We start from the raw sequence: 57,305 nt of genomic DNA on the forward strand, positions 1-57,305 counted from the left end.
GGCAGGGAGCAGCCAAGGACGTGCGCGGGGTCGGAGTTTCGGCCGCGACAGGTTGATCTGCTCCATGCTTCACTGATGAAGTGGACATCGACGTAGGGTGGCGGGTAGCAGACGGTGAGCCACTTACGCCGCGCCTGATTCTTCGGCTGGAGCGGTCATGACAAATGCGGTGGTGGGTCAGTTTGACCCACTGCCCGGAGGCGCCCATGCGGGTTTCTCGGTTGGTCGCGGGCACACGTTCGGGGGGCAGGGCATCAACCGCCCTCCCCGTCCGGATGAAGTCAGCCACAATATAAGACGCCCTCCCGGCACCACCCGTTTCGAATCCTACGGTCGGTTCCGCTTTCCTCTGAAGTTCTGCCACAAGACTCGCCGTGGTCCGGTCGAGGGGTCAGTGTCGACGGACGAATCGAGCGATTGCGCCAGCCATCAACGGGCAAGCTTGAATCTTCCGGAGAAGATCGCCATGAGCTCAGCCTCAAGGCTGGCGAGCCAGAAGGACTGCAGTCCGCTAATCTTGTCGCTCACGGGGCCCTCACGTTCGATCTTTCCGTCCTCAAAATACACAACCGGCTGGACGGGGTCGTTGCCGGTCTTCCTGGCCAGGGCAATCAGTTCGCGGGTGCGCTTCTCGGCGAAGTCGAGCATGCGAATCAAGGCCCGTTCGCGGGCGACTCCTACGAGAGCCCCGCTGCGGTCAAGTTGAGCGCCGAGAGAGTAGTACTTGGCGACGACCCCGGCGGAGGCCTGGTAGGAAGCCAGGGCGGCGCCGAGGGTGGCATAGGACGCGGACTCGCCGCCGCCCACGCGATCCTTCAGAAATGGCAACACGCTCAGCGTGGCCAGGGCAAAGGTGTAGTCAAAGTCCTGGGTTCGAAACGCCTGCTTGACGGCATCTGGGTGCACGCCACGCCCCCTGGCGATCTCGTCGATGACGACGGCGTCGAAGTAAGTAAGGTTGGCCTCGGCAGCCCTCCGGAGCGTCTCGGCGAACCGCTCCAGACGCTGCAGACCCGGGGCTGGGCTGGTACCAGCGCGTAGTCCCGCGTCGAGCGAATCGTTGGCTGCCTGGGCCACGTGGTTGGCCAGCGCGTGATAGAGCGCGGCGATGAAGACAGACTGCCGCTGCTCCTCCTCGTTGGTAGGCTTGCGGCTGAGGACTTCATCCGCCATCCTCACCAGACCAAGGGCGACGGCCAGGGCGGCATAGGCATCGGCGAGGACGACCGCCGCTGGGGCCGTCGATCTGGCCGGCGACGTCTACGGTGAACTTGTAGTTGTTGATGTCTGCACCCAGCAGCAGGCTGGTCATGACCACAGCCATCCATCCGGCGGCGCGCCACATGGGGCCGGACCCGCCCAACTCCGACTCGAAGAATCCAACCCCAGCTCGTTGTCGCTGTTCGGTTCGACGCGCATGCGCACGCGGCTCGTGCCTCCGAATGGGCCCTCGGGGCCGGTAGCATACCAGAGCGCATGGACCTAGGCCTGGCGGGGTTCCCTGACCGAGATGGACACGGTCCCGACCGAACCACCACGAGCGCATCCCGTGCTGATCAAGACCAGGATGAGGAGAATGGCGGTCACGCTCTTCCCCAGCAACTCCAGACGGGTCACCATGGGTCTCCTCCTCGCCTGCCGGGCTCGACCGGACTGATACGCGCTGCCCGCCAATCCCTTCAGGGACAGTACTTCAGGTGTTCCTGGTGCGGGACGAAGAAGAGGTGCACGTCGTAGTGGTCGAACTCAAATCCCGCATGCCCCTTCGGGTAGAACTGGATATCCACGTGCTGGACCTTGAAGCCTTCCGGCACGCGCAGGTCCATCCAGCCGTCACCGACCCCCGGAGCATCCCAGCCCTGCTGGACCGGGGTCATGAGTGGGCTATCATAACTGATCTTGTACTCCACGAAGACAATCCGGCCCTGATGCGTCCCCAGCAGAGGGCCGAGGGGGCGATTCCCCTGCTTCGGATCTGCCCAGTGAACGCCCTCGCCGCGGATGCAGGAGGTGACCGGCTGCCAGCCCGGCGGCATGCCTTTTGGCGGAGCGGCACCCCCGGTGCGAGGGCCCGCGGCGCCAAGGATGATCAACAAGAGGGCCTGGACGACCGCCACCGCGGGAGTCCTCCGCATCACCTCCACCTCCCTACGCCACTTCCCCCGCCGTGATTCAGGATAGTTCGAGCAGCGTCCCCTGCTGCGGTGCAGGATCGTTCGTCCCAATGAGCGTCGTGCCATCCTGCCACCAGTACTTGTAGGTGAAGGGCACCAGGAAGCGCTCGCCGGTGGTAGGGTTCCTGGCCTCGGTCAGCCCGCCTAAGGTATCGATCCAGCGTTTGGCATCGCGCAGGTCGCCAATCTCCCTGACGTTGCGCGAGGTGAGGGCGATGCCGACCAGGCCGTTGAGCTTCTCGTAGCACTCCGCGGGAGGAAGGTCGACCTGGAGCTGCAGCTCGTTAAACGCCACGATAGTCGGCACCCCCCAGCATCGGATCGTAGAAGGAACTGGTCTCGGTACTGAGGATCCCCTCCACGGCCCTCCCCCGGTACCGCGCCTGGTAGAAGAGGGTAACCGTCGCTGCCTGGTAGCCGGGGATTGCCGCGCGGGGCACGTCCATCCGCCCGCGGACCCGGAACCCCTGGAACCGCTGAATGTACCAGGAGATGGCGCTCTCCGCTGAGACGACCCCGTTCTGCATGCGGGGGATGAGCCTGTAGCCGTGGGTGATCCCCTGGCGGTCCGGCGTGACGATCAGCTCCGCAGACCCGAACCGGGGATCCCACCCGGTCCAGTTCGGAGGGCTGGTGGTGACACGCCAGGTGGCAGGATAGTTGAATCCCCATGACCAAGCCCCGCCATCGGCCCTCCTCCCCGCGATGAAGAAGTGCTCCGTGAGCGGCACGAACCTGAACCGGAACACCCGTTGTTGTCCGGTGGGGCAGATCAGGGCCGCGCCGGGCGCGGCTTCGGCCCCGCCCGGCCGCATGACCGTGCTGACCTGCAGGAGCACGATGACGATCACGACCAGCGACACCCTCATCCGTTACACCCCTTCCCTCCGCCCGGTGCGCCCTCAGGACTCAAGGCGATCCCTCCTGTTTCAGGGGGGCACAGCGAGGGTAAAAGTGGTAGAGGGTCTCCAGAGAATCGAACGTCTCCTGCAGGACCTCAAACCTGGGAGGGGGGTAGATCCCTTCCAGCTCGGCGATCCGCCTGATAACGCTGGGGACCAGGGTCCCCGGCGGAATCTCCCCGGAGGCCAGGTACTCGTGGTGGACGATCTCGCCCGTCGCGAGATCACGGACGATGAAGGCCACGACCTCCTCGATGGCGGGCGCCTCCTCCGAAGCCGGGATCAATGCGGGCAGTACTTCAGGTGCGTGCCGTGCGGTACAAAGTAGACATGCAGGTCGTAGTGAGGGATTTCGTACCCCTCATGCCCTTTGGGCAGGAACTCCAGGTCCAGATGGTCCACCTTCACGCCCGGCGGTACCTTCAAACCGGTCCAGGACTTCCCCGCTCGGAAGGCCTCCTGAGCGATCATGTACTCGACGAATACCAGCCGCCCACGAAAGACGCCGTAAATGGGGCCGAAGGGAAACGCCTTGGGGCTGATCCAGTGCTGGCCCATGCCGGGCACGCACCCCCCTGCCGGCACAAAGCCCTTGGGCACACCCTTAGGCACGGGCACCTCCCGTGCCGCATCCGCGGCCGCCGTCAGCAGCAATATTCCCCCTACCGCCACAGCCAACAGCCCCCGCAGTGTCACCGACCCTCCCTCCCTTGCGCGCGCCTCGCGCTCAGGTGATCTGCCCGCGGGGACCGGCGCCGCTCTCCCCGAAGGTAAGATCAGCATAGCGGGGACCTCTCAAATGGTTCTCAAACAACCTCAGCATGGTCGGCCGGCGCCATGGAGGGAGTGGCGCCCACCGGGGCGAACACAGGGCCCTATCGGAGGCTGTAGATAGCCATGGCCACGCTGCCCCCGTTGGTCAGGACGAAACTCGCGCCTCCGCTGGTGGGCAGAGCCGTCCTGCACCGGAGCCGGCTCCTCGACGAGCTGCGCCTCCACCTGGAGAAGCGACTCATCCTGGTCTGCGCCGGTGCAGGCTACGGAAAAACGCTGCTGCTGGCCACGCTGCTCCGCGAGGCGTCCGTGCCTTTCCTCTGGTACCGGCTGGAGGAGGGAGACCGCGATCCGGCAGTGTTCCTGGCCTACCTCCTGGAGGGGCTATCGGCGCAAGTCCCGGGCTTCGCCGCGGAGGTGCGCGGGAAGGTTGAGGAGATCAGACGGTTTGCCCTGGGCCCAGAGGCGCTGCTGGCCGTCCTCGTGAACGGCCTCATCCAGACGGTCCAGGGTCCGCTGCTTATCGCCCTAGATGATTTCCACCACGTGGACGCGGGCGAAGTGCCTGCTGCCGTTGACTACCTGCTCGACCATCTGCCGCCGGCGATTCACCTGATCATCGCGTCGCGGACGAAGCCGCGCCTGGCTCTGGCCCGCCTCCGGGCTCGGGGAGAACTGGCTGAGATCGGGACCACCGAGCTCCGGTTCACGGTTGAGGAGATCGAGGAGCTGTTTCAGCGGGTCTTCCGGCGGCCGCTCGACGCCGCCAGCCTGCACACCCTGGCAGCCCAAACGGAAGGCTGGGCCGTCGGGCTGGTACTGGTCTATCATGCCATGCGGAAGAAGCCGCCGGCGCAGGCCAGGGAGGTTATCGCCCACCTGAAAGGCTCGCGGATCCACCTCGATGAGTATCTGGAGGACGAAGTCCTTCGGCACCAACCGGCGGAAGTCCAGCGCTTCCTGCTGCAAACCGCGGTCTTTTCCCGACTCAGCCCGGCGGCCTGCGACCGGATGCTCGACCGGGACGATTCCGCCCAGTTTCTCCGGTATCTCGAACGCAACCACCTGCTGATCGAGCCCCTGGACGACGAGCGGAGCGCGTACCGCTACCACCCGCTCTTTCAGGAGTACCTGCTCCGGCGGACTGAGCGCGATGAAGGCATTGCTGGGATGCAGATGCTCCGGGCCCGCGCGGCGGCGGCCCTCGAGGAGATAGGCGATTGGGAGGGCGCAATCGACCTCGCCCTCGTCGCGGGTGCGCACGACATGGCGGCCAGAGTGATCGATGAAGTGGCCGAGGCCTGCCTCGCCGCCGGGCTGTTCAGTACCCTGCGGCGCCGGATTGAGAGTCTCCCGCCCCACGTCCAGGAGAACCACCCCTGGCTGCTGGTCCACCTGACGCGGGCCCTGGAGGTGCAGGGAGAGTGGGAAGCCGCCGCCGTGGCTGTGGAACGCGCCCGGGCGCGCTTTCAGCAGCGCGCAGATGCCAGGGGACTCTGGGCGAGTCTGCGGGAGAGCGCCTGGATTTGCTTCCGCCGGGGACGGTACCAGGAAGGGATCCGCCTGGGGCACGAGGCCCTGGCCCACCTCGACGCCGGGCAGCGGGCCGAACGGGCGCAGACCTACTACCTGCTCGCCGCCTGCCTGGCCGAGTGTGGCGATCTGGCTGCCGCTCGAACGTATTGGGAGGAGGCGCTGGCGCTCCTGGAACAATACGACGATCGGATTTGGCGAGCCCGTGTGCTGCACGCCATGGCCCGGAACTACTACTACGTCCGGGGCGACTTGGCAACTTCGCAGCGTATGGAAGAGGAGGCCCTGCGGCTGTGCCGGGAGGTCAACAGTCAGCACGGCATATGCCACGCGCTGGTAGGGCTGGGCGGCGTCTACTTCGCCAGGGGGGAGGATCCCCAGGCCCTGGCGCTATTCGAGGAAGCGCTGGAAACCGCCCGAGCCTTGGGGTACCGCATGATGGAGGGCTATGCCCTGGTCTACCTTGGCGATACCTTCCGGGAGATGCGGGACCTGGCCAGATCCCATCGATACTATGAGGAGGCTGGGGCCATCGCCCGCCGCTTGCAGGAACCAAGTGTGCTGCACGGCTACCTTAGGGGCCTGGGCCGGCTCGCCTGGATACAGGGTCAGCTGGCGGAGGCGCTGGAAATGGTCAGCACGGCCCTGGACACCATCAAGCAGATCGGGTACCAGGTCCTCATCGCCGAATCATTGGTGGATCGTGGCCTTCTCTTGAGTGAGCTGGACCGAACTGAGGAGGGGCTGCGCGCCGTGCGCGAAGGTCTGCAGATGCTCAGGCGATGGGAGGCCAGGTACGAGATGACTCGAGCTCATCTATACCTGGCCCACCTTCTCCGCAAGAGCGGAGGCGAGGGGGAGACCACCTTCCAGGAGCACCTACGCGCCGCATTGACCCTGGCGGGGGAATATGGGTACCACAGCCTGCTGGTTCAGCGGGAGCGGCGCATCACCCTGCCCCTGCTGGTCACCGCACTGAGACTCTCCCTCGAACTGCCATATGTCAAAAGCCTCCTGAAGCGCATGGGAGCGTCGGCGGCCGCGGCTGTGCTCCCGCTGCTGGATGACCCGCATCCGGCGGTGCGGCAGGCCGCCTGTGAGGTTCTGGAAGAGAGTGGTGAGCGACGAGTCATTGGATCGCTGAAGCGCCATCTCCAGGATCCCGATACCGTGGTGCGGCTGCGGATCAAGGAAACACTGGAGCGATTGCGCAGGTTGCCGCCCCCTCCTCTGCGGGTCTACTGCCTGGGGCGGTTCAAAGTAGTCCAGGGTGACCGCCTCATTCCCGGGAGCGTATGGCCGAGCCAGAAGGCGCAGGAGTTGCTCGCCTATTTAGTCACGCGCCTTCCCCGCAGGGTGCCGCGGGAGGTGATTCAGGAAGCCCTCTGGCCCGCAGCCGACGGGCGCTCCGCTTCCGGCGTTTTCCATTCCACCCTTTACCTGTTGCGGCGCGCTCTGGAGCCCGAGATGGAGGAGGGGATCGGGTCAGCTTACATTGTCCAGTACCAGAGTCTCTACGGTCTCAGTGAGCGGGTCGATTGCTGGGTGGACGTGGACGCCTTTGTCAGCCGCTGTCATCAAGCCCAGGGCGCGGACGCCAGCGGCGACACTGGGGAAGCTATCCGCCTGTGGGGAGAGGCAGAGAGCCTGTACGCCGGCGACTTCCTGGAGGAGTTTCCCTATGCGGAGTGGACCATCTCTGAGCGGGAGCGCCTGCGGGAGGCCTATGTCCAGGCTCTGGAGAAGCTGGCGGAGGGCTGGCTCCGGACTGGGGAGTACCCCCGGAGCATTGAATACGGGCGGAAGGCCATCGCCGCGGACCCCTGCCGGGAAGGTGCCTACCGCCTGCTCATGCAGGCACTGGCGCTGAGCGGGCAGCGCGCCGAAGCGCTCCGCTGGTTTCGGGAGTGCGCATCAACCCTGCAGCGAGAGTTCGGTACAGCGCCATCACCTGAAACGGTCGCTCTCTATCGTAGCCTCCTGACCTCTTAACTCCCCACCTGCGGGGTGGGCATTCGCTGCCGGACCTGGACGAAGCCGACCGCGGCCAGCATGTTGAGGGCAGGTGCGACCGCGTAGTAGAGGATCTGGTCAGCGAGACTCCACGTGGCGGCGCCCGACCACGTGTACACCAGTTGCCCCCATTCCACCAGTCGATAGATTCCTGACAACCCTCCCAGCATCGTCAGGAGCGGTGTCACGGTGTCGACGAGCACGCGCTGCGACAGGCTCACCGCAAAGCCGAGGGCAATGGCTACGGCCACAGCGGCGGCGGAGAGGCGGGTCTGTACTTCCGGCCACAGGTGCAGAAGCACGATAGTGAGCAGGATAGCCCACGCCAGAGACACCAGGTTGGCTACCCCAGCGGCGACGGTAGCGCGGAGGAGAAAGGCAGGGACGGCCGCCGCTGCTGCCACCAGGAAGGCGTGCACAAACCGCTGGCGGGCTTGCAGAGGGAACGCCGGCCAGGTCCGCGCCGCGGCCAGCAGTGCCAGAGGGATCCACAGAGAGACCGCCCCCTTGTACTGCTGCACAATCACAACCTTTTGGATGAACTGAAGGTTGCCGACCAGGCCGAACAGCGATGCGGCGCTGACTAGGAGAACGATCCCCAGATACAGGAGGAGCGGAGATGGCTGACCGAATGCAGCAGCCGCCAGGGGGACGCGCCGGACGCGGCTGGCCACTGCCCAGGTGATCGCGTAGACGAAGCCCGCCAGGCTAAGCGCGCCTGCCTGGCGGTCCAGCAGGTCGCCGACATGCAGTGTGGCGTACACACGTAGCACCGCAAAGACCGCAACGGAGGCCACGAACCACCCGACCAACCATGGCGTCGCCATGCCCTGCACCCGCCAGCGAAGAGCCAGGATGGCGAGAAGAGACAGCGTTAATGCCACCGCCCAGAAACGGGTAGGGAAGCCTTCCGGTCCTGGAGGGAGAAGGAGCGCCCAGACGACCACCACCGTCCAGGCGGCAGGGAGGATCCAGGCCAGGAGGCTCTCTGGTACAGCCACCTCGAGCACCCGACGGGCGAACTTCCCCATGAGCAGGGCGCCCTCAACGAACGCGGCACCCAGGATAAACCATACGAGGTCCAGCAGGCCGATGGCCACGTTGAGGGCGAGGTTGAGTCCTTCCGCCAGTAGCCCAGGCCGGGGGACAGCGGCCGCGACAGCGCCAAAATAGAGCAGCGTGATAGACGAGGCGAGTGTCACACGCCTGGACACGGATAGCCACGGCCGGCGGGCAAGCAGCCGGTGCAACCCGAACAGGGCCGCAGCGGCGAAAGGCCAGAGCAAGTACCAGCGCAACGATAGCGGCAGCGGGGTGATCCGCACGCACAGGCTGGCCAGGGCGGCGAGGAGCACTACCTTGCCCCAGGTCCGTCCCCCCATTGTCACAGCACCGATGACGATCGGCAGGAGGAGAACGCCTAAGTGCAGGTAGGAACGCCCGAAGACCAGGCCGATCCGGACAACCAGGTAAACATAAAGAAGGCCGACGAACAGCCACACAAATCCAGGTCCCAGGGCGGCCCCACTGAGGAGGTAGCCCCAGGCCAGTGAGAAGATCAGGAAGGTGATCATGAGTGCCGCGATCGGGACGGACTGCATCTCTCCCGCCGCGTCTTCGAAGGTGACGACCGCCAGGCGAGGGGCGAGGCCTGTCAGCAGCGGCGTGGCCACAACCACGAGGCCAGTAGCCGCCAGGACAGTCCAGGCAAGCCGCGACTCTTGACGGGGAAGATCGGCCAGATAGTCGTAGAGCCTGACGATCCGGTCGGTATAGCGGAAGCGCAGGTACTCGGCGACGACGCGCAGGACCCGACCGGCTGCCTCCGTCGGCTGTGGTTCAGGCGGGGCAAAGGCCATGCGGGCGCCTCCCTAGCCGATCACGCTGCAGCAGAATGTTGCCGTGCCTTCGCTTCGGGTTGGTCTGCCGTGTTCCCTGCAGGCACTTCCAAGGCGGCGATCGGGCGGGGCACGAGCAGGCAGGGGCGTCCGTGTGTCCGGGTGACGGAGATAACCTCACGGAGACGTGGCTCGGCCGCATCTTCGTGTTGCTCATCTCGTGGCCAAAATTGCCGGGCGCGCCACAGATGACGCACTTCCCCCTGTATACACGACACACGTCTTGTGCGGGGCAAGGCCGGCACTGCATATCCCTTTCCGTCAAAGGAGTGAGGCGAGTCTATTCCTTCGACCGCAGCGGCAGGTTGACTCAGTCGCGCATCCCCTTCCGGCGAAGGTAGTGATCCAGGAGGAGGGCCACCTCGTAGGGCGCTGAAGGGCACTTAACCTCCTATCCCGCCTCCCAGAACTACGACAGATCGTCCCGCCACACTCATCCTCCCAGAGCCGCGGCCAGGTCTTCCCGCCGGACGTGGCCACTCCTACGCCAGAGGACCTGGCCGTCAGCGGCGCAGAGGAGGACGGTGGGCACCGACAGGATGTCGTACTTCTCTACCAGGTCCGGACGTTGGTGAACGTCCACTTTGGCCAGGGCCAGCCGATCGCACTGTCGCGGGACGATGTCAGCCAGCGCCGCCTCCACCGGCGGGCAGGTCGAACACCAGTCTGCCCGGAAGTAGACAACCACCTGTTTGCCGCGCTTGAAGGCTTCCTCGTAGTTGTCCTGTATTTAGACCTCCCTTCCGGCAGCCAGGGTTAGCGCGGCCTGGGTAATCATCGTGCCGATCGTCTTGTTGTTCATGAATTTGCTGGCAACGTGGAGGACCTTCACGCGCGAAACCCTGTTCAGGGCTGCCCGAAAACTAGCTTCGGCGTCGCCCCGGATCGCCTTCCATACATCATCGACCGATCCATCGACCTGGTGCCGGGCGGTAACTGCTCTCTTGGTCAGGGCAGGCAGGACGATCCGCAGGACCTCGGCAAACTCCGCAGCGATAGCGGAAGAATCCTCCCCGGGGTACCCGGAGGCGAGCTGCGCAGCGATCTCTTCCAGCATTCTCGACATGCCTTTCCTCCGGCTCCCTGGATTCACGCTGTCCTTCCCAGCAGACAGGCGAAGGAGGCCCCTGGCTCCAAACCTCTGTGGGCTGGCTCGGGGACCAGCGGGGCTCCGGGAGATTGCGTGATGGCCGAGGCCACATCAGCGAGGACGAACCCGGCGTCGGTCAGCGGTCCTTCGAGCTCCTGGAGAGTGTAGAAGGTGGCATGGCGATAGAACGGGTGGCCGGCGTACTTGTTCTGCAGATACCACTGTCCCCAGGCGCTGTCCCGGAGGATTTCGGCGACGATCAGACCGCCCAGTAGAAGACCGTCTGCCCGTCCGGGCGGGCCACCGCGATGCCTTTGCCCCGCAGGACGGCCAGATGTTGCGAGATGTTTGCCTTTCGAATGCCCAGCGCCTCAGCGAGTTCGCCCACCGACCGCTCCCCGTTGCGGAGCGCATCCAGGATCTCCAGGCGCTTGTAAGGGCGCCTCCCAGGTGCTGTCAACCGAACTGCCCTGAGCCGGTCTCCATCCCTGGAAACGCTAGCGGATCAGGATCACCAGCGCCTGCATGGCCGCTCCGTTGCCCAGGCCATAGACAGCCACTCGTCCGCCCGGTCGGATCGCGCCCAGCGTGGCCGGTGAGCCGTCGCGGATGATGAGGGTGCGAGAGGTGACGTTGATCCAGGTGCCCCCGATCATGAAAGCTTCTCCCCGCGCCCAGATGGCGCCGACGAGACCGTTCAAGGTCACACCGTCTGTCGCGTCAAACTCCACCTTGACCTCATCCGCAGATAACCGGGTGCCGGACCAGTTCCCGCGAGCAACGACGATGTCGTGGCGCCCAAGGCTGCGCAGGGAGATGCGGCGGTCTCCTTCGAGGATTCGGGTGTTCGCATGGACGACGACGGTGATGGTCCCATTCTGCGTGACCACTGTGAGGAGGCCGTCACCGACAACGATGATGACCCCGCGGATGAAGATCCCCACGGGCCGGCGGAATTTGGGCCGCTCCCGCTCCACCTCGATCTTCAGGGCGAGGATCCGGCCATCGGCCGTGATGAGGCCTTTGATCTCGACCTCGTCGCCGACCTGGAGCTCATGAGTGGTAGCGTGGGCGAAGCGTTCGTCGTCATCATCGTCTTCGAACTCGATCTCCGTGACGAGATCCACCGGCACAACCCACGTGCGGCCCTTCTGATCCCGGATGACCACGAACCTCGCGCCCGGCGCCGTGGAGATCACGACGCCCTCAATTTCGACCTTTCCCCTGAACCTACCGTTGGCCCAGGCGCTGGTGGGGATCGTGACTACGAAGACGGCGATGAGCAAGACCGCAGCCCACTTCATGAGAGGATCCCTCCCGTGGCCAGCGTAGAATGCCTCGGCTGGCTACGCGGCGCTAGTTTCCGGCAAGGAGCCGGCACCTCAAAGGTTACGCAGCCTTCCCTTTTCGAGTTCCCTGTTTGCCCGCTGCCCAGACCGGGATCCTCCATCAAAGTTGGGCAAACCTTCACGGACCATCGAAAGTGCGGTGGCCAAAGAGCCTTCGGGAGGTACCATTCCTTTCCGGCGCCGGGTTCAGGGGGTTGACGATTGACGGGCATCCTGGCATGCTTGAGTCAAGTATCTGGACAATTGTTCGATTATGAAATCAATGCCTGTCAAGGGCGCGCGTCGGCGTTCCCCCTCTCACGTTCACATCATCAATCCCCGCGCGGTCAGGGCCGTTCGGGAGAGGATGAAATCGGATGCGGCGATGGTGCGCCTCGCCGAGACATTCAGCGCGCTCGCCGATCCGGCGAGGGCCAAGATCCTGTTTGCGCTGGGGCAGACGGAACTGTGCGTGTGTGACCTGGCGGAGATCGTCGGGATCACGGACTCGGCGATCTCTCATCATCTGCGAGTCCTTCGGGCGCTGGGTCTGGTGAAGTACCGCCGCGACGGGCGCGTCGTGTACTACTCGCTTGCGGACAGCCATGTGCGCACGTTCCTGGCCCAGGGGCTGGAGCACGTCGAGGAACCCCTCTAAGGCCTGCCCATGGTGGCTAAGACGCTGAAGCTGCCCGTGATCCTTCCCCAGGACGCCAGCGCCTGTGAGCGCTGCGTCAGGAACCTCAAGGCACGACTGACCGGGATTCGGGGCGTGGAGTCGGTCCAGATCGATGCAGTCAACAGCACCCTGACGCTGCAGCTCGATCCCGACCGGATCTCGCTGTCCCGCGCCGAGGATGCGGCGCGTCGCGCCGGCGTGGCCATCGCCCGGCAGTTCCGTCACGAGACGCTGGAACTGCAGGGCCTGGACTGCGCCGACTGTGTGCTGGTGATCGAGCATGCTCTCGGCCGGCTTCCCGGCATCCTGGCGGTATCCGTGAACTACGCCGCGTCGCGCCTGTGGATTGAGTACGATCGGGATCGCCTCAATCGCCAGGAAATCCTGGGGCGCGTCCAGGCGCTTGGCTACCAGGTGAGGGAAACCGCAGACCGGGAAGGGCACGGGCGCGAGGTACTCCTTGCCCTGCTCGCCGGCGGACTGACAGGCCTGGGATGGCTGGCCGACGCGGTGGACCTCCCGGTGCCGGTGCCGACGGGGCTCCTTCTCCTGGCCTACCTGGCCGGCGGCTGGTTTCCCCTGCGGGGAGCGCTGCGGGCATTCCGTCGCCGGCGTGTCGACATCGACGTTCTGATGGTGATCGCGGCGATCGGCGCGGCCGCCCTGAACCGCTGGGCGGAAGGAGCCGTGCTGCTGTTTCTCTTCTCCCTGGGCCATGCGCTGGAGCGCTACGCCATGGACCGGGCGCGCCGGGCCATCCAGGCCATCGTGCAACTGGCGCCGCGCGAAGCCGCGGTCCGGCGGGACGGACGGGAGGCAACCGTCCCCGTCGACGAGGTGCAGGCGGGAGAAATCATCATCGTCAAGCCCGGAGAGCGGATCCCCCTGGACGGTGAGGTGGTCGCCGGGCGGTCTTCCGCGAATCAGGCGCCCATTACCGGGGAGTCGATGCCCGTGCCGAAAGGGCCCGGCAGCGCGGTGTTCGCGGGGTCGGTCAACCTCGACGGCGCCCTGGAGGTCAAGGTTACCCGCGCCGCCCGCGAGACGACGCTGGCGAAGATCGCCCGGCTGGTGCAGGAGGCGCAGGCCCAGAAGTCGCCCACACAGCGCTTCACCGAACGGGTCGCCCGCTACCTGGTTCCGGGCGTCCTGGGGGCGGCGGCCCTGATGGTGACGGTCCCTCCCCTTTTGGGCACGCCGTTCCGCGAGGCATTCTACCGGGCCATGACACTCCTGGTGGCTGCGTCTCCCTGCGCCCTGGCCATCGCCACTCCGGCCGCGGTACTCTCGGCGGTCGGCCGGGCGGCGCTGAACGGGATCCTGGTCAAGGGGGGCACCTACCTGGAGGAGGCCGGCGCGGTTCAGGTAGTGGCTCTGGACAAGACCGGTACCCTGACACTCGGCGAGCCGGCAGTGACCGATGTGCTCCCACGGGCCGTTGCGGAGGAGGACCTCCTCCGTGTGGCCGCCGCCGTGGAGCGACGCTCGGACCATCCGCTGGCTCGCGCGATTGCCGGGTTCGCCGACAGGCGTGATCTTCATATCCCGGACGCCACGGAGGTCCGGGAAGTCCCCGGAAAGGGCATCATCGGCGTCGTGGAGGGGGCGGACGTGGCAATCGGGACCCCGCACCTCTTCGACGAACTGCGCCGGCCGGTTCCACGGGACGTCCGAAAGCAGGTTCGCCGCCTGCAGGCCGCGGGCAAGACCGCGGTGCTGGTGGCCCGGCAGAGTGAGGTCCTGGGGATCATTGCACTGGCCGATGTGCCCCGCGCGACAGCCCGGCTGGCCCTGGGAAGAATGAAGGAACTGGGCGTCCGGCACCTGGTCATGTTGACCGGTGACAACCCTGCGGTCGCGAAGGTCATCGGCCGCGACCTCGGGGTCGACGAGATCCGGGCCGGCCTGCTGCCGGAGGAGAAGGTGGCGGCCGTGCGGGACCTGATGGCCCGCAACGGAAAGGTGGCCATGGTCGGCGACGGGGTCAACGACGGACCGGCCCTGGCCGCCGCGACCGTGGGCGTCGCCATCGGGGTGGGCGGGAGCGACGTCGCGCTGGAGACCGCCGACATCGCCCTGATGACCGACGATCTGGGGCGGTTGCCTTACGTCGTCGGTCTCAGCCGCGCGGCGCGGCAGGTCATCCGGCAGAACCTGGCGCTGTCGCTGGGCATAATCGCCCTGCTGGTACTCACCACGGTCGCGGGCATCATGACCCTCCCGGTCGCAGTATTCCTGCACGAGGGCAGCACACTGCTGGTCGTGTTGAACGCCCTGCGCCTGCTCGCCTATGGCGGCAGGGAGGGTTTGGGATAGGTAGGGGAGGTGGCATCTCATATCCAGGGGGAGGGATCGATGAAACGATTACGCCTTGTCGCACTGGTGGCGGCATTGCTGGCGGTCAGTTTCACCCTCCGGACGCCAGTTGTGGCCCATGCCAGGCTCGTGCGGGCTGAGCCTGCACCGGGGAGTGTGGTGAGAATGGCGCCTCAGGTGGTCCGGTTGTGGTTCGCACTCGGCGGGGAGGAGCTCGACCCGCAGCGCAGTACAGTCTCTGTCTGGGACCGCCGCGGTCGGCGGGTAGACGACGGAAAGGGCGGTGTCGATCTGAATGACCTGGACCGGAGGTCGATGGTTGCGCGGCTGCCGCAGATCGGGCCGGGAACGTACACGGTGAGGTGGAAGGCAGTATCGGTCCCCGATGGTAACGCAGCCGAGGGGCGCTTTCAGTTCACAGTGAGGAAGTGACCGTGTACCAGAGGATTACATCATTGAACAAGTGAATGCCTGGCCGCGTGACGGATGGCCGGCACGTTCCTTGTCCTCATTCTGCGACTCGATCCGGCGTTTCGAGCAGGCAAACCCCTTCCGTTGATGGTGCGCTTGATTCTGCGGCTTCTCCCTCTGCTGCTTATGGCTGGCGTCTGGGCTGCCTCGGCAACACCGGCCGCCGCCCACGGCCTGCTTGAGCGCTCTGATCCGCCCGCAGGTGCTTCCCTGGCCGAGGCTCCCCGCCGGGTTGTGCTGCGGTTCACCGAGCCGGTGGATCCCAAGTTCAGCACGGCCATTGTACTCGATCGCGACGGGCGGCAGGTGTCACGGGATGCTGTCATCTCCTCAGACCGTCGCCAGCTCACCCTGACCCTGACTGCCCTCGGGCAGGGTGTGTACACGGTGAAGTGGCGGGTGCTCTGGCCGCTGGATGGCCACACCACAAGCAATTTCTTTGTCTTTGCCGTCGGCGAGGCCGCCCCTGCCGGTGCAACTGGGGCCGGCGTGGGGGCGGTCGAAACCATCCGCGTCGTCGTGCGCTGGGTGGGTTTTATCACCGCTCTGCTGCTGGCGGGTAGCGCGTTCTTTCAGATGCTCGTCCTCCAGCCCGGCCTGACGCGGCTGGCTGCTCCGGAGGCGGGTCGGACAGGCGCGGGGGCAACCGCGACGCTCAGGCGGCTGACGGTCTTCGCCGCACCGCTCCTTCTGGTCAGTGTGGCCGTGGAGTTTGCCGTGCAGACCAGGGAGCTCCTCGGCGTCTCATTGCTGCGCGTGCTGACCGACGGGATGCTCTGGCCCCTCCTCGGAGGCACGAAACCCGGCTGGAGCGCCCTCCTGCGGGGGGCGATGGCGGTCCTCATCCTCCTACCGAACTCGCCGCGGGGAAGGATCCTGCGGGCGGGGGCTTTTCTGTGGGTCATCCTCTTCGGCGCGGTGGCGATGGCAGCCGGCGGCCCGGCGGCCCTCTTGCGCGTCGGCGCGCCGGCGGTGCCGGTGATCCTCTCGGCCCACGTTTACGCGGTGGTTGTGGTTATGATCGCCCTGATCTTGCCCACAATCCCGGGTGCTCGGGTGCCGGACATGCACTGGGTGGGTGCGTTCGCAGGCCCCGTACTGCTGGCGGGGGTGACGATGAACGCGCACGCGGCCGGTGGGGGTTTGCTGGCCGTGTCCGCCGACTGGCTCCACCTCCTGGCCGCGTCACTGTGGGTCGGCGGACTGCCCGCGCTCCTTCTCGTCCTGCGCACTACAGCTTCCGGCGATCGCCCGGCCCTCGCCCGGACACTGGTGCCGAGGTTCTCCACGGTGGCGGCGGTGAGCCTGGGGGTTCTCACCATCACGGGCCTGTATGCCACCTGGCTCTACGTGCCTGCCCTGCGGGCATTCACCACCACCACGTACGGCCGGATCCTGCTGGCTAAGCTGCTTCTCGTCGTACCCCTGGTGGGGCTGGGCGCCGCCAACCGTTATCTCTTCCGTCCCCGGCTCTTCGCAGGCAGCGGCCGGTCGGCTCCGCTCCATTTCTTTCTCCGTGCGGTGACTGGTGAAATCGGGCTGGGCGCGGCGATCCTGCTGGCGGTGGCTGCTCTGACCATCACCCCGCCGTCCGGAGTCGTGCTGCGGGCGCCTGCGGTGCAGAAGCCCCTCACCCTTGCCGGCCTGGCGGAGGACGTCCGGGTCACCCTGAGCATCACCGCTGCGCGTCCAGGGTGGAACCGCTTCGAGGCGATACCGGTGGACGGCACAGGTCGCCCCATCGCGAGCGCGGCCCGGATCTTCCTGCGCCTGACGAAGCTCGACGAAGACCTCGACCCCGTTGTCATCCCCCTCACTCACCAGGGCCAGGGCCGGTACAGTGCGGAGGATGCGGCTCTCGGTCTCCCCGGGTGGTGGCAGGTGGAAGTCGTCGTCCGGCGCCGCGGCAGAATGGATGTCTCCACAAGCTTTCCGCTCCGTCTGGGCGATGGTCCGACGGCGACGGAGCCTGCGGCCGCACGCCTCCTGCAGCAGGCACAAGAGGCCATGAGCCGCGTGCGGGCCTGGCGGGAGGTCCAGCAGGTGACCGACGGATCCGGTAACCTGCTTGTGGCCACGTTCGAGTTGGTACGGCCCGACCGCATGCGCTACCGGACATCAGGAGGCGGCGAAGCCATCCTCATCGGTGGCGACCGGTATGTGCGCAGCGGAACAGGTCCCTGGGTGAGGGATACGCTCGAGCCTCCCTTCGGTGTGGAGGACTACTTCCAGTCATACACGCGGGATGCTCAGTCCGTGGTGCTGGGCCGGCGGGATCGTTGTGCCGACCGGTGGTGCCGGGTCGTGCTCTGGGAAACGCCCGATCGGAGCGCGGCCCTGGCGGCCTGGGTCGGCGAAGGGGATCGGAGGATGTACCGCCTCATGATGGTCGCGGAGGCGCACTTCATGGACTCACGCCTGACCGGCTTTGACGCGAACCTGCGTATCATGCCGCCGGAGTAGCGGTCCCTGTGCGCTGGGCGGCGCCCTGAGACGATGACTCGATAAAAGATCCTTCATTGAGGCTAGTGGCACTCCGCCCCAGGATCTCGATCTCCACGACGCCCTTCAGCTGAAGCCCGCCTAGCTTCTCGATGCCTGCAGGCCCGGCGAGATCCCGGACTGTGCAGCGGCCTCACAGGAGCGTAGCCGGCACCTCGTAGCCGGCGCCGATAAGGGCTTCCACCAGCCGCTCCCGGCGGTCCTCGAACCGACCGGAGAAGAGGGGGCGGCAGGAGGCGATCTCGGCGGTCTGTGCGACCACCTTGAGGGCGAACGCCAGGCAGGTAGCCTCACCGCACTCTCCGCAGTTGAGGCCGGGTAGGAGCCTGTAAACATCCAGCGCCTTGAGCACATCACAGCTCTTGTAGCTGGGGGTGATGGTCTCGCGCGCGCTGTAGGTCCTATTGATCAGGTCTTGCAGCCAGAGGAGCGTCCGCTGGGCGTCGGCATCGTCAGCCACCCTGGTAATCGCGGCGCGCCGCGGGAAGAGGGTAAAGAACTTCCCTTCGTGCCGGAAGCTGAGAATGCCCGCCTCCGGCCGGTAGACGCACCCCTTGAGTACGGCATTGAGGTAGGGGAAGACCGCCGACACGTCGTCGGAGAAGGCCGCCAGGCAGTTGAGCGTCTCAGCGGTGGGGTTGCACTCCGGGGCGAAGAGCTGGTACTTGAACTCGCGGAGCAGCATCCCCCTCACCTCCCCTTGCTGAGGTTCACCCGTCACCGCCTTACCCCTCCCCAGTAGCGCCCCCAGAGTGAGACGGTGCGAGAAGGCTTGAGCTTCCTGCAGGGGCGGCCACTCCGTGACGCGCTCCGGTGGGATCGGCGAGACAGGGTTCCACCTGGATGATGGCCACCCGAGTCAACCAGTCGCCCATAAGTCCTGCCCGCCGCCAGTGCACATATTCCATTTAGAGTATGTCTCCCAGGCCTTCGCCGGCCAATCAGGTCCCCGCCCGATCCCTCAACCAAAAGAGCTACAGGCCGATTAAGGGTGCAGCGGATGGCCAACCAGGTACCGACCTCGATGGCAGAGAGATCATGCGGGATGTGGTAAGGTTGCAGTCCTGGCCTGAAGGAATGCACCTGACCACGCTGCTGGAACCCCGCAGGTTGTCGCCGCAGTGATTCGCCAGGTCGACCTGCCTGCAGCAGGCGCTGCGGCGGCTGACCGCGCCGGCACCATAGGAGCAGGCGGACCTCGATCCCTGAGGCCATTCCGGTCTCCCAGCTGGTCGCCAGTGAACATGTGCCTTCCCCCATGCACCGGTCCGGCTGCGTTGCGCCTTCCCTCCCGTCATGCGCCCATGCCCAGCCGGCCCACCAGGTATACTGGAGCGGGAAAAACCTGGAGGAGGGAAGGAACATGGAGCTCAGTGGCACGCGGGTCGCCGTGCTGGTGGAGGAGAACTACGAGGACCTGGAGCTCTGGTATCCACTGCTGCGGCTACGAGAGGCCGGCGCCGAGGTGAAGACCGTCGGACCTGCAGCGGGGCAGGAGTACAAGAGCAAGCACGGGTATCCGGCAAAGGCCGACCTGGGCATGGAGAAGGCCAACGCGGCCGACTTCGACGCGCTGGTCATTCCCGGCGGGTACGCGCCCGATCGGATGCGCCGCCACGCCGCCATGCTGGGCCTGGTGCGGGCCATGCACGAGGCGGGCAAGCCCGTCGCCTTCATCTGTCATGCCGGCTGGGTGCCCATCTCGGCCGGGATCGTCCGCGGTCGCACCGTGACCAGTTTCTCCGCCATCAGGGACGACCTGATCAACGCAGGTGCCCAGTGGGTAGACCAGGAGGTGGTCGTGGACGGCAACCTGATCTCCTCCCGCTCCCCGGCCGATCTGCCCGCGTTCTGCCGGGAGCTGGTGCGCATGCTCACACGGGTCAGGGTGGGCTGAGACGGAGGATTCTCCCTGCGAGCAAACTTCTGCGGCAGGCAGCGCGTCTAATATGGTGGAGGTGACAGCGATGCGTAGATGGATTCTCCTGCTGGCTCCCCTGCTGGCCGTGGCCATCGCCGCCGGGGTCGTGACGGCTCAGCCGGCTCCGCCTCCCCCGGGAGCGGCGGGGTTGCCGCCCTTCCTCGCCCGCTTCCGCACCGAGCTGAACCTCAGCGATGACCAGGTGAACCGCCTGAGCCAGGCCTACACCACCTACCGGACCCGCACCGAGCGACTGCGCCTGGACCTGGCGCGGGCCCGCCTGGACCTGCGGGAGGCGTTCCTGGCCCCGACCCCCGACCGCGCCCGGGTAGAGGCCGTCGCCCGCCGCATCGGTGGGTTGCAGGACCAGCTCACCCAGGCGCGCATCGGACTGCTGCTGGAGATCCGCACCATCCTCACCCCGCAGCAGGCGGAGCGCCTGCGGGCCCTCTGGCGACAGCAACGGGCCCGCCGCTGGCCGGGACGGTGGAGGTGGTAGGTCGGATCCTCGTGGGGTGTCGTCAGGCAGGGCGGGAGGAGGGGGGTGCAGCCTCCTCCCTGAGTAACCCGTATTTCTCCGCTTCGCAGGTGAGGACCAGCTGCGCCCAGAACTTGGGGTCCCGCAGGGAGACCGTGGACGCCTGACGGATGCGTTCCAGACGTTGACGCACGGTGTTGCGGTGCAGGTTCAGCGCGCGGGCCGTGGCCCCGATGTTGAACTCGTTGCTGAGGAGGGCAAGCAGGGTCGTCTGCAGGGCCGACCGGTCGTTGGTATCGCCGAGCCTGCCCAGAGTGTCCTGCTGCAGCTTCCTCAGGAGGGCTCTGTCTGCGCGGTGCAGCAGCCGGGCCAGCACGTGGTCGTCGTAAAAGAAGATGCCGCCCATGGGGTAGACGACCTCCACCAGCGTGTCTGCCTCCCAGTAGCTCTGCGCCACCCCCTCTGCGCCCCGGTGGATTCCTCCCACGGTCAGAACCAGGTGCGTGTCGGGATCCTGCGCGCGCACCGATTCCCACAGCTTGTCCACGCAGAACCGGACCCGCGGCATCCCCGCGGCAGCCGGCAGGAGGAAGACGATCTGGTTGAGGAGGAAAGTGGTGAACTGAGGGAGGTTGAGGCTCTCCAGGGAAGAGCGCAGCGCCCGCCCGTAGCGCTCCCGTAGCTCGAACTCCTTTCGACCCGCCAGCGCCCAGCGACGGCCGCGTTGGGAGCTGGGAGCGATGGTCAGGACTCCTACCGCGTAGTCGCCCTGGTGATCGAAGCCCATGAGCTGGGCACGTTCGCGCAGTGCCGGCGAGCGGTGAAACTCCCCGCGGAGCAGGGCATCGACGAAGGTGTGGCGCACGCGGCTCTCCACGGAGGCCACAGCCTGCTGGCGCAGGATGTGCAGCGCGGCCACCGTGGCGATCTCTTCTGCCGCCTGCATGTCCAGCTCCGAGACGGGCTGCTGCCCTTCCAGGATCCACACGTATCCCAGCGTCTCCCGGGCGGTACGGATGGGACAGACCACGCGGGCCTCCATGCCGGCATCGGGGATGGGGGGAATGCGCAGGGGTCCGTTGGTCTCGTGCATCCTCTTGAGCATTCCCATGCGGTCCAGGGCCTGCAGGACGCGCTGCGGCGTGCGCGTCTGGCGGATGGTTTCCATGCGCGCGCTGTCCTTCAGGCCGCCGACATCGGTGTAGGCCAAGAGGCGAAACTCTGCATCCTCGATGGTGACCGGCTTGCCGATCAGCTCGCTCAAGGTATCAGCGATCTCCTGCAGGTTTTCCGCCTCCACGGCTGCGCGCGTCAGCGCCCGATGGATCTGTTCTAGCTGCGCCAGCCGGGTGTGCTGCCGGCTGAGGATCTCACGGTGCACGGCCTCCGTGATGTCGACGAACTTGACCTCGTAGGGCGCTTCCAGGATGGGCAGGCCCAGCCTGTCCGCCTCCCGCCTGACCGTGGCGGGCACCCTGTCGATGAACTTGCCCGTCTCAAAAAGGATGCCGGCGAGGGAGAGCCTGTCCAGCTCCCGGATGGTGCGGCGTTGCACGACGGGGTCCCTGGGCCAGCCGTAGCCCGTGGTCAGGAGCAGCTCGCCCCCGTGCAGCCACGGCGTGATCTCCGGGATGTCCACGATGTGTACCCAGCGGATGGACCGGTGCAGGCCCCGCCGGCCTGCCACTACCCTGGCCTGGCGGAGCGCCTCCAGCTTGAGAGCCTCGCGGACGGTAAGGCCCGCTGGCTGCTGCAGTACCGGTGCATTCTGCATGGGAAGGGGGCCCCTCAATGTGTATTTTGGCCATTGTGTGGCTGATTCCTGTTCCCTACTTTTGGCCTGGGCCAACCTGCAGCGACTCGGTCGGGTGCCCCGCGGGAGGCCAAGACATGTGGAAGCAGAGGGGATCATTACGTGAGGGTAAGCGGTGTGGGGCGCTGGGTGCGGCGCCCGATACCGTTGGTAGCACCCGGCCAACGGGGAGGTGGGACGCGTGAGGAGCCAGCTGGCAAGGATTCTCCTGCTCAGCGTGCTGCTTGTGGGCTTGACGGGGCCGGTGTGGGGGCCCGCTCCGGAGGGCGCGGTACCCACAGAGAGCGCAACGTGCCTGCCGGGGGTGGAGGTCACCGGTGGGATCGCTCTGCCCGCCGCCCTGGCCGCCGGAGCCCCACCTACGGTCAAGGTGGGCTACTCCGCTCCGTTTACGGGCGCGGCGGCGGAATTTGGCACTAACGGCTGGCGAGGCATCCAGTTGGCCCTGGAAGAGATCAACGCCAAGGGCCTGCGGGTTGCCGGGAAGACCTATCGTGTGGCCGTGGTCCGCTACGACGACCGCTGCGAGCCCACGGAGGGCGCGGCCAACGTGCGCAAGCTGGTCCTGGTGGACAAGGTCGTGGCCGTACTGGGCTCGCACTGCAGCTCGGTGTGCGTGGCCATGGCCGACCTGTTGGACGAGTTCAAGGTGCCGGGCCTGACCATCGAGTGCGCCGCGGACAAGGTAACCAGCCCGGGACACCCCTTCTACTTCAGGGCGCGTCCCAGCGTGGGGCTGATGGCTCCCCTGGCCACGCCCAAGCTGGTGAAGATCTTCAAGCCCAAGACGGCGGGCTTTCTGGCCATTAACGACGACTACGGACGGGGATTTGCCCAGGCGTTTGAGAACGAACTGAGCAAGCGCGGGGTGAAGACCACTCTCAAGACTTTCTTCGAGCGGGGGACCACGGACTTCTCCGTGCACCTGACCCAGGCGAAGACTGCCGCGCCGGACATCGTATTCTACGTGGGCGTGACCCCGGAAGGAGCGCTGATCCTGAAGCAGGCCAAGGAGTTCGGGCTCACTCCCAGGATCAAGTTCGTGGGGTCCGAGGAGATGAGCGAGATGGAGCTGCTGAAACTGGCCGGTGCCGCCGTGCTGGAAGGGACTTACTCCATCGCCCTGTGGGGCTCCGTCCCGCAGCAGTTCGCCGACCGCGTGCAGAAGAAGTTCGGAGCGCCTATGCACTACGCCATCATCTACGGATACGACGCCATGTGGACGGTGGCTCGGGCCATCGAGGGGGCCCAAGCGCTGGATCCGGTCAAGGTGCGTGACGCCATGAAGCGCGTCCAGTTCCAGGGGCTGCAGGGGTTCATCAAGTTCGAGGACTTCGACACCTTCAAGAACCAGGGTCGCTACAGCCCGTGGCTTATCCAGTGGGTGAAGGGGCAGAGGAAGGTGGTCACGGAGTAACGCGCATCCCCTCCGGCGTCGGACCTGACGCGTGCTGGAGAACATTGCCTTCCAAGTCGTCAACGGCCTGATCATGGGGGCGATTTACGCCCTCATGGCGTTAGGCCTCAACCTCATCTGGAGCATCACCGACGTTCCTGAGTTCAGCCAGGGGGGCATCTACGTCATCGCCGCCTACGGCGGCTACTTTGTCACCGTGTCGGCGGGGCTGCCTTCGTTCGTCGGCCTCTTCGCCGCCATGGCCACGGGGGCGGTTCTCGCCTTCGGCTTCGAGAAGGTCCTCTACCGGCGGATGAGGGGAATGACCTTGAACCTCCTCCTCACTGCCATCGCGCTGTTCTTCCTCCTGGCCAACGTGGCCATCTGGCTGTGGACCCCCAAGGCGAAGTTCATTGCCCCCTATATTGCTGGTGAGGTGGCTTTTCTGGGGCTGCAGATTGGGCGGCAGCGGTTGCTGGTGCTGGTGCTCTCCGCGCTGCTGTTCCTGCTGGTGAACCTGTTCGTCTGGCGGACGAAGCTGGGCAAGGCCATTCGCGCCGCCTCTCAGGACCGGGAAACCGCCCAGCTCATGGGCATCAACATCGACACCGTCAACTCGGTGGTCTTCGGCCTAGGGGGAGCGCTGTCGGGTACCGCCGCCGCCCTCATCTCGCCTCTCTACGCGGTCTATCCGGCCATGGGAGACCTTCCTCTACTCAAGGCGCTGGTGGTGGTCATCCTGGGAGGACTGGGCAGCGTGAACGGGGTCCTTGTGGCGGGGGGAATCCTGGGGGTTGTGGAGAGCCTGGGAGCTGCATTCGTCTCGTCAGCCTACCAGCACGGCTTTGCCTTTTTCATCTTGATCCTCGTCCTCCTGCTCAGACCCAGGGGGTTGTTCGGGAGGATGTAGACCGTGACCACCACCGCCCGGCTGGCACTGTCCCGTGGCCGCGGGCTCGCCCTGAGCGCCCTGCTCATCGGGCTGATCTTCATTGTCCTGCCTCTGGTGGCATCGGAATACGTGGTTTACGTCATGGTGCTGGCCTTCCTCTTTGCCGCGTTGACCGCAAGCTACGACCTGCTGTTGGGCTACACGGGGCAGCTCTCTTTCGCCCCGGGGGCGTTCTACGGCATCGGGGCCTACACCTCGGCCCTGCTCACCCTGCGCACGGGCACGCCCTTTTGGGTCGCTCTGCCGGTGACAGGGGTCTTCGTCTTCCTGCTGGCGGCAGGGGTGGGGTATCCGGCCCTTAAGCTGCGCGGTGCGTACTTCGCGGTGACCACCTTCTTCTTTGCCCACTTCGTCTACCTGGTCTTTCTCAACTCGGTCACGCTGACGGGAGGGCCGCTGGGGCTAGGAGGTATCCGGCCACCCGAGGGGATCTCTCTTCCGGGACTGGGAACGGTGAATTTTGCCAGCCTGAGGGCATACTACTACCTGGTCGGGGTCTTCTTCTTCGCCGTGATCCTCTTCCTTTATTTCCTCGTGCGTTCCAGGCTCGGCAGACTCTTCGTCTCCATCAGGGAAGATGAGGTGCTGGCCGAGTCCATCGGCGTCAACACCGCCGCCTGCAAGGTGCTCTCCTTCAGTATCAGTGCGGCGCTGGCGGGACTGGCGGGCAGCCTCTTTGCGCACTTCTTTCGGCTGCTGCACCCCTCCACGTTTGCCTGGATGACCTCGGAGATGGTGGTGATCATGACCCTGGTGGGGGGAACGGGCACGCTGTTCGGTCCGGTGCTGGGTGCCGGGATTGTCACCTTCATTCTGGAGCTGATGCGCTTTGCTCCAGAGCTGCGCTTCATCGTCTGGGCGGTGGCGCTGATCCTCGTTTTGGTCTTCGAGCCCAGAGGCCTAGCCGGGATCGCTGCGCGTCTTTTCCGCAGGTCGGCCTAGCCATGCTCCTGCAAGTCGAAGGCCTGTGCAAGACATTCGGCGGCGTCACCGCTGTGCGTGACCTGAGCTTTACTGTCTCCGCCGGGGAGCGGCTGGGGATCATTGGGCCCAACGGGGCGGGGAAGACCACCACCTTCAACATCATCAGCGGGGAGTACCGGCCCACCGCCGGGATGGTCCGGCTGGACGGGGGGCGCATCGACGGGCTGCGGCCCCACCAGATCAACAGGAGAGGCATCGCCCGGACCTTCCAGATCGTCAGGGTCTTTGGCACCCTGACCGTGCGGGAGCATGTGCTCACGGGGGTCCTTTCCAGGCAACCTGGCCTGCGTGTCGGCGCGCGCCAGGCGGAGGAGGCAGAAGAGCTCCTCCAGCTCACCGGCCTGGAGCGCTTCCGCAATACGCTGGCCCGCAACCTGACCACGGCCTCCAAGAAGCGGCTGGAGCTGGCCACCGCCCTGGCCACCAGGCCCAGGGTGCTCCTGCTGGATGAGCTCATGGCCGGGCTCAACCCGGTAGAGGTGGAGGAGTCCATGGAGCTGCTGCGCCGCATCAACCAGGAGCGGGGGATTACCCTGATTGTCGTGGAGCACGTGATGAAAGCCATCATGGGCCTGTGCCAGCGGATTCTGGTGCTGCACTACGGAGAGAAGATCGCAGAGGGGACCCCGCAGGAAGTGGCGGGCAACCGGCGGGTGATCGAGGCTTACCTGGGTGAGGAATATGCTTGAGCTCTCCCGGATCAGCGTCGGCTACAATGCCCTCCAGGTCGTCTGGGACGTCTCCCTGACGGTGCAGCGGGGAGAGCTGGTGGCCCTGGTGGGGGCCAACGGAGCCGGGAAGTCCACTGTGCTGAAGACGGTGGCCGGCCTGTTGCGGCCTATCAGCGGCCAGATCACCCTGGAGGGTACGCGGATCGACGGCCTGCCGGCACATGCCATCGTGGCCCGCGGGCTCGCCCTGGTTCCCGAGGGGCGGAGGGTATTCCCCTACATGACGGTGGCGGAAAACCTGGAGCTGGGGGCTTTTCTGGAGACGCGGCGCGCCCGTATCCAGGAGACCCTGGCTTGGGTCTTCGACCTCTTCCCCATCCTCAAGGTGCGCCACAATCAGCTGGCGGGCACCCTCAGCGGGGGGGAGCAGCAGATGCTTGTGATCGGTCGGGCGCTGATGTCCCGTCCCAGACTGCTGATGATGGACGAGCCCTCCCTGGGTCTGGCTCCGGCCGTGGTCTCCACGGTGTTTGCCTCGGTGGGCAGGCTGCTGCAGGAAGGCATCACCGTGCTGCTGGTGGAGCAGAACGTGCGCAAGGCGCTGGAGCTGGCGCACCGGGGGTACGTTCTGGAGAACGGGCGAATCGTCCTCAGCGGTCCCAGCGCCGACCTCCTGGCTGATGCCGGAGTGAAGAAGGCTTACCTGGGGGTGTGAGGAGGGAGAGGCGATGGCGGTAAGGACGCTGCACAACTACTACGGCGGGGAGTGGGTCGCCTCCGAGTCCACGGAACTGGGAGAGGTGCGCAATCCGGCCACCGACGAGCTGATCGCCCGGGTGCCCTTCTCCACGCGGGCAGAGGTGGAAGCGGCGATCCGGCTGGCGCGCGCCGCCTTCCCGGCGTGGCGGGAGACGCCCCCGCTGGTGCGCGCCCGCTACTTCTTCCGGTTGAAGGATGCACTGGAGGCCCATCTGGAGGAGCTCTCCCGGCTGGTCGTCCAGGAGGAGGGGAAGACCCTGGAGGACGCGCGGGGCGAGGTCCGCCGCATGATCGAGAACGTGGAGGTGGCCACCGGGATCCCCTCGTTGATGATGGGCTACAACCTGGAGGACATCGCCAAGGACATCGACTGCGTGGCCGAACGGCAGCCCATTGGAGTCTTCGCCATCATCGGGCCCTTCAACTTCCCGGCCATGGTGCCCTGGTGGTTCGCCCCCTACGCCGTGGCCACGGGGAACACCTGCATCATCAAGCCATCAGAGCAGGTCCCCTGTACGCAGAACCGCATCTTCGAGATCCTTCACCAGGTGGGCTTTCCTCCAGGGGTTTTCAACCTGATCAACGGGGCCAAGGATGTGGTCGATGTACTCCTGGAGAGCCCCGCGGTCAACGGCGTCTCCTTCGTCGGCTCCACACCTGTGGCCAGATATGTCTACCGCCGGGCGGCGGAGTTCGGCAAGCGGGTCCAGGCGCTGGGCGGGGCCAAGAACTTCCTGGTGGTCATGCCGGACGCGGTGCTGGAGCGCACGGTGCCGGCGCTGGGCACCTCCTGCTTTGGCGCTGCGGGGGAGCGCTGCCTCTCCGGGAGCATCATCCTGGCCGTAGGCGAGATTCACGGGCCGCTGCGGGATCGGTTTGTGGAGATGGCCACGCAGATCAAGGTGGGCAACGGCCTGGACGAGAGCGTGCAGATGGGGCCGTTGATCTCGCGGCGGCACCGGGAGCGAGTCCTGGCCTACATCCAGAAGGGCATCGACGAGGGGGCGAAGCTCATCCTGGACGGACGGGACATCCGCGTGGAGGGCTATCCCAACGGCTACTTCCTCGGCCCCACCATCTTCGACCAAGTTACCCCGGAGATGACCGTCGCCAACGAGGAGATCTTCGGCCCCGTCGCCGGCATCATCCCGGTCAAGGATCTGGACGAAGCCCTGCAGATCATCCGGCGCAACCGCTACGGCAACATGGCCTGCATCTTCACCCAGAACGGGAGATGGGCGCGCCAGTTCAAGTACCGCGCGGAGTGCAGCATGCTGGGGATCAATGTGGGCATCGCCGCCCCCATGGCCTTCTTCACCTTCGGCGGAATCAAGGAATCGATGTTTGGCGATCTCAAGGGCCACGGGCGCGACGCCATCGAGTTCTTCACCGACAAGAAGGTGGTGACCATCCGCTGGTTCTAGCGGCGTGGGTGTGGTGAGGAGGTCTGAAAATGGTTGAGGCGGCAGACTACCAGACCAGGCACGCCCGCTATGTGCTCACGCCCTGGTCGGCACAGGCCGGGCTGCGCCCGCCGGTGATCGTGCGGGCGGAAGGACGGTTTCTCTACGATGCGGAGGGGAGGCGCTATCTGGACTTCTCCTCGGGGTTGGTGGCGGTCAACCTGGGGCACGCCCACCCCAGGATGGTGCAGGCGATCCAGGCGCAGGCGGAGCGGCTGTGTTATGCGCCGCCGTCCTTCTTCAACGACGCCCGGGCCGAGCTGGCAGAGGCACTGATCCAGATTGCGCCCTGGCCCGGTGAGGAAGGGCGAGTGTTCTTCACCACGGGGGGCGCGGAGGCCAATGAGGATGCCATCAAGATGGCCCGCCTGATCACCGGTCGGCGCAAGGTGCTCGCCTCCTACCGCTCCTTCCACGGCTCCACGGCGGGCGCCGCTACCCTGACCGGGGATGACCGCCGCTTTGCCGCCGAGCCTGGCATTCCTGAGGTGATCCACTTCTTTGCGCCCTACCCCTACCGCAGCCCCTTCTTCGCCACTGATCCGCAGGAAGAGACGCAACGGGCCCTGGCCCACCTGGAGACGGTGATGCAACTTGAGGGTCCGGAACGGGTGGCCGCCATCATCCTCGAGCCGGTGGTGGGCACCAATGGTGTGATCATCTATCCCGAGGGCTACCTGGCCGGGGTGCGGCGGATCGCTGACCGGCACCAGATTATCTTGATCTTCGACGAGGTGATGACCGGCTTTGGCCGCACCGGGACTCCCTTCGCCGCCCAACGGTTCGGGGTCACCCCGGACATGATCACCTTTGCCAAGGGGGTGACCTCGGCGTACGTGCCTCTGGGTGGGGTGCTGGTGCGGGAGTCGCTGGCCCGTCACTTTGACAGCAACGTCCTCTGGTGCGGCCACACCTTCTCCGGGCATCCCCTGGCGGTGGCGGTGGCCCGCGCAGCCCAGGCCGTCTACCGGGAGGAAGGGTTGTTCACGCGGGCGCAGGAGATCGAGGGGTGGCTGCGTCCCGCCCTGGAGGGATTCGCCCGTCGGCACCGCGTCGTGGGGGAGGCGCGGGGGATCGGCGCCTTCTTCGCGCTGGAACTGGTGCGGGACCCGCAGACCCGCGAGCCCCTGCTCTCCCGCTACGGCGGAGATCCTGAGATGCTCCGCGGCTTTCACGCCTCCCTGCGGGGCCGGGGAGTTTACGTCTTTGGCCGGCACAATATCCTCATCGTGGCTCCGCCGCTGACGATCACCCGGGAGGAAGCCGACCTGGGCCTGGAGGCGCTGGACGCCAGCCTGGATGAGCTGTCGCTGAAGGCGGCAGCGTGAAACAGGGAAAGGTGGCAGCCTGAAACAGGGATTTGACGCAGCGACAGTGAAGGTGTCCGCGGGCAATTTCTGCCTGGAGGTCCGCCGGCGGTCATTGCTTCACTGACTGCTCCGTCCGTCCGTTCGCTGCTGCGGCAGTGCATCCATTGCGGGCTGTGTCTGCAGGCCTGTCCCACGTACGCCGTCCTGGGGACGGAAGCCGACTCCCCGCGGGGGCGGATCGCTCTGATGCGGGCTGTCGCCGAGGGGCGCATCCCCCCGCGGGGCGCGTTCGCCCGGCACATCGCCCTCTGCCTGGCCTGTCGAGCGTGTGAGACGGCCTGCCCCTCAGGTGTACAGTACGGAGCGCTGGTGGAAACCAGCCGCGCACTCCTGGCGCAGGCCGCGCCCCTGGGGGCGCGCGCACTGCGCCGCCTGGTGCTGGAACACCTGCTGGCGCGGGTGGACCGCCTCCGCCTGCTGGCCCGGCTGGCCGGGCTCTACCAGGCAAGCGGGCTGCAGCGCCTTGTTCGCGGTCTGGGTCTCCTGTCCGGCCGCCTGGCCGCCCTGGAGGCGTTGCTACCGCCGCAGGTAACCCCCGCCGCTCAGACCGCCACCGCGGCCTCCGGAGCTTTCCGCGGTAGCGTCGCCTTCTTTCACGGCTGCGTGCAGGAGGCCTTTCTGCCGCAGATCAATAGGGCGACGGTGCGCGTGCTGGTACGCAACGGCTTCGAGGTGTGCATTCCCCCGCGGCAGACCTGCTGCGGCGCGCCCGCCCTGCACCTGGGTGAGGAGGAGGTGGCAAGGCGGTTGGCCCGCCGGAACATCGACGCCTTCGCTGCGGACGGGGCGGTGGCCATCGTCAACAACGCCGGCGGGTGCGGGGCGGCACTGAAGGAGTACGGCCGTCTGCTGGCAGACGACCCGGCGTATGCGCAGCGGGCCCGTGAGTTCGCCTCCCGGGTGCGTGACTTCAGCGAGTTCCTGGTTGCCCACCTCCACGTCCCTCCGGCAGGAGAGGTGCGGGCGCGGGCAGTCTACGTCGACTCCTGCCATCTGCGCCACGTGCAGAAGGTCGTCCGTCCACCCCGCGACCTGTTGCGGATCGTGCCGGGGATCGAACTGGTGGAGCTGCAGACCCCCGACCACTGCTGCGGCAGCGCGGGAGTGTACAACATCCTGCAGCCTGTGGCGGCGCGGACCGTCCTGGAGGCGAAGATGGCCGACCTCGCCCGCGTCGCCCCACAGCTGGTCGTCACCACCAATACCGGCTGCCACCTGCAGCTGCTGGTTGGCGTAGGGCGCGCCGGGCTGCAGGCCCGGGTGGTGCATCTGGCGGAGCTGCTGGAGGAGTCCTACGCCGGCGGCGGGGAGGGCGGGTAGGCCGTGCTACCGGATGCTGCCCGCGACGCACTGATCCGCCTGCTGGGCCGGGAGCGAGTGATCACCGATCCGGGGGAGCTGCTCACCTACGAGGTGGACGCAGCGCTGGACCGGGGAAATCCGGATGCAGTGGTCTTTCCCACCTCCGCCGAGGAGGTGGTCCGCGTCGTCCGCTGGGCTGAAGAGCACAGTATGCCGCTGGTGGCCCGCGGGGCGGGGACGGGGCTCTCCGGCGGAGCGGTGGCCCGGGGCGGAGTGATTGTGGAATTCTCCCGGATGAACCGCATCCTGGCGCTGGACGAGGTGGGGCGCACGGTCACGGTGCAGCCTGGCGTGGTCAACCAGGACCTGGATGCCTTCGTCGCCTCCAGGGGCCTGTACTATCCACCCGACCCGGCCAGCGGCCGCGCCTGCACCCTGGGCGGGAATGTGGCGGAGAACTCCGGCGGACCGCACTGCTTCAAGTACGGGGTGACCACCAACTACGTGGCCGGCCTGGATGTGGTGCTGGCCGACGGGCGCCGCATGCGCCTGGGCGGCCTCGCCCTGGACCCCCCGGAGTATGACTTCTGCGGGCTGGTGACGGGGAGCGAGGGGACGCTGGCGCTGGTGGTCGGCATCACCGTGCGTCTGCTGCGCCGCCCCCCTGCGGTGCAGACCATGATGGCCGCCTTCGATTCTCTGGAGCAGGCGGGGGAGGCCGTCTCCGCCGTGATCGCCGCAGGGCTCACTCCCTCCACCCTGGAGATGATGGACCAGAAGATCATGGGCATCGTGGAGGACTACATCCACCCCGGCCTGCCCGTGGACGCCGCCGCAGCCCTGATCGTGGAGGTGGACGGCTACGGGGCCGGCCTCGACCCGCAGATGGCGGAGGTGGCGGCGATCCTGAGAGAGCACGGAGCCCGCGACCTGCGCCCCGCTCGTTCCGCCGAGGAGCGTGAGACCATCTGGACGGGGCGGAAGGGCGCCATTGGCGCGCTGGCCCGGCTGGCCCCCTTCTACCTCCTGGTGGACGGCACCGTCCCCCGCAGCCGCCTGGCGGAGACTCTGGCTGAGGTGGACCGCATCTGCGAAGCCCGCGGGTTGCGCGTGGGCCATGTCTTCCACGCCGGCGACGGCAACCTGCACCCGCTCATCCTGCTGGACCCGGAGGACCCTGAGCAGGTGCACCGGGTGCTTGCCGCGGGGCGGGAGATCATGGAGGCGATGGTCCGCCGCGGCGGCAGCATCACCGGCGAGCACGGAATCGGCCTGCAGAAGCGGGAGTACATGGCGCTGATGTTCGGCCCATCCGAGCTGGAGGCGATGCAGGACGTCAAGGAGGTCTTCGACCCGCGCGGGTTGCTGAACCCCGGAAAGATCTTCCCGGCTCAGATCCCTGCAGCGACCCGGCCCCTGGCGACGGTTGCGCCGGATCCCTTTGCGCCTGCAGACTCCGAGGAAGCGGCCTATGGCCTGGCCGGACTATCTGCGGCCGGCCGGCGGGTGCAGATCACCGGCGGGGGGACCAAAGTACCGCCGCGGGAGGGGGTGGTTCGGCTCTCGACGGAGCGCCTGCGCGGGATCTCGACGTACGCGCTGGCGGACCTCTACGTGGTGGCGGGGGCGGGGACGCCGCTGGAGGCGCTGCAGGAGGACCTGGCCCGGGACCGGATGTGGGTGCCGCTGGCCTCCCCCTGGGCGGCGGCGACCCTTGGGGGAATCGTCGCCGCCAACGCCAGCGGCCCGCTGCGGATGCGCTACGGCGGAGTGCGCGACCTCCTCCTGGCCGCCACTTTCGTGCTGTCCGACGGCAGGGTCGTGCGCGCCGGGCGGCCGCTGGTGAAGAACGTCGCCGGGTACGACCTGCCCAAGGTGCTGGTGGGTTCCTACGGGACGCTGGCTCTGGTCACCGAGGTGGCGCTCAAGATCACCCCCCTCCCCGCGGCCCGGCGTACCGTGCTCGTCCCGGCGGACGATCTCTCTCTCGCTGTGGGCTGGGGGCTCCACCTGCTTCCTTCGGCGCTGGTGGCCTCGGCGATCACGGTATACGGCGGGGAGAACCTGCCGGGCGCGCCTCCGAGCCCCTACCTGCTCGCGTACACCGCGGAGGGGAGGTCGGAGGACGTCGACGCCGAGCTGGCGCAGGTGGTTCGGGTGCTCAAGGGCGCCGGGGCGCCTCCGCCTGTTGAGGTCGAGTTCTCTGGCACCGAGATCTGGGCGCGCCTGCTCGCCCGGGCTGCAGATGAGACGTTGCTGGTGCGCGCCGGCGTGCCCGTCGCAGCGCTGGAGGCCTGGGTACGCGAGGCCGCCCCGCCGCTGCAGGCCGGCGCGTTCCTGGTGGATGTAGCCGGCGGGCTCGTCTACGCGGCGCACCCTGGGGCGAATCGGGACCGCGCCAGCGAATGGCTGGCTGCCATCCGTCGCGCCGCCGTGTCCCGAGGAGGGTACGCCGTCGTGCTGCGGGCGCCGGCATCCTGGGGTGACGCTCTGGACCTGTGGGGATACCGGCCGGAATCCCTGGACCTGATGCGCGGCCTCAAGGCGCGCTGGGACCCGGCCGGCATCCTCAACCCCGGGATCTTTCTGCTCTGACCGTCCAGCCCGCGGCGACGCCGCGCCGACTCCCGCCCTCCCACCGTCTGCCGGGTGCTCCTGTCCGGCCTCTCAGGCAGCCGCGCGTGGCTCCGCCTCCAGCTCGATCCTGGTCCCCAGCACCTCCAGGAACTTGGCCAGCCAGTCGGGATGAGCCGGCCAGGCGGGTGCAGTGACTAACCGGCCATCCACGTGGGCCCTGTCCACGGGAAGGTCGACATACCGGCCGCCCGCACGGGTCACGTCAGGACCCACCGCGGGGTAGGCCGAGCAGGCCTTACCCTCGAGCACTCCCGCGGCCGCCAGCACCTGCGGGCCGTGGCAGATGGCCGCGATGGGCTTGTCCGCCGCCGCGAAGTGACGGACGATCGCCAAGACCGTTTCGTTCAGGCGGATGTATTCGGGGGCGCGCCCGCCCGGGATGACCAGCGCGTCGTAGTCCTCCGCCTTGATCTCGGCAAACGTGGCATTGAGAGTGAAGTTGTGGCCGGGTTTCTCGCTGTACGTCTGGTCGCCCTCGAAGTCGTGAACGGCCGTGCGCACCTTCTCCCCGGCCGCCTTGCCCGGGCAGACGGCGTGGACGGTGTGCCCCACCATCTGCAGAGCCTGGAACGGGACCATGACCTCGTAGTCTTCCACGAAGTCGCCAACCAGCATCAGGATCCGCCTGGCTCCCATGGTCCTCCCCCCTTGCCCGTTTTGCTTGGATGACACCCACAGCCAGTCTACGGCGGCAGGTCCGGACTGCCCATCGGTGCTCCGCCTGATTTGTCTCCACCACCGAATGCCGGGTGCTTCTGCAGCGGCCACGGAGGCGCAAGGCGCCTACGATGTAGCCACTCGCAGCCGGTCAATCTTGGCAGCCATGATGAAGTCGTTCTCGGACAGGCCGCCGATGGCGTGGGTGGTCAGAGTGCAGGTGACCCGGGAATACCGTATGGTGATATCGGGGTGGTGGTTCTCTTCCTCAGCAACGCTGGCCACGGCGTTGACGAAGCTCATAGCCTCTCTGAAGGTCCGAAACCTGAACGTCCGCCGTATGGACCTGGCTTCCTCGTCCAGGGTCCACCCCGGCACCGCGGCCTGCAGCCGCTGCGCTGCCTCCCGCAGCAGGGGCGGGATCCCGCCCTCGCAGGGCACACAGCGGCGGGTCGCCAGGTCCACACGGGCCAGCGGCGCCTCCCTTTCTTGCGAGCGGTCGGCCGACTCCATCACGCACACCTGCACCTTCGTCATGATGCGTACCGGTCTGCTCCCCATCATGCCCGCAGGTCCGCCGCAGGTCCAGCCTCCGGTTGGAGGGCAAAATGTCTCCCAAGCGTCGGTCCGCTCATGCCCGCTCGCCTCTGTCGTTGACGGCAGCCACAGCGGTGATACCATAAGGATAAACATAGCCAGAATTCTGGCTATGTGTCGGGCTGGACTGCTCCTGGGCCGGCAGGAGGAGGCGGGCCGAATGAAGATGGTCAACACGGTGGAGCTGAAGAACCGCACCAACGCCCTGCTGCGGCAGGTGGCCCGGGGGGAGGCGGTAATCGTCACGCGCCGGGGCAAGCCGGTGGCAGCGCTCACCCGGCTGACCGACGCCGGCCTGGAGGAATTCGTCCTGCGGTACGCCTCCGGGACGGGGGGCGCAGGGGCCGCAGCCGGGCCGCAGCCCGAGACCCCGCCCAGGTACCGATACATGAGCCTGGCCGTACCGTTTGGCACCATCTTCGTAGCCTACGGGCCGGGTGGTCCGGTGATAGTGCGGCAGGCGAGTTCACCCGCCGCCTTCGAGCGGGAGGCGGAGCGCCTCCTGGGAAGCGCCCCCGCGGCGGATCCCGAGCCGCCAGCCGACCTGCGGGCCCAGATCCTTAAGGCGATCCGCGACCACGCCCCCTACCGTGGTCCGCTGGACCTCAGCCTGGTCCCGCCCTTTGAGCGGGCCGTGCTGCAGGCGCTGCGGCGCATCCCCCCCGGCCAGGTGCGCACCTACGGCCAGATCGCGCGGGCGCTGGGCCGGCCGTCGGCCGCCCGCGCCGTGGGCACGGCCTGCGCCCGAAACCCGCTGCCGCTGCTCATCCCCTGCCACCGGGTCGTACGCAGCGACGGGAAGCTGGGCGGCTACTCGATGCGCGGGGGCGCAGCCCTGAAGCGGCAACTCCTGGAGGCGGAGGGAGCCCTGCCGGCGCTGCTACCCATCGGGCGGTAGGTCGTCCGAAGTCGGCAGCTACCACCCCAGCGCGTAGTTGCGCTCGCCGCGGGAGCTGGCGGCGCCCTCGATGACCCCGCGCTGGGGGTCGATGGCCACCGCCGTGGTGAAATTGAGGCTCCATCCGGGGACGACGGTGAGCACATGTCCCCTCCGCTCCAGCTCCTCCCGCACCCCCGGGGGCACCCGCGCCTCGACCACGAGTTCGCCGGGGCTGGCCCGCTTGGGATAGAAGGACCGGGGGAAGTGCACAGAGTGGAAGGCAGGTGCGTCGATGGCATCCTGCAGGTCCATGCCGAAGTCCACCACGTTCAGGAAGAACTGCAGCGTCCACTGGTCCTGGTTGTCGATCCCCGGCGTACCGAAGACCATGTACGGCCGGCCGTCCTTCAGCACCAGGGAGGGGGTGAGGGTGGTCCGCGGCTGCTTGCGCGGGCGGAGGGCGTTGGGGTGGTCGGGCGGGTCCAGCCAGAAGATCTGGCAGCGCGTTCCCAGGCAGAAGCCCAGGTCTGGGATGACCGGCGAGCCGTACAGCCATCCCCCGCTGGGCGTGGCCGAGAACATGTTTCCCTCCGCGTCGATGGCCCGTGTGCCCGTGGTCCCAGCGTCTCCCGCCCGACCGTACAGAGCGCGCAGGTCGGCCCCCTGCTCCCGTCCCTCAAAGGGATAGGGATTGCCCGGGCGCAGCTCCAGCGAAGCGCGGCGCATGTCGATGAGCGCCCTGCGCTCGGCGGCGTAGGCCTTGGAGAGCAGGCCGCGCAGGGGCACGTCCACGAACTGCGGGTCGCCATAGTAGCGCTCGCGGTCGGCAAAGGCCAGCTTCGCCGCCTCCACAAGCACGTGGATGTAATCCGCGGAGCCCTGCCCCAGCAGGGCCAGGTCGAATCCCTCCAGCAGGGCGAGCTGCTGCAGGAACACCGGGCCCTGGCTCCACGGCCCGCACTTGTAGACATCGTACCCTCGGTAGTTGATCGTCACAGGAGTTTCGACCCGTGTCTCGAAGGAGGCGAGGTCCTCCTCGCTGAGCAGTCCTGCGGATTCCCCGCCGCTGGCGTCCCGCACCTTCGTCTCCCGCTGGAAGGCCACGATCTCCCGGGCAATGTCTCCCCGGTAGAAGCGCTCCCGGGCGGCGCGCAGGGCAGCGTGGCGGCCCAGGTGACGGGAGTCGTGCTCGGCGGCCACGAGCCGCTCGAAGGTGCGGGCCAGGTGGGGATTGCGCCACGTTTCGCCTACCTCCGGCACGCGCCCGCCGGGGAGGAAGATTGCGGCGGAGCTCGGCCACTCCCGGCGGAACCGCTCGGCAGTGGCGGCGATGCCATCCCGCATCCCCTCGTAGACGGGGAACCCGTGCGCGGCCAGCTCGATCGCCGGCGCCAGCACTTCTCCCAGTGTCAGCCGCCCGTAGTACTGCAGCGCCGTGATCAGCGCGTCGGGGGCGGCGGGCACGCCGGCCGGGAGGAACCCGTCCCCCGGAATTAGCCTCATCCCCCGCTCCCGAAACCACTCGATCGTGGCCGCGGCCGGCGCCCGGGTGTTGCCGTTGATGGCCACGACCCGGCCCTGGTGCGCCGCGTAGATCAGGATAGGGCACTCCCCGCCGAAGCCGTAGCTCTGTGGCTCCAGGACCGCCTGGGCGAAGGCCATGGCCACGCCGGCGTCGATGGCGTTGCCGCCCAGGTCGCGCATGCGCATACCGGCCAGTGCTGCCAGGTAGTGACCGCAGGCGACCACCAGGTGGCGCCCCCGGATCACCGGCCGCGTGGCGCTGCCTTCCAGTTCGAAACCGTGGGAATGGACCTGCCCGCTCACCGCCGCCTCCCCATCCCCTGCCGCGCAATGGGTCCGTCACGTAGCCATGCGCCGCACACCTGTCTACCGGCGCACCTGTGATGGACGGAGAAGGTTTCCGCAGGCAGAAGCGCAAGCCCTGCTCTACGCCCGACGGACCGCCGCCGCAGGAGTCGCGGGTACCGCGGCCGTGGACCCTGGCGATGTGCCCCCCGGGTCCAGGGTGACCGTGGGCTGAACGGCGGCCGCCGGCGCGTAGAGCAGGTGCCCGCAGTTGGTGCAGACGCCCCAGCGGTTCCGCAGGAGCATGCCGCAGTGGGGGCAGGCGGCCAGCAGCGCGCGCCCGCACCGGGGGCAGGCGTGCGGCGCGGTGCGCAGGTCGGCAAAGCCGTCGCCGTAGCGGCATGATCCGTCCGGGCAAAGGACGAAGGCCAGCATCCCTGTCATCTACCCTCCGCGCTCTGGGGCATCCACCAGTCTTATGCCCAAAACCTACTAATGCTAAACCTCTGAAAGGAATCCCCCCGCCGGTGTGGAACCCGATCAGTGGCGGGTCCCCCAAAGCCTCAACTGCATCTGGGAGGGATGAGCATGGCACAGAGGCTTCGCATGCTGCTGGCTGCAGTGTTGGTGACGCTGGCGTTGCTGGGCACGGGAGCTGCGGCGCTGACCGCGCCGCCCGTGCAGATCTCCGGCGGGATGCCCGGAGAGAACGGAGGCTAACCGGTTAGAGGGAACTTCAGAGGAAGATCGACGCGCGGCGGGGACCCGCCATCCCTGCAGGACGTTTCGGTGTGCTCGTCGAACATGACTGCAACATGGTCAAGCAACAGAAGACAATTGAGAGCGTAGAAGGCGCCCGCTGGATCGTCTCCTTTGGGCAGCGGCTGGAACAGGCCCGCGGTCGGATGGGGCTGACACAGGCAGAGATTGCCGCAGGCGAGCTCTCCAAGAGCTTTGTCAGCCTGCTGGAGACCGCCCGCTCCTATCCCTCGGTGGAGACCCTGCTCCTGCTGGCCCGTCGGACCGGCACGTCGGTGGCCGGGCTCCTGATGGACCCCCCAGACCTCCGCCTGGACACGGCCCTGAGCATGATCGCGCTGGCCCGCGACGCAGTGTGGAGGCAGCCGAAGTGGGCCGAGCGTGTCAGCCGCTTCGCTGAGGAGGTGGCCCCTGGCCTCCCCCTGTGGGCGCGGGCGGAGGCTGCGATCGTTCGCGGCATCGCGGCGACCCTGGACAATCGCCTTCCCGAGGCGGAGCGGTGGGCCCGTGAGGCGCAGTCGCTGGCGAAAAAGGCGGGGTTCGGGCCGGGGGAGGCGCAGGCGCTTGCCCTGCTGGGCGACGTAGCCCTGCTGCGCAGGGACTATGCGAGGTCCTTCGATTTGCTCAGCCAGGCAGTGGCCCGCCACCGGGAGACCGGCTCGCTTCGCAGCGCGCCCGGTGTCAAGGCGCTGATCTGGCTGGCTGCTGCCGCGCTTCGGGTGGGACGAACACGGTTCGCCCGTCGCTGCTGCACGCGGGCCAGGCTCCTGGCGGTCCGGTTGAACCTCGGAGTGCTCGAGGGACAGGCCCTGTGGGGCCTCGGGTACATCGCCAGGTCGGAGGGGGACCTGCCGAGAGCCGCCAGGCTGCTGCAGGAGGCACACCGTGCATTTGAATTGGTCGAGGACCTCACCAGCCGTGCCGATGTGCTGATGAACCTGAGCGCCCTCTACCGTGAGCAGGGGCGGCTTGAGGAGGCGCTCGAGGCGATTCAGCAATCCATCCAGATCATCGAGCAGCGGGGTGACCTGCGGCGACGCAGTGATGCCTATCAGGACCTGGCCGCCGTCCACTTGCAAATGGGCCGCCTCCGGGAAGCGGAAGAGGCCGCCAGGCAGGCACTGGCCGACGCAGAGAAGGCGGCCGATCCCAAGCATCGCGCCACGGCCCTGGCTCTGCTTGGGCGCATCGCCGCCAGGCGGCAGGAGCGGGACCAGGCGGTGCACTACCTGCGCCGGGCCGCCCGGCAGCTCAAGGCCCTCGGGCTGAAGGACCTGTGGGCCGAGGTCTCCCGGGACCTGGGCCTCGTGCTTAAGGGGTCGAGCCCCGAGTCGGAAGCGGCGCTCTACCTTACCCAGGCCATCAACCCTGAGGCGCTGCTGGGCGGGGTCGGCCTGCCACCGGCCGCCGTTCCCACCCGGCGTCGCCGCGCTGCCAGGAACGGCCGCTAGTAGCGCTCCGCCCGCTAGCCCAGAGGCGCGACCCCTCGTCGGCCCGCGCTGACCTTCTCGCCGGCCCCACCACCGCCGTCGGCCCGCGCTGACCGTCTCACCACCACGACCACCCGGCGGCATCTTCCTTCCACATTCCACATGTGCGTCATTCCTCGGTCCGTCGTTGTTTGCACACGTGAGATCGCATGTGCACCATTCCTCGGTGCGTTGTTGCTGCATACGCGATGCGACGTGCGCGTCGTACCCTGGTGCGTCGTGGCTTACATACATGGCTGCAGATCAGCGGGTGGGGGCAGGAATTTCCGGCCCCGGATGCGGAATTCCTGCCGGTGCAGCACGGGAGGTGGCGGCGATGGCGGAGCTGTTTCGCATGATTATCGACGGCCGGGCGGCGGATGCCCGCAGCGGGGAGACCGTGGAGGTGCGCAATCCGGCCAACGTGGACGAGGTGGTGGGTATCGTACCGAAGGGCGACCGCGAGGACGTGCGCGCGGCCATCGATGCGGCGGTGGCGGCGCTGGGGGACTCCTGGTGGCCCCGAATCTACGAATCGCGTCGCCGGGGAAAGGTCCTGCAGCGCTTCGCTGCCCTGGTGGAGGAGCACAAGGACCGGCTGGCCAGGCTGCTCACGCGGGAGCAGGGGAAGATCTACCGCGAGTCGGTGGGGGAGCTGGACAGCCTGATCAACACCTTCGACTACTACGCCGGATACGCCGGCAAGATCGCCGGCGAGGTGAAGTATTTGCGAGACAATGACAGCATCATCAAGGTGGAGACCCGCAAGCAGCCCATCGGCCTATGCGCTGCCATCCTCCCCTTCAACTTCCCCGTCTCCCTGTACGCCTGGAAGGTAGCGCCTGCGCTGATCGCCGGGAACGCGGTTCTCATCAAACCGGCCAGCACTACCCCCCTCACCGACATCGCCCTGACGGCACTGCTGCAGGAGGCGGGCGTGCCTCCGGGGATCGCCAGCATCGTTACTGGGCCCGCCTCCACGGTGGGCGACGAGATCCTGCGCCACCCGGCGGTGAAGCGCATCGCCTTCACCGGCTCCACGGAGGTGGGGCGGCTCGTGGCCCAGGCCGCCTCCCCGGCCCTGAAGCACATCACCCTGGAGCTGGGTGGCAGCGACCCCACCGTGGTGGCCGACGATGCAGACCTGGAGCTGGCCACCGACACCATCGTCCGCTTCGGCCGCTTCCGCAACGCCGGGCAGTCCTGTACCTCGGTGAAGCGGGTGTACGTCTTCGCCGCGGTGTTCGAGCGGTTCGTCGACCTGCTGGCCGCAAAGACCGCGGCGCTGCGCGTAGGCGACGGGCTGGACCCGGCGACAGACATGGGCCCGCTGAACAACGCCCAGCAGCGGGAGGACGTGGAGCGCTTCGTCGCCGACGCCCTGGCCCGCCGGGCCACGGTGGTGGTGGGTGGGCGACGGCTGACCGAGGGCCCCTACGCCCGGGGCTACTTCTTCCAGCCCACGGTGATCGCGGACCTGCCGGAGGACGCGGCGCTGTGGAGGGAGGAGTGCTTCGGCCCGGTGCTGCCGGTCATGCCGGTGCGCGACCTGGAGGAAGCGCTGCAGCGGGCCAACAGCACCTCCTACGGCCTGGGGGCGGGGCTGTGGTCCCGCAGCGACCGGACCATCGAGCGGTTCATCGAGGGGATCGAGTCCGGGATCGTCTGGATCAACTACAAGCCGCTCAGTGTCCCGGAGACCCCGTTTGGCGGCGTGAAGGACAGCGGCCATGGGCGGGAGCTGGGAGCGGAGGGGCTGGCCGAGTACCTGGAGACCAAGTCCATCCGCAAGTACGTGGGCAAGGCCTGAGGGGCGCCGACGGCCACCTCTCCTGGAGAGCCCGTCTGTAACGCGTCGCTCGGCAGGCCCTGACTCAGGCCGCCTCCCACGCCGCCTGACCGCCGGCTATGGTCTGGACGACCTCGACCTGCCCGTGGTCACCGATGCGCATCAGCACCAGGTCCGCCAGACCGCTCTCAGCCAGCGTCCCGGGTTCCAGCCCCAGCAGGCGCGCGGGATTAGTGCTGGCCATCGTCACTGCATCCGCCAGGGTTACCCCGGCGAAGGCCATCACCCGGGGTAGCGCCGACGCCAAGTCCAGGGCCGATCCGGCAAGATACGGTGTCCCGCTGAGACTGACGCGCCCCTCCGGGCTCAGAGTCACGCGCATCCCCATCCAGTCGTAGTCACCGGGCGCCATCCCCGCCAGAGCCACGGCGTCGCTGATCAGGATGGTCCGCTCAACCCCCTTTGCCCGGACAAAGGTCTTGACCACCGCTGGCGGGAGATGGTGCGACTCACCGGAGACCGAGGCCGCCATCGCCTATGTTCAGGAGATCTACCCCCTGATGGACCGGGAGATCCTGGCATGGGACAATGCCGGGAACAACCGCTTCATCCTCTCGGGACGCGGCTCCTGGACGCTGAACCCTGTGAGCATCTACATGACCGCCAAGGCGACCAACCCCGACATCGCCGCCAACCTCAACCACCACGGTGCCCTGTTGGGCCCCAAGGGCCGGTTCGGCATCGGGGACTTCTACAGCTTCGGTATCTGGAAGTTCGCGCGGAACAAGGAGGCGGCCAAGGACTTCCTGCGCTTCTTCTACGAAGAGGAGAACCAGAACCGCTACATCGAGACCGGCGGAGGGTTCAACCTCCCTGCCCACCCGCACTTCGACCGGCACCCTGTCTGGCGGCGGGACCCCAAGCTGCAGGGCATCATCGGCTACACCAAGTGGCAGAAACTGACAGGCTGGCCGGCGCCACCCGACCGGCGGGCCCAGGCGGTCTACGCCACCTTCGTCCTGCCTAACATGTTTGCCCAGGTCGTCACCGGCAAGCTCAAGCCAAAGGCGGCCATGCAGTGGGCTGTGCGCCAGCTGCGGGACATCGGGTACAAGTAAGGGGGAGGAAGACATGCCAGCCACGCAGCCCATGGATCGGTTCTATGAGGCGTGCATCGCTATCCTGGAGCGGGTGCGCGCTGAAGAGAGAGAACCTCGCCCGCGCCGCCGATCTCGTAGCGCAGAAGCTGCTCCAGGGGGAGGTGGTGCACGCCTTCGGCACGGGCGGCCACTCTGTCATGGGCGCCATGGAGCTCTTCTGGCGGGCGGGAGGCCTGGCGGCGGTGAATCCGCTCTTTCCCCCCGGGATCTCAAATCTGGAAGGCCATCCCAACACGGAACGCGTCGTCGGCTACGCGCCCCGCGTTCTAGACTACTACCGGGTCAAGGCGGGGGATGTGCTGATCCTGATCAACGTCAACGGGATTAACGCGGTGACCATCGACACAGCCCTGGAGTGCCGCCGCCGGGGCGTGACGGTCATCGCCGTCACATCCCGCGAGTTCTCCGAAGGCGTGGCTCCCGACATCCCTGCCCGGCACCCCAGCAACCAGAACCTCTGCGACCTGGCCGACATCGTCATTGACGCCCACGTTCCCCCGGGCGATGCCGTGGTGGAGATCGACGGTTTCGACCGTCGCGTCGCCGCCGTCTCCACAGTCGTCAACACGTACATCCTCCAGTCCCTGGTGGCCGAGGTGGTGCAGCGTATCGTCCAGGCGGGCGGAGAGCCCGAGGTGTGGTACAGCGGCAACATGGCGGGAGCGGAGGCGATCAACACTTCCCTCTACGACAAGTACTACTCGCGGATCAAGCATCTCTGAGCCCGGCAGGCAGACGGCTAAAGGGGCCGCCGCATTGGCGGCCCCTCTGCGCGGACGGCGGAGGGAGGTAGAGGCAGCATGGAAGATGGCGTTCTGGCGGTCGTCGGTGGACGGGTACTCACCCCCTTCCGCGAGATCCCTCGAGGGACGGTGCTGATTCGGGGAGAGCGCATCGAGGCCGTCGGCGCAGCAGATGAGGTTATCGTCCCGGCGCAGGCGGCCAGGTTGGACGCGTCAGGGTCGGTGGTGGCCCCCGGGTTCGTAGACATCCATGTCCATGGAGGAGCCGGCGCCGACTTCATGGACGCCACCCTGGATGCCGTCGATACCGCCTGCGGGTTTCACGCCCGCGGCGGCACCACAGCCCTGCTTGCCACTCTGCGGACCGCGCCGCTGGAGGACATTGTCCGTGCACTGGAGGTCCTGCGGGAGGCTGTTGGGCAGCGGCGGCAGGGGGCGGCCATCGCCGGCGTGCACATCGAGTGCCCGTACTTCGCACCCGCTGAGGCCGGGGCGCAACCTCCGGAAGCGATCAAGGATCCCGCGCCGGAGGAGTGGAGGCGCCTGCTGGCCTTCGCCGGCCTCGTCCGCCGCGTGTCGGCGGCCCCCGAGTTGCCCCGGGCTCTGGAGCTGGGCCGGGAGCTGGTGGCCAACGGCATCGTCGCCTCCATCGGCCACACCGCCGCCACCTTCGACGATGTGGTCCGGGCGGTGGAAGCCGGGTACAGCCACGTGACCCACATGTACTCCAGCATGTCCGGGCTGCGGCGGGTGCAGGCCTTCCGCATTCCCGGGGTGATCGAGGCCACCCTGCTCCTGGATGACCTGTCCACCGAGATGATCGCCGATGGCTGCCACCTCCCTTCCGCCCTGATCCGCCTGATCATCAAGGCCAAGGGGGTCGAGCGGCTTTGCGTCTGCACCGACGCCGTACGCGTGGCGGGCTTTCCCCCCGGCGAGTACACCTCAGCCGGCCGGCCGGTGCTAGTCGAGGACGGAGTGGCTAAGTTGCCCGACCGCAGCGTCTTTGCCGGGAGCACCGCGACCATGGATCGCTGCCTGCGCACCCTGGTCACCGCGGCGGGCGTCTCCCTGCAGGACGCCGTGAAGATGGCCACCATCAACCCGGCACGCTTCATGCGGCTTGATGGGGACCGGGGCAGCTTGGCGCGGGGCAAGCGGGCGGATCTCGTCATCCTGGACGACGCCCTGACCGTGCGGCTGACCGTCGTCGGCGGAAAGATCGTCTACGACGGCCGGGGTGATGGCGCCCACGCCGCAACGGTCCTCGAAAGAGGTCCGGGCTAGAGCCGGACGGTAAGGATCACGCTCACACTGGGCCGATCGGCCAGGACGATCACCAACCGCGGGCCGAAATCCTCCACGCGTACCGCCACCAGGGTGAGGGTATTGAGCGGCAGCCAGACGGCGGTGGTGGCGATGGGCACCAGGTAGAAGATCCGTCCCTTGAGCTTGGCGCCCGCGGGCGTCGTCAACCGCACCAGTTGCCCCGGGGGCACCCGGGCCTGTGGTGCGGCGAAAGCCAGAAAGCTGCCTCTCCCGTCCCGAAGGAGGAAGATGGTATAGCAGCGGCCGGCGACGATAACGGTGTGGCCGAAGATGAGAGCGGCGGAGGGGCAGAAGAGCTCGCCTGCAGCTACCACCTTGACCTTGAGCGGTTTAGCCGGTCTACCGGCCGGAGCCGCTGCGGCCTGCGGTGAGGCAGCCAGGAGCAGGACGAGGACAAGACTGACAGCGATAGGACGCTTCACGGCGCATCCCTCCTGTGGCGGATGTGCCCGTGTACGCACACCTCCTAGACTACGGGCGACGGCCACAGAGTGTTCGCCGGGGCGACCGGGGAACGCCGGGCCCGCCTCAGACGTTTTCGGGGTAAGATGGTGACAATGCTCCTTGCCTGAGGTGTGGCATGAGGCGCAGCCTCCGCGCGTTTACCGGGCTCCTTCTGGTGGTCGCTTTGCTGGCGGTCTGGGCCGTCCGGCCGGCCCAGGCGCAGGCGGCGGACGGTCCACAGCTCTTCACCGAGGTCTTCCGCCTGGTGGTGCGGGAGGCGCTGGCGCCCCCGCCGCCGCAGGTCCTGTTGCGCGCCGCCGTCGAGGGGATGCAACGGGTGCTGCGGGCGCAGGGGGTGGAGTTCCCGGTGGAGGAGGCAGACGGCGGAGCGGACCTGCCGCGGACGGTGGAGCTGTTGCGCCGGGCCATGGCTCGGGCTCCGGCCGGCTTTCCTCCCGTGGAGGTGGCATATGCCGCCATCAAGGCCATGGTGGAAGCGGTGGGCGACCGCAACACCGTCTTCCTCACCCCGCCGGAGCAGGCGCGCTTCAACGAGCAGCAGCAGGAGCCTCCGCCCATCGTGGGTATCGGAGTTGTGCTGGGGGAACAGGCGGGACGCGTGGTCATCGTCGACGTGGTAGAGGACTCGCCCGCGGCGCGCGGTGGGATCCTGCCGCAGGACGTCATCGTCTCGGTGAACGGGCAGCCCACCGCCGGCCGCAGCCTCTCCGAGGTGCGCCAGATGATCGTGGGAGAGGAGGGTGGGGAGGTGGTGCTGGTGCTCCTCCGCCCCTCCACCGGGGAGACCCTGACCGTGCCCCTGCTGCGGGCCCGCATCACCCAGCCGACGGCCAGCGGGCGCATGGTGGCCCCGGAGATCGGCTACCTGCGGCTGACCCAGTTCCGCGAGGGGGCGGCGGGGCGGGTGGCGGCTCTGCTGCGAGAGCTTCAGGCCCAGGGGGCCCGCGGCATCATCCTGGACCTGCGCAACAATCCCGGGGGATTCCTCATCGAGTCCGTAAACGTCGCCAGCCACTTCCTGCCCGACGGCGTGGTGACCACGGTGCGCGGGTCGCGCGACCGCAGCACCACCTACCTGGTGCGCGCCCGCGAGCCCAAGGTCCTGGTCAATGTGGTGGTCCTGGTCAACCGCCGCAGCGCCAGCGCCTCGGAGGTGGTGGCCGGGGCGCTGCAGGACGCGGGTATCCCGCTCATCGGAGAGCAGACCTTCGGCAAGGGCACGGTGCAGCTGGTCTATGAGTTCGACGACGGCAGCGGCCTGCGTCTGACCGTGGCCCGCTACCTCACCCGCAACGGGCGGGAGGTGGAGGGACAGGGCCTGGCTCCTGACATCCCGGTCCCCTTTGGCCTGGCCGTGGTGGGCACCTCAGGCGACCCGCAGCTGCAGCGCGCCATCGCCGTCGTCTCGGAGATGTTGCGCCCGGCCGCCATGGCGGTCGTCCGCTAAGGTACCCCGCGACAACAAGGCCCCGATCGTTCACAGGCTGCATTGGTGTTGCTCGCAGATCCTCCGACGCCGGGACCTTCGCCCCGGTCCCTCCCGGTTACCCTTGCCTCGCCTGCGCGGATGACGTACGGTATCCGTAGCCCCCATGATTGTGCGGTCTGTCGTCAAGCACAGCGCCTACGCGGATTCCGTGACGCTGATGCGCGTGCAGCAGGAGGTGCGCCACCTGCCGGGCGTGCGTGAGGCCGGCCTGGTGGTGGCCACGGAAGCCAACCGCATCCTGTTGCGGGACGCCGGCCTGCTCACCGCAGAGGCGGAGGCAGCCGGGCCGGATGACCTGGTCATCAGCGTGGCCGGCGACTCCCCGGAGGCTGTGGCCGCGGCGCTGGCCTGCGCGCAGCGCCTGCTGACGCAGCGGCAGGCGGCGGCCGGTCCTGCGGTATACCGACCCCGGACTATAGCCGCCGCGCGGCGCATGCAGCCCGCCTCCGCCATCGCCGCCATCTCCGTCCCCGGACGCTTTGCCGCTGCGGTCGCCCGCGAAGCGCTGCAGGAGGGTCTGCACGTGTTTCTCTTCAGCGACGGTGTAGCGCTGGAAGAGGAGGTGGCGCTGAAGCGCGCCGCGGCCGACCGCGGTCGCCTGCTCATGGGGCCCGACTGCGGCAGCGCCTTGATCGGCGGGGTCGGTCTGGGATTCGCCAACAGCGTGCGGCGGGGGCCGGTGGGGATCGTCGCCGCTGCGGGGACAGGGCTGCAGGAGGTGAGCACGCTGGTGCACCGCCTGGGCAGCGGCGTCAGCCACGCCATCGGCACCGGCGGGCGGGACCTCTGGCTCGATGTGGGCGGAGCGACCATGCTCCAGGGCATCGCCGCCCTGGCCGCCGACCCCCAGACCCGGGTGATCGTGCTTGTGGCCAAGCCACCGCACCCCGTAGTGGCGGCGCGCGTCCTGGGCGCCGCGCAGCAGGCGGGCAGGCCAGTGGTGGCCTGCTTCCTGGGCACCCGCCTGAGGTCGCGCGGCTCCGTCCACGGCGCAGAGACGCTGGAGGAGGCGGCCCTGACGGCGGTCCGTCTGGCCACGGGGAGGGCCGCCGAGCTGCCGCCCTCGCTGGCCCTCCCCGCCCAGGAGGCGGCCCGCCTGGCGCCGGGGCAGCGCTGCCTGCGCGGCCTCTACAGCGGCGGGACCCTCTGTGCGGAGGCGCAGGTGGTGCTGCGCAGTTACCTGGGGGCCGTCCCCTCCAACGCCCCGCTGGAGCCCGCGGACCGCGTGGACGGCCTGGCCCCCAGCAGCGGCCACGTGGTGCTGGACATGGGCGCAGGTGAGTTCACGCAGGGCCGCCTCCACCCCATGATCGACCCATCGCTTCGGCTGCAGCGGCTGGCGCAGGAAGCCGCCGACCCCGAGGTGGCTGTGCTGCTGCTGGACGTCGTCCTGGGCTTCGGCGCCCACCGGGACCCCGCCCAGAGGCTGGCCCCAGCGGTGGCCGACGCCCGCCGCCGCGCGCTGGCCGCGGGACGCTACCTCTGCGTGGTGGGAGCGTTGTGCGGCACCGAGGAGGATCCCCAGGATCTGCGGGCGCAGCAGGAGGTGCTGGTCGACGCCGGCATGCTGGTGGAGAGCAGCAACGCCCGGGCGGCCCGCTTGGCAGGCCGCATCCTGTCGGGAGTGGCGGGCAAGGGTGAGGTGCGGGAGCTGCCCCTGCTGGACGTCGCTCCACCGCGGGTGGCTCTCCCCGACGCCACCCCGCTCTTGCCGCTCTTGGCCGCACCCCCCCAGGTGATCAACGTGGGCCTTGAGCTCTTCGCCGAGAGCCTGCGCGAACAGCGGGCGGCTGTTATCGACCTGGACTGGCAGCCTCCCGCCGGAGGGAAGAAGCACCTGCTCGACCTGCTGGACAAATTGGAGGCCTGAATCCCGCCAGGAGTCTTCACGCCTTCGAACGAATCACAGAGAACAATTCTCGCCTGCAGGGAGGTGGAGGCCTTGCGTAAGGTAGCGCTGGCGGTCTTGCTGGCTGTCCTCCTGGCCGCTCCCGGAGTGGCGCAGCAGCCGCGCCGCGGTGGCACCCTGACCTACATCGTCACCGCCCTACCCCCGTCCTTCGACGGCCACCGCGAAACGACGTTTGCCATGCTCCACCCGGTGAAACCGCACTACAACTACCTGGTGAAGTTCGACACCCAGAACTACCCCAAGGTGGTGGGGGACCTGGCCGAGTCCTGGACGGCTTCCAACGACGGTCGGACTTACACCTTCAAGATCCGCCGCGGGGTGAAGTTTCATGACGGCTCGACGCTGACCTCCCGCGACATCAAGGCCACCTTCGACAAGATCATCTTTCCCAAGGAGGGGGTGGTCAGCGCCCGCCAGGTCATCTATCAGAGTGTGCAGCGGATCGAGGCGCCCGACCCGCAGACCGTCATCTTCCGGCTGAGGTTTGCCGCCCCCAGCTTCGTGGAGAAGCTGGCCTCACCGTTCAACTTCGTGTACAAGGCGGACATCCTGGAGCGCGACCCCACCTTCTACGAGCGCAACATCATGGGCACGGGGCCCTTCAAGTTTGTGGAGTACGTCCGCGGATCACACTGGGTGGGGCGGCGCAACGACGACTACTTCAAGTCGGGGTTGCCCTACCTCGACGGCTACCGGGCTCTGTTCATCAGCAGCCGCTCGGCCATGATGGCGGCCCTGAAGAGCGGTCAGGCGCTCATCGAGTTCCGTGGCGTCTCACCCGCCGAACGGGACGACCTGGTGAGCACCCTGGGCGACAAGATCGCCGTCCAGTCGCAGCCCTGGAACTGCAACCTCATTGTGGCCTTCAACACCAGGAAGAAACCCTTCGATGACGTCCGGTTCCGCCGCGCCCTGACCCTGGCGGTGGACCGCTGGGGCGGCTCCGCGGCTCTGAGCAAGATCGCCTTCCTGGGGCCCGTGGGCGCGGTGATGCGGCCGGGGTCCGAGTTTGCCATGCCCGAATCGGAGCTGGTCAAGCTGGCGGGCTACGGACGGGATATCACCGCAGCGCGGCAGGAGGCGCGTCGCCTGCTGCGGGAGGCCGGCGTCCCCGAGGGCTTCACCTTCACCCTGAAGAACCGTTCGGTGGCCATGCCCTACGAGCCGGCCGGAGTCTTCCTGGTGGACCAGTGGCGGCAGGTGGGGCTGAACGTGCAGCACGTGCAGCAGGAGACCGCCAAGTACCTGGCGGACCAGCGGGCCGGCGACTACGACGCCTCGGTGGACTTCGCCTGCGACTTCATGGACGACCCGGACGTGCAGCTGGCCAAATTTGTTTCTGCTGACGTCAGCCCGCTGAACTACGGGGGGTACGTGGACCGCCAGCTGGATGCCCTCTACTTCCGGCAGAGCCGTACGGCCAATAAGGCGGAGCGGCTCCGGCTGGTTCACCAGTTCGAGAGGCGGCTGCTGGACGAGCGGGCCTACGCCATGTACGTCCTCTGGTGGCAGCGCATCATCCCGTACTGGAAGACGCTGCAGGGCTACAAGACGACCACCAACCACTACGTGGAGCCCGACATGGAGGCCTACTGGCTCAGCCAGTGACGCCCGTGTCCTGTGCATCATGCGCAGTGACAGGAGTCCCCTCTGCCCCGGGGTGACGGCGTGAGCCGCTACATCTTCACCCGCGCGCTACTTGTCCTGCCCACCCTGCTGGCGGTCGCGGTCCTCATCTTCCTCCTCATGCGCGTCGTCCCCGGCGACATCGTCGAGCTGCGCCTGGTCCTGGGAGGCTCCTACGTCACCCCGGGCGTGATCGCGGCGGAGCGCGCCCGGCTGGGTCTGGACAGGCCGCTGTGGGATCAGTTTCTGCACTACCTGGTGGGCCTGGCGCGCCTCGACCTGGGGCTGTCCATGTGGTCGGGAGCTCCGGTAGCTCACGAGATCGGCCTGCGCCTGGCCCTCAGCCTGCAGCTGGCCGTGATGGCCACGCTCATCGCCGTGGCGCTGGCCGTCCCCCTGGGCACGCTGGCGGCGGTCTATCGGGGGAGCTGGATCGACCAGGCCGTGCAGCTCTTCAGCGTGGCCGGGCTGTCCATCCCGTCTTTCTGGCTGGGCATCCTGCTCATCCTCTTCTTGCTCTCGGTCTTCAACTACCTCCCTCCGCTGATCTTCACCCCCCTGCTGGTGGACCCCAAGGCCAACCTGGCGCAGCTCATCTGGCCGGCCCTGGCGGTGGGCTACCGGTACTCCGCCGTGACCACCCGCATGACCCGGTCCGCGCTGCTGGAGGTGCTGCGGGAGGACTACGTGCGCACCGCCTGGGCCAAGGGCCTGCGGCGGACGGTGATCGTCCGCCGCCACGCCCTGCGCAATGCGCTCCTCCCCGTGGTCACCGTCATCGGCCTGGAGTTCGCCTTTCTCATCGGCGGGCTGGTGGTGACCGAGCAGGTCTTCAACCTCAACGGCATCGGCAAGCTCACCGTGGAGGCCATCGCCCAGCGAGACTACACGCTGATCCAGGGCCTGATGCTGGTCGTGGCCGCCGGCTACATCCTGGCCAACTTCGTGGTCGACGTACTGTACGCGTGGCTGGATCCTCGGATCACGTACGGCTGATGGCCAGCGGCGCGGTGCTGGAGACGACCCGCCTCTCCCCGCCGCCGGGCCGGGCGGGCAGGCGCCCGCTGGCCCGCTTCATCAGGAAGTACCCCATGGGCACGGTGGGCGCGGTCCTGATCGTGGCCATGCTGCTGGTGGGGGCCTTCGCCGAAGCGGTGGCGCCCTACGATCCGGTGGTCAACGACTTCGGAGCCATGTTCCAGCGGCCCAGCCGGGCGCACTGGTTCGGCACCGACGCCTTTGGCCGGGACGTGCTCAGCCGCATCCTCTACGGCGCTCGCACGGCCCTGCTGGTGGGATTCGGCTCCTCCCTCCTGGGGGCCACCGCCGGCGCCCTCCTGGGCGTGGTCAGCGCCTACTTCGGGGGGAGGCTGGACCTGTGGCTGCAGCGGCTGTTAGACGTCGTCATGGCATTCCCCATCATCATCCTGGCCATGGCGGTGGTCGCCCTTCTGGGGACCGGGACGGTGAACCTGGTCCTGGCCATCGCCCTCTCCTTCGCCCCGCGGGCCGAGCGCGTGGTGCGGGCCAGCGCCCTGGCGGTGCGGGAGATGGCATACGTGGAGGCGGCGCGAGCAGTGGGAGCGGGACCCTGGCGGATCATCTTCCGCCACATGTCGCCCAACGTGGCGGCGCCCTACCTGGTGATGCTCACCGCGTTCCTCGGCCAGGCGATCTTGCTGGAGGCCTCGCTCTCCTTCCTGGGGTTGGGCGTGGCCGAGCCCACGCCGGCCTGGGGGCTGATGCTGCGCGGTGCCGCCGTGGACTTCGTGCAGCGGGCCCCCTGGATGGCCATCTTTCCCGGGCTGGCCATCAGTGTGGCCGTGCTGGCCTTCAACGTTCTGGGCGACGCCCTGCGCGACGCCCTGGACCCCAGGCTGCGGGCTTGAGGGGTCAGCGCACCAGCGTGATCCGTCCCTCCACCCGCGGGCTGATGGTGCGCGCCCGCTGGATGGCCTCGATCACCACCGTGACCATCAGCGGGCCGCCCGCGGGATTGACCAGCACCTGGCCGCCAGCCAGCATGCTGTAGCCGTCCCCACCGCGCAGCATGAAGTCGTTGGTGGCCAGGGTGTAGACGGCCGCGTCGTTCAGGGGCTGGTCGGCCACCCGCACCTCGGTGATGCGGGATCCCGCCGGACGCGTGGGGTTAAAGGTATAGCGCAGGCCGCTCACCTGGGGAAAGCGCCCCGCCACCTGCTCCCACTGGCTGACCCCGTTCTCCAGGGCCTGCCGCACCACGGCGCCGGGGAGGGCCACCTTGACCACGATGTTGCCGAAGGGCAGCCAGGCGAAGACGTCCTTACGGGTGATGCGGCCGGCGGGGAAGAGGGCGTTGGTGCGGATTCCCCCGCCGTTGGTGATGGCCAGGTCGGCCTGAAGCGCGGCGCGCATGGCGTCGGCGATGAAGTTGCCCAGGTTGGATTCCTGCTGCCGCACCGTGCTGTTCCGCGCGTCCAGGGGGACGGCGGTCTCGCCGATGACGACGTCCAGCTCCCTGCTCATCTGGTCGGCATACCGCTTGACCAGGGCGGCCATGGCCGGGTGCGGCGGGATCTGGTCGGTGACCTCGACCAGCTGGTGGCTGGCCCGCCGCGAGCCGTCCAGGGCCAGGCGGGTGACGCCCAGCCACTTGGCGTCCGAACCGGCTTTGGCGATCAGACGCCCGCCCACCGTGGCCGTCAGCGGGTCGTGCTCGTGGCCGCCCAGGACCAGGTCGATCTCGGGGATCTGCCGCAGCAGCTCCTGGTCAGCAGCGATGAACTGGTGGGTGAGGGCCAGGATCACCTGCGCGCCGCCCCTGCGCAGGATGGGCACGACCGCGCGGGCCACGGCCACCGGGTCGCCGAAGGTGGTCCGGCCGGGGGAGGAGACGACCGCGGTCTCCTGGGTGAGCAGGCCGATGATCCCCACGGTCACCGCTCCCGCAGGAAGGAGGAGCCAGGGGCGCGCGCCGGGGAAGGGCCGCATCCCCCCGGTGAAGGTGTTGCTGGCCACCCAGGGGAAGCGTGACTCCCTGATCCGTGCCGCCAGCTCCTCCGGACCGTAGTCAAACTCGTGGTTGCCGAAGCTGGCCGCATCCACGCCCAGCTGGTTCATCCCGGCGATGAGCTGGGCCCCCTTGAAGATGGAGGACTCCACCGACGGCGAGATCAGGTCTCCTGCGAACAGCAGCAGTGTGGGGCGTTCCTTCTCCCGGTACTGTTCCACCACCGTGGCCAGCCGGTCGAACCCGCCGCGCTTCCCCCCGTCCACCGGCCCGAGCTGGTAGACGTCGTTGAAGTGCAGCAGGGTGAGAGTCGGGGGCTGGCCCGCCGCCGGCGCCGCCGCCAGCAGCAGGGCCAGCGAGAGGGCCAGTAGCAGCGCTCGCGCGCGTATCACCGTCAGCATAGGAGGCTCCTTTTCTGAGCAGCAGTGGGTCTGGGGGCCCGGGTCTCTCTTCGCCCGGCCTTGGCGTCCTCCTCCATGACGGCCGGCCAGGTACGTGTCCGGGCAATCCGGACCAGTCCGGGTCGAGTCCTGTGGGAATGCGCGTCAGGAGTCTCCAGGACTCGCTACCGGCGGGAGACGTTGAGACGCTCGGCCAGCCCCTCCCTGATCCTCCCGTAGGTTGCGGCGGCGGCACCGGCCAACAGCCGGGCGTCACTGCCCGCAGCGATGAAGAGGATGCCCTGGTCGATGCGCCGCAGGACCTCCTCGGGACTTCCGGCCATGTAGCCGGCGGCGATACCGCATCGACGCGCCGCGGCCAGGATGCGATCCACCGCCGCCAGAAACGCCGGGTGGTCGAACTGGCGGAAGCAGCCCAGGTTCGCCGAGAGGTCGTTGGGCCCGATGAACAGCACGTCTACGCCCGGCACGGCGGCGATCTCCTCCACGTGCTCCAGCGCCTGGGCAGTTTCTACCTGACAGACCACCAGGACCTCGCTGTTCCACCGGGCGAAGTATTCAGGCAGGTCCATGCCGTAGCGGCTGACCCGCGTTCCGGCCACGCCCCGGATCCCCTCCGGCGGGTACCTGGCTGCCGCCACCGCGGCCCGTGCCTCCTGCGCCGTGTTCACCAGGGGGACGATCACCCCGTAGGCGCCCCGGTCCAGGGCCTGCTTGATCAGCGCCACGTCGTTGGCGGCCACGCGGACCAGGGGGACCACCTCGGTCCCCTTCATCGCCCGCAGCAGGTCCTCCAGCCGTTCCCACCCTGTGGGGCCGTGCTCGGTGTCGACAAGCAGCCAGTCGGGCCCAATGGTCGCCAGCAGCTCCACCACGGCCGGGGAGGGGAAGCTGACCCACAGGCCCACCGCCGGCTGCCCCTGCTTCAGGCGGTGCTTGACGGTGTTGGTGATCATATGCAGCAGCACCTCCACGAAAAATGTACGGGTGTGCCACGGCATCACCCGCACAGCGACCGAGTGCGGTTGTCCGACGAACCAGGGAATGACTACGACGGAAGCGGCGGGCCACCTGCGGATTTCCGGGTGCGGCTACCCGTTTGCCTGGCGCAGGGCGGCGCGGCCTTCCCGCACCCGCTGGAAGAAGGCAGGGTCTTCCTTCAGGGCCAGGGAGCGGGGGCGGGGCAGGTCGACCCGCACCTCGGCCACGATGCTGGAGTCCGCCCCCGGGGAGAGCCAGCGGCGCATGACCACCACGCGGTCCGAGAGGAAGACCGCCTCCTCGATGGAGTGGGTGACGAAGACCACGGTCAGCTCCCGCTGCGCGCACAGGCGCAGCAGCTCCAGGTTCATCCGGTCGCGGGTGATCTCGTCCAGCGCCCCGAAGGGCTCGTCCAGCAGGAGGACGCGGGGGTCCAGGGTCAGGGCCCGGGCGATGGCCAGGCGCTGCTGCATGCCGCCGGAGAGCTTGTCGGGGTAGTAGTGGGCGAACGGTTCCAGGTCCACCGTGCGCAGGAGCTGTCGGGCCGTGGGCAGGTAGCGGGGGCGCCGCCACGGCCACAGCCACCACTGCGGGTCCCGCAGGCGCAGCGGCAGGAGGACGTTGGCTTCCGCGGTCAGCCATTCAAACAGGACCGGCTGCTGGAAGATGACGCTGGACAGTCCCGCCCGAACCGCCTCCTGCGGGGCCCGGCCGCAGATGTCGATGGTTCCACTGCTGGGGGCGCGGAGCCCGGCCAGGAGGAAGAGCACCGTGGTCTTGCCGCACCCTGAGGGGCCGATGATGGAGACGAACTCCCCCGGGCGGACCGCCAGGGAGAAGTTGACCACCACCTGCAGCTCCTGCTCTCCGCTGCGACGCCGCCACAGGCCCGGGGGGCGCGCCGAAAGATACGTCTTAGAGACGCGCTCCATGCGGACGACCGGCGCGGTGGCGGTAGAGGGTGAAGCGATCATGAAACCCGGGCGCGTCGGCAGTGGCGCGGGGGCGGGGTCGGTGAGGGTGTCCTCGCCCGCTCCCGAGCCCGCCGCCCCCACCGCCGCCTCAGGGCTTTACCCCGCTGGCAAAGCGGGTGGTGTACGCCGCCTGAACATTGGCGCCCTTCAGCAGTCCCGCGCCGGCCAGGTCCTGCGCCAGCCGGGTCCAGGCCGCCGGGTCCACGTAGCCCAGGCCGTTTTGCCTGGCCGCGGGCGTGACCATGATGGAATAGAGGAAGTCCATCCCTTCAATCTCGTGGGCCCGATCGAGGTTCTTATTGTACTTGAGCAGGATGGTGGCCGCCTCCTGGCGATTGTTGAAGGCGTAGAGGAAGCCGCGGTAGTGTCCTCTGATAAACTGCTGCACCACCTGAGGGTACTTCCGGATGATCTCCTCTGTGGTGAAGACCACGTTCTCCGGCCAGCGCATGCCGAAGTCGTCGGCGTAGGAGTAAATGTAGAACTTCTCCTTGATCTTGCCCTCCCTGGCCAGTCGCTTGGCCACCAGCACCTCGTTGTAGCCCATGGCGTGCGCGAACTGGTACTGCTTCTGCACCCAGGCCCCTATGGTCGCCGGGTCGCCCTGCTGGTTGACGATCTTGATGGCCTTCTCCCAGCCCGGGCCGTACATGGCCTTGATCTGCTTGTCGTACCCGATCCAGGTGGCCACGGTTCCCCGCACATCCTTGGGCGACTTCAGCGGGACCCAGGAGAGCAGGTGGATGGCCGACTTCTGGAAGTCGTGCGCCACCACCACCAGAGGCAGCTTCTGCTTCTCCCGCGCCTCCAGGATGTTGTACGGATAGTCCACCCCCAGGACGATTCTGCCCTTGCGCGCCTCGGCCATCACCCGGTCGATAGGAGAAAGCCCGGGTCCTCCCCCGACGACCGTGACCTGGAGGTCGCCGAAGAACCCCTTCTCCACCGCCACCGGGTCACCCATGGACTCGTTGTGGATGAACCAGGCCTCAATGATAGAGACCTGCGGACCCGCTGCCGCAGTCCCTCCTCCTGCCACCAGCAGCACCAGGGCGGCCAGCAGCCAGGCCCGAGACCGTCTCCCCATTGCTCCTCACCTCCTCTGTTTGTCTTGGGCTTACGTGTGCTCATGTCTTGGGTCAGGTGTGCTCACGGACCATACTCACATGCCAGGGCACCAACAGCCGCTCGGCCAGGGTCACCACACCCAGCAGCACCCACCCGATCAGCGTGCAGAACACCGCCGCCAGGAAGACGCGAACCGTGTTGCCCACATAGCGCGAGTCCAGGATCATGTAGCCCAGGCCTTCGAAGGCTCCGAAGAGTTCGCCCACGATGGCGCCGTTGACTGCGGCCATGACCCCGCCCTTCAGGCTGACGAAGATGATGGGCAGCGCCGAGGGCAGCTTGAGCAGGAGCATGCGCTGCAGCCAGGAGGCGGCGTAGATGTCCATCAGGTGCTCGCGCATGGGATCGATGGAAACGAATTCTTTGTGGGTATGGTAGAGGACGGCGAAGAAGGTGTACATGCCGGCGATGACGATCTTGCTGGTGATGCCCAATCCGAACCACACCACCGCCAGGGAGGCCAGGGCCACGAAGGGGGTGCTGTTCAACGTCACCACCACCCGGTAGAGGAACTCCTCCAGCCAGTGCGGTAGCCAGATGAATAGCATGGCGGCCAGCAGCGCCGCCACCGCCCCCAGGAGGAACCCCAGCACGGTCTCCCCGGTGGTGACCCAGGCGTACTCCAGGACCAGCCGCCGGTCATCCAGCAGGGCGCGGAGGATCTGCGAGGGGGCCGGCAGCAGGTAGGGCTGTCCGTACAGCCGGGAGGCCACCTCCCAGAC

General features: G+C 67.7%; 52 protein-coding genes (1 of these 52 running past the window's edge). 27 read left to right on the forward strand and 25 right to left on the reverse strand.

Going from position 1 to position 57,305, the window contains the following annotated elements; translation table 11 throughout:
- Positions 1–429: 429 nt before the first annotated feature.
- From QN152_00005 to QN152_00035, 7 genes are all read right to left on the reverse strand, one after another.
- The gene (locus QN152_00005; protein MDR7537899.1) at positions 430–1,173 is read right to left on the reverse strand and encodes a hypothetical protein; all 744 of its coding nucleotides are present in this window, start codon (positions 1,171–1,173) and stop codon (positions 430–432) included.
- A 309-nt stretch (positions 1,174–1,482) separates the two neighbouring features.
- On the reverse strand, positions 1,483–1,620 hold the full coding sequence (locus tag QN152_00010) for a hypothetical protein (GenBank protein ID MDR7537900.1): 138 nt from the start codon (positions 1,618–1,620) through the stop codon (positions 1,483–1,485).
- Positions 1,621–1,679: 59 nt separating this feature from the next.
- The gene (locus QN152_00015; GenBank protein ID MDR7537901.1) at positions 1,680–2,138 is read right to left on the reverse strand and encodes a hypothetical protein; all 459 of its coding nucleotides are present in this window, start codon (positions 2,136–2,138) and stop codon (positions 1,680–1,682) included.
- A gap of 34 nt (positions 2,139–2,172) precedes the next feature.
- Positions 2,173–2,481 carry a hypothetical protein gene (locus QN152_00020; GenBank protein MDR7537902.1) on the reverse strand — a complete coding sequence of 103 codons (309 nt, stop codon included), beginning with the start codon at positions 2,479–2,481 and terminating at the stop codon, positions 2,173–2,175.
- Positions 2,459–3,043: a hypothetical protein gene (locus tag QN152_00025; protein MDR7537903.1), complete on the reverse strand. Its 585-nt coding sequence runs from the start codon at positions 3,041–3,043 to the stop codon at positions 2,459–2,461. Before QN152_00025 ends, QN152_00020 begins: the two co-directional genes overlap by 23 nt.
- A gap of 40 nt (positions 3,044–3,083) precedes the next feature.
- Positions 3,084–3,362, reverse strand: a complete 279-nt coding sequence (locus QN152_00030; protein MDR7537904.1) for a hypothetical protein — start codon at positions 3,360–3,362, stop codon at positions 3,084–3,086.
- Entirely contained in the window at positions 3,359–3,772 is a 414-nt protein-coding gene (locus QN152_00035) for a hypothetical protein (protein ID MDR7537905.1), read from the reverse strand. The genes QN152_00030 and QN152_00035 overlap by 4 nt, the downstream gene beginning before the upstream one ends.
- A 201-nt stretch (positions 3,773–3,973) precedes the next feature.
- On the opposite strand from QN152_00035, the gene QN152_00040 reads away from it, so the two are divergent.
- Positions 3,974–7,375 carry a BTAD domain-containing putative transcriptional regulator gene (locus QN152_00040; GenBank protein ID MDR7537906.1) on the forward strand — a complete coding sequence of 1,134 codons (3,402 nt, stop codon included), beginning with the start codon at positions 3,974–3,976 and terminating at the stop codon, positions 7,373–7,375.
- Here QN152_00040 and QN152_00045 read toward each other — a convergent pair.
- The 5 genes from QN152_00045 to QN152_00065 form a co-directional block, all read right to left on the reverse strand.
- A complete protein-coding gene (locus QN152_00045) occupies positions 7,372–9,255 on the reverse strand; it encodes a hypothetical protein (GenBank protein MDR7537907.1) in 1,884 nt (627 codons plus the stop codon). The two genes, QN152_00040 and QN152_00045, sit on opposite strands and share 4 nt — an antisense overlap.
- A gap of 472 nt (positions 9,256–9,727) precedes the next feature.
- Positions 9,728–10,024, reverse strand: coding sequence for a thioredoxin family protein (locus tag QN152_00050; GenBank protein MDR7537908.1), 297 nt, complete (start codon positions 10,022–10,024; stop codon positions 9,728–9,730).
- Entirely contained in the window at positions 10,025–10,360 is a 336-nt protein-coding gene (locus QN152_00055; GenBank protein ID MDR7537909.1) for a hypothetical protein, read from the reverse strand. It abuts the gene before it with no gap.
- A gap of 283 nt (positions 10,361–10,643) precedes the next feature.
- Entirely contained in the window at positions 10,644–10,844 is a 201-nt protein-coding gene (locus QN152_00060) for a metalloregulator ArsR/SmtB family transcription factor (GenBank protein MDR7537910.1), read from the reverse strand.
- Between the two features lie 37 nt (positions 10,845–10,881).
- Positions 10,882–11,688 carry a DUF5666 domain-containing protein gene (locus QN152_00065; protein ID MDR7537911.1) on the reverse strand — a complete coding sequence of 269 codons (807 nt, stop codon included), beginning with the start codon at positions 11,686–11,688 and terminating at the stop codon, positions 10,882–10,884.
- A 391-nt stretch (positions 11,689–12,079) separates the two neighbouring features.
- On the opposite strand from QN152_00065, the gene QN152_00070 reads away from it, so the two are divergent.
- The 3 genes from QN152_00070 to QN152_00080 all read left to right on the forward strand — a co-directional run bounded on the left by QN152_00070 (position 12,080) and on the right by QN152_00080 (position 17,641).
- Positions 12,080–12,370: a metalloregulator ArsR/SmtB family transcription factor gene (locus tag QN152_00070; protein ID MDR7537912.1), complete on the forward strand. Its 291-nt coding sequence runs from the start codon at positions 12,080–12,082 to the stop codon at positions 12,368–12,370.
- Between the two features lie 9 nt (positions 12,371–12,379).
- The gene (locus QN152_00075) at positions 12,380–14,707 is read left to right on the forward strand and encodes a heavy metal translocating P-type ATPase (GenBank protein ID MDR7537913.1); all 2,328 of its coding nucleotides are present in this window, start codon (positions 12,380–12,382) and stop codon (positions 14,705–14,707) included.
- A gap of 558 nt (positions 14,708–15,265) precedes the next feature.
- Positions 15,266–17,641, forward strand: a complete 2,376-nt coding sequence (locus QN152_00080; protein ID MDR7537914.1) for a CopD family protein — start codon at positions 15,266–15,268, stop codon at positions 17,639–17,641.
- 172 nt (positions 17,642–17,813) lie between these two features.
- On the opposite strand, the gene QN152_00085 is transcribed toward QN152_00080, so the two are convergent.
- Positions 17,814–18,365, reverse strand: a complete 552-nt coding sequence (locus tag QN152_00085) for a (Fe-S)-binding protein (protein ID MDR7537915.1) — start codon at positions 18,363–18,365, stop codon at positions 17,814–17,816.
- A gap of 678 nt (positions 18,366–19,043) precedes the next feature.
- On the opposite strand from QN152_00085, the gene QN152_00090 reads away from it, so the two are divergent.
- Both QN152_00090 and QN152_00095 read left to right on the forward strand, forming a co-directional pair.
- The gene (locus tag QN152_00090) at positions 19,044–19,577 is read left to right on the forward strand and encodes a type 1 glutamine amidotransferase domain-containing protein (GenBank protein ID MDR7537916.1); all 534 of its coding nucleotides are present in this window, start codon (positions 19,044–19,046) and stop codon (positions 19,575–19,577) included.
- Between the two features lie 70 nt (positions 19,578–19,647).
- Positions 19,648–20,100: a periplasmic heavy metal sensor gene (locus QN152_00095; protein MDR7537917.1), complete on the forward strand. Its 453-nt coding sequence runs from the start codon at positions 19,648–19,650 to the stop codon at positions 20,098–20,100.
- A 22-nt stretch (positions 20,101–20,122) separates the two neighbouring features.
- Here QN152_00095 and QN152_00100 read toward each other — a convergent pair whose 3' ends face one another.
- Positions 20,123–21,853, reverse strand: a complete 1,731-nt coding sequence (locus QN152_00100; GenBank protein MDR7537918.1) for a PucR family transcriptional regulator ligand-binding domain-containing protein — start codon at positions 21,851–21,853, stop codon at positions 20,123–20,125.
- Between the two features lie 220 nt (positions 21,854–22,073).
- Here QN152_00100 and QN152_00105 point away from each other — a divergent pair, with 220 nt between their 5' ends.
- The 9 genes from QN152_00105 (at position 22,074) to QN152_00145 (ending at position 33,384) form a co-directional block, all read left to right on the forward strand.
- Positions 22,074–23,309 carry an ABC transporter substrate-binding protein gene (locus QN152_00105; GenBank protein ID MDR7537919.1) on the forward strand — a complete coding sequence of 412 codons (1,236 nt, stop codon included), beginning with the start codon at positions 22,074–22,076 and terminating at the stop codon, positions 23,307–23,309.
- A 31-nt stretch (positions 23,310–23,340) separates the two neighbouring features.
- Complete coding sequence (locus QN152_00110; GenBank protein ID MDR7537920.1) at positions 23,341–24,198, forward strand: branched-chain amino acid ABC transporter permease; 858 nt, start codon at positions 23,341–23,343, stop codon at positions 24,196–24,198.
- Positions 24,199–24,201: 3 nt separating this feature from the next.
- Entirely contained in the window at positions 24,202–25,182 is a 981-nt protein-coding gene (locus QN152_00115) for a branched-chain amino acid ABC transporter permease (GenBank protein ID MDR7537921.1), read from the forward strand.
- A 2-nt stretch (positions 25,183–25,184) separates the two neighbouring features.
- Positions 25,185–25,913, forward strand: a complete 729-nt coding sequence (locus tag QN152_00120) for an ABC transporter ATP-binding protein (GenBank protein MDR7537922.1) — start codon at positions 25,185–25,187, stop codon at positions 25,911–25,913.
- Positions 25,906–26,610 carry an ABC transporter ATP-binding protein gene (locus tag QN152_00125; protein ID MDR7537923.1) on the forward strand — a complete coding sequence of 235 codons (705 nt, stop codon included), beginning with the start codon at positions 25,906–25,908 and terminating at the stop codon, positions 26,608–26,610. The genes QN152_00120 and QN152_00125 overlap by 8 nt, the downstream gene beginning before the upstream one ends.
- Positions 26,611–26,623: 13 nt before the next feature.
- The gene (locus tag QN152_00130; GenBank protein ID MDR7537924.1) at positions 26,624–28,078 is read left to right on the forward strand and encodes a CoA-acylating methylmalonate-semialdehyde dehydrogenase; all 1,455 of its coding nucleotides are present in this window, start codon (positions 26,624–26,626) and stop codon (positions 28,076–28,078) included.
- A 29-nt stretch (positions 28,079–28,107) separates the two neighbouring features.
- Positions 28,108–29,445 (forward strand): aminotransferase class III-fold pyridoxal phosphate-dependent enzyme, encoded by a 1,338-nt coding sequence (locus tag QN152_00135; GenBank protein ID MDR7537925.1) that lies wholly within the window; start codon positions 28,108–28,110, stop codon positions 29,443–29,445.
- A 129-nt stretch (positions 29,446–29,574) separates the two neighbouring features.
- Positions 29,575–30,807: a heterodisulfide reductase-related iron-sulfur binding cluster gene (locus QN152_00140; GenBank protein MDR7537926.1), complete on the forward strand. Its 1,233-nt coding sequence runs from the start codon at positions 29,575–29,577 to the stop codon at positions 30,805–30,807.
- 3 nt (positions 30,808–30,810) lie between these two features.
- Entirely contained in the window at positions 30,811–33,384 is a 2,574-nt protein-coding gene (locus QN152_00145) for an FAD-linked oxidase C-terminal domain-containing protein (GenBank protein MDR7537927.1), read from the forward strand.
- 72 nt (positions 33,385–33,456) lie between these two features.
- Here the strand turns inward: QN152_00145 and QN152_00150 are convergent, their stop codons facing one another.
- Together QN152_00150 and QN152_00155 are read right to left on the reverse strand one after the other, a co-directional pair.
- Positions 33,457–34,062 carry a DJ-1/PfpI family protein gene (locus QN152_00150; GenBank protein MDR7537928.1) on the reverse strand — a complete coding sequence of 202 codons (606 nt, stop codon included), beginning with the start codon at positions 34,060–34,062 and terminating at the stop codon, positions 33,457–33,459.
- Between the two features lie 147 nt (positions 34,063–34,209).
- Positions 34,210–34,620 (reverse strand): 4a-hydroxytetrahydrobiopterin dehydratase, encoded by a 411-nt coding sequence (locus tag QN152_00155; GenBank protein MDR7537929.1) that lies wholly within the window; start codon positions 34,618–34,620, stop codon positions 34,210–34,212.
- A 220-nt stretch (positions 34,621–34,840) separates the two neighbouring features.
- Between QN152_00155 and QN152_00160 the strand changes: the two genes are divergently transcribed.
- Positions 34,841–35,578, forward strand: a complete 738-nt coding sequence (locus QN152_00160) for a type II toxin-antitoxin system prevent-host-death family antitoxin (protein MDR7537930.1) — start codon at positions 34,841–34,843, stop codon at positions 35,576–35,578.
- Positions 35,579–35,596: 18 nt separating this feature from the next.
- Here QN152_00160 and QN152_00165 read toward each other — a convergent pair whose 3' ends face one another.
- On the reverse strand, positions 35,597–37,387 hold the full coding sequence (locus tag QN152_00165; protein MDR7537931.1) for a gamma-glutamyltransferase family protein: 1,791 nt from the start codon (positions 37,385–37,387) through the stop codon (positions 35,597–35,599).
- A gap of 123 nt (positions 37,388–37,510) precedes the next feature.
- Positions 37,511–37,813: a hypothetical protein gene (locus QN152_00170; protein MDR7537932.1), complete on the reverse strand. Its 303-nt coding sequence runs from the start codon at positions 37,811–37,813 to the stop codon at positions 37,511–37,513.
- A gap of 144 nt (positions 37,814–37,957) precedes the next feature.
- On the opposite strand from QN152_00170, the gene QN152_00175 reads away from it, so the two are divergent.
- The 3 genes from QN152_00175 (at position 37,958) to QN152_00185 (ending at position 41,407) form a co-directional block, all read left to right on the forward strand.
- The gene (locus QN152_00175) at positions 37,958–38,089 is read left to right on the forward strand and encodes a hypothetical protein (protein MDR7537933.1); all 132 of its coding nucleotides are present in this window, start codon (positions 37,958–37,960) and stop codon (positions 38,087–38,089) included.
- A 71-nt stretch (positions 38,090–38,160) separates the two neighbouring features.
- Positions 38,161–39,579: a helix-turn-helix transcriptional regulator gene (locus QN152_00180; GenBank protein MDR7537934.1), complete on the forward strand. Its 1,419-nt coding sequence runs from the start codon at positions 38,161–38,163 to the stop codon at positions 39,577–39,579.
- A 355-nt stretch (positions 39,580–39,934) separates the two neighbouring features.
- Positions 39,935–41,407: an aldehyde dehydrogenase family protein gene (locus tag QN152_00185; GenBank protein MDR7537935.1), complete on the forward strand. Its 1,473-nt coding sequence runs from the start codon at positions 39,935–39,937 to the stop codon at positions 41,405–41,407.
- Positions 41,408–41,471: 64 nt separating this feature from the next.
- On the opposite strand, the gene QN152_00190 is transcribed toward QN152_00185, so the two are convergent.
- Positions 41,472–41,918 (reverse strand): amidohydrolase family protein, encoded by a 447-nt coding sequence (locus tag QN152_00190; protein MDR7537936.1) that lies wholly within the window; start codon positions 41,916–41,918, stop codon positions 41,472–41,474.
- A gap of 28 nt (positions 41,919–41,946) precedes the next feature.
- Between QN152_00190 and QN152_00195 the strand changes: the two genes are divergently transcribed.
- The 3 genes from QN152_00195 (at position 41,947) to nagA (ending at position 44,576) form a co-directional block, all read left to right on the forward strand.
- Positions 41,947–42,504, forward strand: a complete 558-nt coding sequence (locus tag QN152_00195; GenBank protein MDR7537937.1) for an extracellular solute-binding protein — start codon at positions 41,947–41,949, stop codon at positions 42,502–42,504.
- A 44-nt stretch (positions 42,505–42,548) separates the two neighbouring features.
- The gene (locus QN152_00200; protein MDR7537938.1) at positions 42,549–43,268 is read left to right on the forward strand and encodes an SIS domain-containing protein; all 720 of its coding nucleotides are present in this window, start codon (positions 42,549–42,551) and stop codon (positions 43,266–43,268) included.
- 78 nt (positions 43,269–43,346) lie between these two features.
- Positions 43,347–44,576, forward strand: coding sequence for an N-acetylglucosamine-6-phosphate deacetylase (gene nagA, locus QN152_00205; protein MDR7537939.1), 1,230 nt, complete (start codon positions 43,347–43,349; stop codon positions 44,574–44,576).
- Here nagA and QN152_00210 read toward each other — a convergent pair.
- Positions 44,573–45,040 carry a hypothetical protein gene (locus tag QN152_00210; GenBank protein MDR7537940.1) on the reverse strand — a complete coding sequence of 156 codons (468 nt, stop codon included), beginning with the start codon at positions 45,038–45,040 and terminating at the stop codon, positions 44,573–44,575. The two genes, nagA and QN152_00210, sit on opposite strands and share 4 nt — an antisense overlap.
- A 158-nt stretch (positions 45,041–45,198) precedes the next feature.
- Between QN152_00210 and QN152_00215 the strand changes: the two genes are divergently transcribed.
- From QN152_00215 to QN152_00235, 5 genes are all read left to right on the forward strand, one after another.
- Positions 45,199–46,530 carry a S41 family peptidase gene (locus QN152_00215; GenBank protein MDR7537941.1) on the forward strand — a complete coding sequence of 444 codons (1,332 nt, stop codon included), beginning with the start codon at positions 45,199–45,201 and terminating at the stop codon, positions 46,528–46,530.
- Positions 46,531–46,675: 145 nt separating this feature from the next.
- The gene (gene fdrA, locus QN152_00220; protein MDR7537942.1) at positions 46,676–48,442 is read left to right on the forward strand and encodes an acyl-CoA synthetase FdrA; all 1,767 of its coding nucleotides are present in this window, start codon (positions 46,676–46,678) and stop codon (positions 48,440–48,442) included.
- Positions 48,443–48,514: 72 nt separating this feature from the next.
- Positions 48,515–50,092, forward strand: a complete 1,578-nt coding sequence (locus QN152_00225) for an ABC transporter substrate-binding protein (protein ID MDR7537943.1) — start codon at positions 48,515–48,517, stop codon at positions 50,090–50,092.
- A 60-nt stretch (positions 50,093–50,152) separates the two neighbouring features.
- A complete protein-coding gene (locus QN152_00230) occupies positions 50,153–51,106 on the forward strand; it encodes an ABC transporter permease (protein ID MDR7537944.1) in 954 nt (317 codons plus the stop codon).
- A complete protein-coding gene (locus tag QN152_00235) occupies positions 51,106–51,999 on the forward strand; it encodes an ABC transporter permease (GenBank protein ID MDR7537945.1) in 894 nt (297 codons plus the stop codon). Before QN152_00230 ends, QN152_00235 begins: the two co-directional genes overlap by 1 nt.
- A 4-nt stretch (positions 52,000–52,003) precedes the next feature.
- On the opposite strand, the gene QN152_00240 is transcribed toward QN152_00235, so the two are convergent.
- The 5 genes from QN152_00240 to QN152_00260 form a co-directional block, all read right to left on the reverse strand.
- Positions 52,004–53,500 (reverse strand): 5'-nucleotidase C-terminal domain-containing protein, encoded by a 1,497-nt coding sequence (locus tag QN152_00240; protein ID MDR7537946.1) that lies wholly within the window; start codon positions 53,498–53,500, stop codon positions 52,004–52,006.
- Positions 53,501–53,664: 164 nt separating this feature from the next.
- Positions 53,665–54,456 (reverse strand): aldolase/citrate lyase family protein, encoded by a 792-nt coding sequence (locus QN152_00245; protein ID MDR7537947.1) that lies wholly within the window; start codon positions 54,454–54,456, stop codon positions 53,665–53,667.
- 135 nt (positions 54,457–54,591) lie between these two features.
- Positions 54,592–55,536, reverse strand: a complete 945-nt coding sequence (locus QN152_00250) for an ABC transporter ATP-binding protein (GenBank protein ID MDR7537948.1) — start codon at positions 55,534–55,536, stop codon at positions 54,592–54,594.
- 7 nt (positions 55,537–55,543) lie between these two features.
- Entirely contained in the window at positions 55,544–56,542 is a 999-nt protein-coding gene (locus QN152_00255) for an ABC transporter substrate-binding protein (protein MDR7537949.1), read from the reverse strand.
- Between the two features lie 52 nt (positions 56,543–56,594).
- Positions 56,595–57,305, reverse strand: partial view of an ABC transporter permease gene (locus tag QN152_00260; protein ID MDR7537950.1) — the 3' portion only. 114 nt of this gene lie beyond the right edge of the window; 711 of the gene's 825 nt are visible here — the last part of the coding sequence; its start codon lies off the right edge, out of view; it ends in the stop codon at positions 56,595–56,597.

It is taken from the genome of Armatimonadota bacterium (assembly GCA_031459715.1).
In the GTDB taxonomy this organism is placed as follows: domain Bacteria; phylum Sysuimicrobiota; class Sysuimicrobiia; order Sysuimicrobiales; family Humicultoraceae; genus Humicultor; species Humicultor tengchongensis.

Coding starts and splice junctions, on each gene's coding strand:
- QN152_00005 (MDR7537899.1), bottom strand. CDS start 1,173: ATGGCGGATGAAGTCCTCAGCCGCAAGCCTACCAACGAGGAGGAGCAG.
- QN152_00010 (MDR7537900.1), bottom strand. CDS start 1,620: ATGGTGACCCGTCTGGAGTTGCTGGGGAAGAGCGTGACCGCCATTCTC.
- QN152_00025 (MDR7537903.1), bottom strand. CDS start 3,043: ATGAGGGTGTCGCTGGTCGTGATCGTCATCGTGCTCCTGCAGGTCAGC.
- QN152_00040 (MDR7537906.1), top strand. CDS start 3,974: ATGGCCACGCTGCCCCCGTTGGTCAGGACGAAACTCGCGCCTCCGCTG.
- QN152_00045 (MDR7537907.1), bottom strand. CDS start 9,255: ATGGCCTTTGCCCCGCCTGAACCACAGCCGACGGAGGCAGCCGGTCGG.
- QN152_00055 (MDR7537909.1), bottom strand. CDS start 10,360: ATGTCGAGAATGCTGGAAGAGATCGCTGCGCAGCTCGCCTCCGGGTAC.
- QN152_00065 (MDR7537911.1), bottom strand. CDS start 11,688: ATGAAGTGGGCTGCGGTCTTGCTCATCGCCGTCTTCGTAGTCACGATC.
- QN152_00070 (MDR7537912.1), top strand. CDS start 12,080: ATGAAATCGGATGCGGCGATGGTGCGCCTCGCCGAGACATTCAGCGCG.
- QN152_00075 (MDR7537913.1), top strand. CDS start 12,380: ATGGTGGCTAAGACGCTGAAGCTGCCCGTGATCCTTCCCCAGGACGCC.
- QN152_00080 (MDR7537914.1), top strand. CDS start 15,266: ATGGTGCGCTTGATTCTGCGGCTTCTCCCTCTGCTGCTTATGGCTGGC.
- QN152_00085 (MDR7537915.1), bottom strand. CDS start 18,365: ATGCTGCTCCGCGAGTTCAAGTACCAGCTCTTCGCCCCGGAGTGCAAC.
- QN152_00090 (MDR7537916.1), top strand. CDS start 19,044: ATGGAGCTCAGTGGCACGCGGGTCGCCGTGCTGGTGGAGGAGAACTAC.
- QN152_00095 (MDR7537917.1), top strand. CDS start 19,648: ATGCGTAGATGGATTCTCCTGCTGGCTCCCCTGCTGGCCGTGGCCATC.
- QN152_00100 (MDR7537918.1), bottom strand. CDS start 21,853: ATGCAGAATGCACCGGTACTGCAGCAGCCAGCGGGCCTTACCGTCCGC.
- QN152_00120 (MDR7537922.1), top strand. CDS start 25,185: ATGCTCCTGCAAGTCGAAGGCCTGTGCAAGACATTCGGCGGCGTCACC.
- QN152_00125 (MDR7537923.1), top strand. CDS start 25,906: ATGCTTGAGCTCTCCCGGATCAGCGTCGGCTACAATGCCCTCCAGGTC.
- QN152_00130 (MDR7537924.1), top strand. CDS start 26,624: ATGGCGGTAAGGACGCTGCACAACTACTACGGCGGGGAGTGGGTCGCC.
- QN152_00135 (MDR7537925.1), top strand. CDS start 28,108: ATGGTTGAGGCGGCAGACTACCAGACCAGGCACGCCCGCTATGTGCTC.
- QN152_00150 (MDR7537928.1), bottom strand. CDS start 34,062: ATGGGAGCCAGGCGGATCCTGATGCTGGTTGGCGACTTCGTGGAAGAC.
- QN152_00155 (MDR7537929.1), bottom strand. CDS start 34,620: ATGACGAAGGTGCAGGTGTGCGTGATGGAGTCGGCCGACCGCTCGCAA.
- QN152_00160 (MDR7537930.1), top strand. CDS start 34,841: ATGAAGATGGTCAACACGGTGGAGCTGAAGAACCGCACCAACGCCCTG.
- QN152_00170 (MDR7537932.1), bottom strand. CDS start 37,813: ATGACAGGGATGCTGGCCTTCGTCCTTTGCCCGGACGGATCATGCCGC.
- QN152_00175 (MDR7537933.1), top strand. CDS start 37,958: ATGGCACAGAGGCTTCGCATGCTGCTGGCTGCAGTGTTGGTGACGCTG.
- QN152_00185 (MDR7537935.1), top strand. CDS start 39,935: ATGGCGGAGCTGTTTCGCATGATTATCGACGGCCGGGCGGCGGATGCC.
- QN152_00190 (MDR7537936.1), bottom strand. CDS start 41,918: ATGGCGGCCTCGGTCTCCGGTGAGTCGCACCATCTCCCGCCAGCGGTG.
- QN152_00195 (MDR7537937.1), top strand. CDS start 41,947: ATGGACCGGGAGATCCTGGCATGGGACAATGCCGGGAACAACCGCTTC.
- QN152_00200 (MDR7537938.1), top strand. CDS start 42,549: ATGAGGCGTGCATCGCTATCCTGGAGCGGGTGCGCGCTGAAGAGAGAG.
- nagA (MDR7537939.1), top strand. CDS start 43,347: ATGGAAGATGGCGTTCTGGCGGTCGTCGGTGGACGGGTACTCACCCCC.
- QN152_00215 (MDR7537941.1), top strand. CDS start 45,199: ATGAGGCGCAGCCTCCGCGCGTTTACCGGGCTCCTTCTGGTGGTCGCT.
- fdrA (MDR7537942.1), top strand. CDS start 46,676: ATGATTGTGCGGTCTGTCGTCAAGCACAGCGCCTACGCGGATTCCGTG.
- QN152_00235 (MDR7537945.1), top strand. CDS start 51,106: ATGGCCAGCGGCGCGGTGCTGGAGACGACCCGCCTCTCCCCGCCGCCG.
- QN152_00240 (MDR7537946.1), bottom strand. CDS start 53,500: ATGCTGACGGTGATACGCGCGCGAGCGCTGCTACTGGCCCTCTCGCTG.
- QN152_00245 (MDR7537947.1), bottom strand. CDS start 54,456: ATGATCACCAACACCGTCAAGCACCGCCTGAAGCAGGGGCAGCCGGCG.
- QN152_00255 (MDR7537949.1), bottom strand. CDS start 56,542: ATGGGGAGACGGTCTCGGGCCTGGCTGCTGGCCGCCCTGGTGCTGCTG.